The organism is uncultured Gimesia sp. (assembly GCF_963976445.1).
In the GTDB taxonomy this organism is placed as follows: domain Bacteria; phylum Planctomycetota; class Planctomycetia; order Planctomycetales; family Planctomycetaceae; genus Gimesia.
This window is the reverse complement of record NZ_CAXBKP010000013.1, coordinates 1-57,671: the sequence shown is the minus strand read 5'-3', so window position 1 is coordinate 57,671 and position 57,671 is coordinate 1. Positions and strand designations below refer to the sequence as shown.

Genomic DNA, 57,671 nt, shown 5'->3' with positions numbered 1-57,671 from the left:
AACCTGCTTAGCCTGCAGACCAAAACCTTTGGCGATCGAGACGAAGTCGGGATAGGTTTCTATGCCATGCGAACCATCGCCTTTGCCTTCTGCTTCGGGGTGATCCACGGGGCCAAGATAGGTGTGTCCACGTCGCCCATCCATGAAACGGTCTTCCCACTGGACTACCATGCCCAAATGCTGGTTATTCAGCAGCAGAATTTTGACCGGCAGTTTTTCCGTGTGGAGCGTGGCCATTTCCTGCACGTTCATCAGCATGGAGCCGTCACCATCGATGTCGACAACCAGTGAATCTGGGAATTGCGCCTGAACGCCCATCGCTGCGGGCAGACCAAAGCCCATTGTTCCCAGTCCGGAACTGCTGAGCCAGTGGCGTGGTTTGTTGAATTTATAGAACTGGGCCGCCCACATCTGGTGCTGACCAACGCCTACAGTGATGTAGGGATCTTTCTCTTTGGTCTGATTCCAGAGTTCGTGAATCGCGTATTGCTGTGAGAGTACGTCTCCCAGATCTGGATATTTCAGCGGGTATTTTTTCTTCCACGCGTTGACCTGGATCAACCAGTCGTCAACTTGAGGCAGGTCATCATCGGTGATGGCTTCGTTCAACCCTTGCAGAACATTTTTCAGGTCCGCGTTGATTGGGATGTGGGCTTCCTTATTTTTCTGTAATTCGGAAGGATCGATATCAACGTGCACGATCTTGCCGTGTTTGGCGAACTCTTCCAGCTTCCCAGTCACACGGTCATCAAACCGCACGCCGAAGGCCAGCAGCAGGTCGGCTTCATTGACAGCATAGTTAGCGTAAACCGTACCATGCATGCCCAGCATGTCGAGGCACAAGGGATCATCGCCGGGGAAGACTCCCAGTCCCATTACCGTCGTGGTAACCGGGATGTTTGTGCGATGTGCAAACTTGATCAACTCTTCAGAAGCGTCGGAAATGATCGCACCGCCACCGACATACAGGATCGGTTTTTTGGAGCGTTTGATGGCTGCCAGAATCTGACGAATCTGCTCAGGAGCCGCTTTCCGCAGTTCGGGACGGTAACCGGGCAGATAGGTTTCGGGATCGTAATCTGGTTCTGCATCGAGTGTGGCCAATTGACAGTCTTTAGGGAAGTCAATCAGAACCGGGCCGGGGCGTCCGGTGTTCGCAATGAAAAAAGCTTCCTTTACAATGCGAGCGACATCTTTGACGTCTGTCACCATGTAATGGTGTTTGGTGATCGCCCGGGAAATTTCGACCATCGGTGTTTCCTGGAACGCATCGCTGCCGATCACGGCCTGAGGCACCTGTCCGGTAATCGCCACCATGGGGATGCTGTCCAGCTTAGCGTCTGCCAGCGCGGTCACGAGATTGGTTGCACCGGGACCACTGGTCGCCATGCAGACTCCGACATCACCCGTAGTGCGGGCAATTCCCTGAGCGGCGAAACCGCCACCTTGTTCGTGACGAGGGAGCAGAGTCCGAATCTCGTCTTTATATTTAATCAATGCCTGATGCAGGGGCATGCTACAACCGCCAGGATAAGCAAAGATCGTCTTCACGCCCTGCCGCACCAATGCCTGAACCAGAATCTCAGCGCCATTGATTGTCGTAGTTTGCGTCTCTTTTTCGTTGGCAGTGGCCACTGTTTCACCCTTCTGTTTCGATGATCTCTAAGGTCTCAAATAATTCGTTTCAAATGATCAACCAGCGCGATTCCGTTGCGGAACCCGACTTCATTTTTGATCAACAATTCCCGTTTACCAAAACGGTCCAACATGTAGACGCACCTCGTACGCCCGATGTTCGTTCTGGAAATTCAAGAACCGATTTGCGGTTAATTCTATCTTCTCTCCAGGACAATAACGAGTCATTTCCTGCTCAGAATCCAATTTTCGTGCAGAGAGATTCGCGTTAGTTGCCTTCTCGCAATGGGTTACAGGGTCTGTTTCGGTTGCATCAATTGGGCCACTGTTCTGCCTGGACAGATTCATGAGCACCAACACGCTTCACCTTTTATGGTCAATGTTGATTCCTAAGTCCTTATTTTTAAGTAGGTTGTGTCGTATTTGTCTTTGCGAATTCACTTGAAGTGACCATTCTGCCAGGAAAGGTTTGCGAGAGTGATTTCTGATTGGTATGATATATAAGCGAGTATTTAAATGAATTTGTTTACGCAGTGCTGCCGACCTCTATTAAAGAGACGCTGAATCGCGAATGAATTCGAATCCCTCCACAATCAATCCTTCCCTTAATGTAGCGAGTCGAGGTGTTGAGCATGAGTCGTCCCACAAACTCGATCCAAGTCACTCAATCACGACGTTCATTCCTCCAGGCAGGATTTCTCACTCTGGGAGGTCTGGGATTAAGCGATTTACTCCGCCTGAGAGCGGCCGCCGCTTCATCAGCGAAAACCACTCCAGATACCTCGGTGATCCTCATCTGGCTGCAAGGCGGACCCAGTCATATGGAAACCTACGATATGAAACCGAATGCACCGGTGGAATATCGGGGAGAATTTAATCCGATTCATACCAACGTTCCGGGTATGGATATCTGCGAAATGCTGCCGTTGCATGCGAAGGTGGCAGACCGGTTCTCTATCATCCGTTCCATCTCACACGGCTTTGCCAATCATGCCGGCGGTGCAGGCCGGTTTCTTTCTGGCCGTGATCCACTCAGACCACTGGAACCGATTTCTCAGTTTCCTACAATCGGTCCCATCGTTTCAAAAATGCGAGACCACGTAAATAATGGGCTACCGAATTATATCGGAAATCAACCGCGTGTGTATGGCGGCGGAAGTTCCTATCTAGGCGAGTCGGCTTTACCGTTCGTCGTCGGTTCCGACCCGAATCTTCCCAGTTTTCGGGTTCCCAATATCACCATCGATGACAAACTCAAGGAACGTCTTGATGACCGGGTGGCGCTATTAACGTCATTCGACCAGATGCGCCGCGACCTCGATCAGAACGGTTCGTTAAAGTCGATTGATAAATTCAACACGCGTGCTCTGGAAATGCTGACCAGTGATCGAGCCCGCAATGCGTTTGATATCTCGCAGGAAAGTGATACCACCCGCGACAAATATGGCCGTCACAAATGGGGCCAACGTGCTCTGCTGGCCCGCCGACTTGTTGAAGCGGGCAGTAGCTTTGTCACGATGCAGATGCAGAACCCGGGCATACCAGGCTGTGCCGGCAACTGGGACATTCACGCGGTGAATGGTCACCTGTATGACGACATGCGAGGCCGCCTGCCGATCTTTGACCGCGCCGTTTCAGCACTGATCGAAGACATCTACGAACGGGGCTTGGATAAAAAAGTGATGGTGATTGTCACCGGCGAATTTGGACGCACGCCGCGCATCAACCCACAAAAGGGAACCCGTTCTAAAACCATGCAACCCGGCCGTGACCATTGGCCCGGCTCGATGTCGGTTCTGGTTTCCGGCGGCGGCATGAACATGGGACAAGTCATCGGTTCTACTACATCGAACGGCGCATACGCCAAAGATAACAAACTGGATCCGAACGATCTGCTCTCCACCGTCTATCGGTTCCTGGGCATTGATCAGGAACACGCCTTCCTCGACCACAGCGGCCGCCCGATGCCAATTCTTCCTACAGGAAAACCGATCCCCGAACTCGGTTGAAACTGGCGCTAACGGGGGGCTGATCTGTCAGAGTGAAGAGGTTATTTGTTGCCGGAGAGAGAACGTGCAATCCGTTTCGCTTCGTCCATGGTTTTGATGCCTGTGATCATAACCTCGGCACCCATCGGCGCGCGAATGATGGGGGCCATGATGACTTCTCCGTCGACGACTACCGCCAGTGGTTTATTCAAATGCTCTCGACTCGCTTTGCTGAGGATTGCTTCTCCCTCCTTATTCAACTTCATGGTGATGAGGGGTAACTGATCCCGGTCCAGTTCTACCTTGGCTTCCAGGAAGTTCTCATTGAACAAGATTGGTTTGGTGGGCAGCCAGATCGATCTACCGATTGATTCCACGGTGCGTTCCTGCAGTCCCTCCCCAGGGCTGGTTTCTGCCAGATAAAATTCCACTTGAACTTCTGGTTGTGACTGACTCTGCAGAATTTCAGATCCGCCAGCATAATCATCGCTGGGGTTTCCTGGAGGAGAATATATATTCCACCTGGTAGATAGCAGAAGGGATCGAGGTGCACAATTAATGCCCAGCCCCCGTAAACCAGAATCAGCAGCACGCTGAAAAAAACGGCATTCCACCAGGATCGTGAAGCATTGACAAACTTCTCAAAAGCGTTTGGTTCATTACGTCGGATGCCGCGCAGGCTTGAGAGGTATTTACGTAGTGACCAGGCCAGCAGCAGAAATGCCGTTGCGCGAAATAAGTGGCCAAAGACTTCCAGTCGGCCGATGCGGGAATCGATCAGGAGAACCCCCGGTTCGACTTCACCGCGAACCTGATATAGAAACAGAAGCGTTGACAGAACAAACCCCAGGATCAGAAAAAAATACACGATGTATGCAACTGGTAACGACTGTATCAGGGGAGCCAGCATGTGCTTTGGTTCCGAAGAAACAGGCGTTGTGTCAGTAGGCGGTTCCGGGGCAGTCATCAGCATCGCTCCGATTGGATCTGAAGGGAAAGTGAAGTGAATTGTCGAATTCATCCTACCTGTTCAAAGAAGTACTGTCTATTGCAGGTCCCTGCGGACGGGCGAACCAGCAATATCCCGACATTCAACCGGGTGGTCGCAGATGAAATCCGTGATTGTCGCAGACAACAGGAAACTGTCAGAGAAACCAACTGAATTTCGAACTGTTCCCAACCCCGAACATCATCGGGTATGAAACTACCCTCCGGGTGCCCCTGTCGGCTTGCCCGACAGGGGCGGGACAGCGCTGATGTAAGTCGATATCATTCGCAATATTCCAGAGAAATGACACGCTAATTTCGACTATGCTTTTACAAACCGCACGCAATAAATCGGCGGCAGATTCGTCGAGATCGACTGCCACAGATCGCCGCCGTCTTCGGAAATCCAGAGGTTGCCAGTCGTCGATCCGACGGCGAGACAATTGCCGGTTTCATCGATATCAAGCGCATGTCGATACACAATGTCATAGCTCTGCTCACCGGGTAGACCGTTGGTCAGCACTTCGGAAGTCGCGCCGCCATCGGTTGTGCGGGCGACGACAAACTTCCCATTGACGGGAACGCGGCACTCATCTTTGACGCCGGGAACAAACCAGGCGGTCTCCGGCTGCCTGGGATGCACGGCGACGGCGAAGCCAAACTTGGCAGGTTGAATGCCGGTCACTTCCTGCCACGAATTGGCGCCGTCGGTGGTGCGGAACACGCCGTTATGATGCTGCACCCAATAAGTTTCGGGGTGAGACGGCGACTGCACCATCCGATGGCCATCCTGAATATTGGGGCTATGAGCCTCATCGGGGGGCATGTATTCTGCATACATGCCGTCTGCCTTACAGGACCAACTTTCCCCGTCATTGTCTGTCACCCACACGCCGCCACAGGAAATCGCGACTGCCACATGTTGGCTGTTTTCCGGATGCACGCAGATCGAATGAATGCCAGGATCATCTTTGCCACCACCAAACCATTCTTGGCGTTCGGGCAGATCCCATAACGATTCCACCAACTGCCATGATGTGCCACGATTATCAGAACGAAACAGGCCGCCGGGAATTGTACCACACCAGAGCCGTCCCGGTTGATCGGCGCCGCCGGCTTCGAGAGACCAGATTTCACTCAGGCTGGCCGGCTTCGGTTCGCTGTCCGGGGAAAAGGGGTCCGCCCCTTTCGTAGACCCTTCCGGATAAACAGGCACGGCACACTCTTCCCAGTTCTCTCCCGCATCAGTACTGCGATGCAGCTTCACACCAAAGTGACCATGGTTCAACGCGGCGTACGTTGTACCATCCCGCGAATCATGTAACACCATTGAGACGTTCTCACCCACGAAATCATGCCGACTGATGTTCCAGCCATTCGAACTTCGATCAATTCGGAACAGGCCTTTACGCGTCGCGATGTGAACCGGAGAACTCATACCAGGCACCTTTCAATCTGGTTGCAGTTGTATCAAAGAAGAACGAGTTGTTAGCCGCCGGAGAGTGCCTGCATCACATAAATTTCGCTGTCGGGTGAAATCGCATCGCTGAGATGCACCCGGTCAATAATCGTCTTGCCGTCGACGAAAATCACCATGTGTTGACGCAGGCGGTTCTGATCATCAAGTACGTAACCCTTTAACTGCTGCTGAGTTTCAAACACCGCATCCAGCGCTTCGCGGACCGATGCTCCGGAAACCGTGGCTTCAGGGCAGGAAAGATGACGTTCCAAATTGGCGGTAAAACAAACACGAACCATAATCTGCGTATGCTACACTGTACAAATTCGAGAGGCAAATGAATTTACGCTGTGGATTGACTAGATCAATCAATCTACATCTTTCCTGCAATAGCATCGTTCCCAGCCAACGATATTTGAAGAGCAGCCTTGGTATCAGAAATCGAATGGGGGCGATTCGGTATTCAGCTTCATTTTTGCTATGGCAAACGCGTGATGACATAGCCGAGACCTGACAGGAGTTGCTCAAAATAATGATCAAAAGCGATTGAGGCAGCCACGATTGAAAAAGTAATTAACACCTTCAACGGTGTAGCATTCCGCCAACGGTCCAGCAATATCTTACGAGCATGTCGCCCAGCAATGAGCATGATAACGCCACAGATGATCCCGATAAACGAAATTCCGACTGTCCCGGAGTGAATGGAGAATGACTGTTGATTTGCAAGCGCCAGCGTCAAAGGTTTGTAAACGTTGTCATAGCCCATCCAACACCCAAGGGTAAGGCAGACCACGCCAAGAACCCGAACCGCAGTGCTGTTATCTAATAGTTCGTCCTCTGCATCGACGTAAATACGTGGTGCCGATTTTAGCTGGTTGGATCTTGAATTGGGAGATGAGTCAGGATTTCCGGTCATGGGAACTGTTTTTTCGTTGATAATTGTCTCACTCTTTGCTGGCTAAGTTGCAATCATACCGAAAGATAGCACAAGCGACGCGATTAGGGTTTCATCTGTTGTAAGACATGGAATGATTATACAAGACTGAGGCGTTCTGTCAAAAACAGGCATTGCCTGCAATCAACATCTTTCCGGTATTTGCTTCGTGAAATCGCCCTCGGCTATCGACATTCGGAAAGTGGCTTCGGTAAAATTAAACCCTGTGTACATGATTCTCGCCTGAAAATTACTTTGATTCCTCTGACTCATAAGAGTGGTCCATGCTGAAACTCTTCCTGCCCGCTTCGCTTCGTAAAACTTGTTCGTCTCTCATGACGGTAACCGCCCTGCTGTTCCTGTCTAACACCATCGTCTGGAGTGCCGACAAAGCAGCAGCCAGCGATGCCAAGAAAGAGACCAGCAAAGCGGAAGAAATTCTGGCCGGCCATTCGTATCATGGTGAAGTCTTCAACGAAGGTCCGCGGCGGGCTGCCTACCTGATGGGCAATACGGGAGACGTTCACTTTGATGTGACCGTCAAAAATCCCGAAGCACAGAAATTCCTGGATCAGGGATTAGGTCAGTTGCATGGCTTCTGGTATCTGGAAGCCGAACGTTCTTTCCGACACGCGGCGAATTTAGACCCGGACTGCGCCATGGCGTTCTGGGGCGCTGCGATGTGTAATCTGAAAAACAGCAAACGAGCCAAAGGCTTCATCGAACAAGCCAACAAACGCATCGACAAAGCCAGCCCGCGCGAAAAGCAGTACATCAAAGCCCTTGAAGCGTATATCAACGCCGACAAGAAAAAGTCCAAAGAACGAAACGACGCTTACACCAAAGCAATGGAAAACCTGATTTTGGATTTCCCCGATGATCTGGAAGCGAAAGCGTTTCTGGCAGTCCATCTGTATAACACGCGTTCTTCCAGCACAAGCTATATTGCCGCCGAGGCACTGCTGCAGGATATCTTCGCGAAGAATCCGCTGCATCCCGCGCACCACTATCGCATCCATCTCTGGGATCACCGCAAACCGGAGATGGCCCTCACCTCGGCTGCGAAATGCGGGCAGTCCTCACCCGGCATCGCCCACATGTGGCATATGCCCGGCCATATTTATTCACGACTCAATCGCTATCAGGATGCGGTCTGGCAGCAGGAAGCCTCGGCCCGCGTGGATCACGCCCACATGATGCGCGACGTTGTCATGCCCGACCAGATTCATAATTATGCGCACAATAACGAATGGTTGATTCGCAATCTAATTTTCATCGGCCGCGTACACGATGCCGTCGCACTTGCCAAAAATATGATCGAACTTCCGCAGCATCCGAAATACAACACGTTTAAAAAAAGGGGCAGTGCAAAGTACGGCCGTATGCGTCTACTGCAGGTTTTGCGCACCTATGAACTGTGGGACGAACTGATTGCACTCAGCCAGACCCCTTATCTTGAGCCAACCGATGTTGAAGACGAACAGGTCAACCGCCTGCGTTATCTGGGACTGGCGTACTATGCAAAGGGAAATACAAAAGACGGCGACGCCCAACTGGCAAAATTACAGAAGCGGCTCGACAAATTACAGGCTGAGAAGAAACAGGCAGAACAGGCGGCTGCATTAAAACTCAGAGAATCCAGTCCGGTTGTAGCACAAAAGCCGGGGGCTTCAAAAACTGAGAAAGTGACGAAAGGAACTCAGGCAGCCATTGAAAAAGCTGGTAAATCGTTTGCAGCGAAAATCAAAAAACTGGAACGCCCGATCAACGCCTTAAAAGGGCATCAGGCGATCGCTGCCGGCGACTTCAAGTCAGGTCACAAACTATTGAAAAAAGCGGGCGGCGCGGACGAAGTCTATCTGATCTCCGTACTCTGGAAATCAGGTGAAGCGGAGAAAGCAGAAAAAGCCTTGCGGAAGCTGATTGGCTCACACAAAAACGAAGTCCAGCCGCAAGCGACGCTGGTGGAACTGCTCTGGCAGGCGGATAAAAAAGAACCTGCGAAAAAGGAGTTTGAGAAACTACAAGAACTCTCTGCGACCATCGACCTGGATGTGCCCCTGTTTGTTCGACTGGCACCGATCGCGAAAGAACTCAGTTTCGAAACAGACTGGCGAATCGAAGCGGTCGCCGCCAGCGATGTCGGAGACCGACCCGACCTGAAAACACTGGGCCCCTTCCGCTGGAAGCCATCGCCCGCACCCACCTGGCAGCTCAAAGACGCGACCGGCAAACAACGCAGCGCAAAAGAATTTCGTGGCAAGCCGCACGTGTTGATCTTTTATCTCGGCTTCAGTTGTCTGCACTGTGCCGAACAGTTGCAGGCGTTCGCCCCGATGGTGCATGAATTCGAAAAAGCAGGTATTCCGTTAATGGCGATTAGCACCGACAATCAGGAAGGTCTGAAAACGTCGATCAAAAACTACGACAAAGGTGACCTGCCAATCCCGCTGTTTTCCAATGACAAGCTGGATGTCTTCAAAACCTTCCACGTGTTTGACGATTTCGAAAAACAGCCTCTGCACGGCACCTTCATCATCGATGCCGACGGAAATGTTCTCTGGCAGGACATCAGCTACGAACCCTTCATGGACCCGAAATTCGTGTTGAAAGAAGCAAAACGGCTCTTACCGAAAAAGGCCAAGTGGACGGGAATGCAACTGGATATTTTTTGAACTACGGCTGGAACGTTCCATCTCAAGAGAAGGTTCGAGGGTGGTCCCGAATGCAATTCGGGATTGCCGCAGGCAACAGGAAAATGACGGGTTCGACATTCGCAGGAGTATGAACCGATCACATTCCTTGAACAAATCTAGAAACTTCGTCCTTACTTTTTCACACTATCTCTCTGTCAATTTCCTGCTCGCTGCGCTCGGCTCGAATTGCATTCGAGCCCACCCATGAAATATTTATATGGGTAACCCCTGATCAAATTTCCTACTACTTCTCTTCCAGAATGTGCGTCGGAATGCCGTCCAGGCTTTGTTGGTTTTTGTCGTGCCAGTACTGGTTCAGACCTTCGGGGCCCTGTTTGGTGGCCCAGGTGGTGAGTTGCTCGCGTTCTTCGACGTAATCATAATAAGGTACACCCATGCCGCAGGATGTCTGAACCAGGTCGACATTCATATCGAATACCTGCCGGGCACCGGGGATGGAAGGGAAGTGCGCGAATAGTTCATCCCACGTGGCATCGTAAGGATGAATCACCCGTGCCTGTCCGTAAAGCCGTAAGATCAGCGGCTTACCTGTGAAGGCACAGAACATCACCGTCATCCGGCCGTCTTCCTGGATATGGGCTGACGTCTCATTGCCGCTGCCGGTGACGTTGAGCCAGATCACACGATTCGGCCCCAAGACGCGAAATGCATCCATGCCTTTGGGAGAGACGTTTATCCGGCTCTCCGCCGTTGCGGTGCCGACGAAAAACAGCTTTTGATTGGCGATGAATTCAGTTAGTTTGTCTGACAGTTCTGATAACTGTGATCCCATTGGATGTCTGCTCTGTCTAAAAGGAGAGAAATGAGAAATGCATTGACGAATGATAACAGACAGACCGTTCTCGGGCAAAATTGGTTCAGGGCGATAGATCGGAGTCTACTGATATTGCCGCCGATAGACGGTGGGGCTCACGCCGGTCTGTGCCTTAAAAACCTTCGAAAAATGGCTGTGATCATAAAAGCCGGTCTGGTTGGCGATCTGCGAAATCGTATCGGTCGTGTTGGTCAACAGACGGCAGGCGGCTTGAATACGCACGTGATTGATATAACTGGCGGGGCTGGTATGGAACAGTTTTCGAAACCGCCGTTGAAATTGACTGGTTGAAAGCTCGACCAGCGATGCGAGTTCCTGCACCACGATCTCTCGCTGAAAATGATCGTTGATATGATCAAACACCCGTTGCATTTCCAGATACGGGGCAATCGCCAGCCCGGCCCGGCGGTAATCGCGCATCATGCCGACAATACCCGCGACCTTCCCCCGTTTATCGAATAACGGCTCCTTGATCACCTGAAACCAGGACGTCGCTCCTTCGCCGCCCGTTACCGGATGTACCAGATCGACCAGCGGCTCGCACGTTTCCCTCACGCGGCGGTCTTCCCGCTGATACGCTTCGGCCTGATCGCGGGGATGAATATCAAAATCGGTCTTGCCGATGAGTTCATGCTCATCATCAACTTTGAGCCAGTTCAACAGAGCCCGATTATGTTTGATGAAGCGTCCCTCGGCGTCTTTCACCACCAGATACACATCGGGCAAATGCGCAAACAGGCGGCAGGTTTGCTCTATTCCGGGGACATTTTCGAAAAATTGAGATTGAATCGAGGTCGGCATGGTATTTTTTCTAAAACGAGAATGCGCCAAATATACACAAAATCGCCTCGAATTTCCAAGACGCACACCACCGGGAGCATTACAATTAACGAAACAAGTCAATTACTTGTTTGATCAACCCGCGATTATCTTTCATAATGACATACACAAACTCGGCTCATTTCAAAATGGCTTACGAGGAGAATCTAATGACGAAACCAAGTGCGCTCAATCGTCGTGACTTCATGAAAACCGCAGCCGCGGCAAGTACGGTGTTCTCGGTTCCGACAATCATTCCCGGCACCGCGCTCGGACTGAATGGAACCGTCGCTCCCAGCGAACGGATCAATCTGGGGGGCATCGGCATTCGCAGACGTGGTGGCTATGTCTTGAGCCACATGCTCGAACAGCCCGATGTCCGTTTTGTCGCCATCGCCGACGTTCGTGCGGACCAGCGCAAAACCGTCAAGGAAATGGCCGACAAACAGAACGGCGACCAGAAATGCGATACCTATCGTGACTTCCGCGAACTGCTGGCCCGCGATGATATCGACGCGGTCCTGATCGCGACCGGCGACCGCTGGCATGCGACCGCTTCCATGATGGCCGCGGAAGCAGGTAAAGATGTCTACTCCGAAAAACCGTGTGCGATTTCCATTGAACTCGCCCGACGACTGCAGCAGACGATTCAGCGCACCGGACGCGTCTTCCAGGCAGGCACACAACGCCGCAATGTGTCTAACTTTGGCCACGCTGCGAAACTGGCCCAAACGGGACAGCTTGGGAAAATTCATACCGTACACGCTTCGATCTATCAACTGATCGACCGTCATGACTGGCTACCCACCGAACCAGAGCCTGATCAGGAAGTCGTCGATTGGAACATGTGGCTCGGCCCTGCACCGTGGCGGCCTTATAACCACGCTTATGTCGACGGCGCCTGGCGCGGACATTACGATTTCGATTCCGGTGCGAAACTGCTTGACTGGGGTGCACACACGCTGGATATCTGCCAGTGGGCGCTCGACGCTGACAACACGATGCCGGTGACGTACGAACCCAAAGATGTTCCCAACGACAATGTCATCGAATGCATGTATGAAAATGGCGTGAAACTCGTCATGCGTCGCAACGGCTGGATGGGTCTGGGAACCTGCCCCGTGCGGTTCGAAGGCGAAGCAGGCTGGGTCGAAACCGGCGATTCCGGTCAGACGGCTGTTTCTTCAGATGAGCTCAGAGCGTCGCTTCCCTCACCTAGTTCGATTCCGGGAACATCCCCTAAATTTCATGTGCGTGATTTCTTTAACTGTGTGAAAACCCGTTCGCAGCCGGCCGCCAATGAAGATGTCATGGCCCGCTCGCACATCGCCTGTCATGCTGCGGCGATTGCCTGGAAACTGGGTCGCAAAGTGCAGTTCGATCCAGTGACGGAAGAATTTGTGAACGATGACGAAGCCAACCGAATGCGGAGCCGTGCGATGCGGGAACCGTGGACCGTTTAAGCGGCTGCTTGATTCACAACTGATTTTTAAATTCTCATAAAACACGTTCTTTCCCTTGAGGAATTTGTGCTCATGTCTGCTTTGAAGACTTTTATTGTTCTACTCTTTACCGTTTGTCTGCTGGTCAACACGGCGTCTGTTCAAGCAGACGATCAACCTAACACAGCACCGGAAGCAGTCCGTCTGGTCAAGGTGCTGAATTCCGATGCGGACACTTATGACAAAGCAATGGCCTGCCGTCGTCTGGCAGCGATTGGCGATGCCAAGTCAGTCCCAGTGATCGCGAAATATCTGGGCGATGAAAAACTGGCGACGTATGCCCGCTCGGCTCTGGAAAACATTCCCAGTCCTGCGGCAGACAAAGCGTTGCGAGACGCGTTGAAAACCGTCAAAGGCAACTTGCTGGTGGGCGTGATCAACTCCATTGCCAAGCGAAAAGACAAACAGGCGGTCGGCGACCTGACTCCCCTGCTCGCCGATCAGAATACAAAAGTCGCGATCGCAGCCGCCCATGCTCTGGGTGCGATTGGAACAAAATCAGCCGCAACAGCATTACAGGCGGCCATCGGCAAAGGGGATGCGAAAGTCCAAAACGAAGTCGGTTTCGCCTGTCTGATGTGTGCCCGTTCGCTGGCTGAAAAAGACAAGAAAACGGCAATCGCGCTCGCAGAAGCCGTTCGCAAGGCAGACCTGCCAGAAAATATCAATCTGGCGGCGACACAACTGACGATTGTAGTACAAGGTAAAGCGGGCCTGGATCTCCTGGCAGAGGAACTGAAGTCAGAAGACCTGCCGCGTTTCCGCTTCGGTTTGCAGGCAGCCCGCGATCTGGGCAAGCAGGCAACCCCTACTTTAGTCAACGCTTACAAAAGTCTCTCTGACGAACGCAAAGCACTGTTGATCGCCGCATTGAGTCTCGCGCACGATCCTGCAGCACTGCCTCTGATCCGCGAAGCAGCAAGCAAAGGTTCTGAGCCGCTCAAACTGCAGGCGATTTATTCTCTGGGCGAACTCGACTCTGCTCTGGATGAAAGTGCCCAGCTTCAGGTTTTAAATGACCTGTTTGGTCTGGTGAAACAAAACAATTCTGAAATCGGAGCCGCCGCGGAAGCCGTGATAGCGACATTCAATTCCAGTCAGCCTTCCGCAAAAGTCAAATCATTGATTGAAGCAAACACACGCAAGCTGGTGGAAAACGAAGCACTTCAGCAGCAACTGGTGGGCCTGCAGTTGGCGGGTCAATGCCGCATCAGTTCGCTGACGCCGACTGTTCTGCAACTGGTCAACCACGCGAATCCTGAAGTCAAACAGACCGCCATCGCCGCACTAGGCGGTACGACGTCGTCCGCCGATCTGCCGCAACTGATTGCACTCGCTTTAAAGAATCCCAGTGATGCCACCACCGGCAATGCCCTCAAGGCGGCCTGCTCTCGTTTGCCTCTGGAAGCAGCGGCGAATACACTGGCAGCCGCCATGGAAGGGGCTTCGATAGCACAACAGCAGGAACTGCTAAAACAACTGGCGGCCATTGGTGGTGAGACAGCGCTGAAAACTGTCGTGAAAGCGGCCCATTCCAATGAAGACGCGCTGCAGAATACCGCTACCGACCTGCTCGGGAAATGGGTGACGATAGACGTCGCGCCGCCGTTATTAGATCTGGCGAAAAATCTGGAGAACCGCAAATACAAAATTCGCGCTCTGCGTGGTTACATCCGTGTCGCCCGTCAGCTCAATATGACGCCCGCAGAGCGGTTGGAAGTCTGCCGCAACACGCTGGCAAATGCGGAACGCAACGATGAAAAGAAACTCGTATTCGAAGTTCTGCGTCGTAATCCCACGCCGCAGGTGGTGAGTTATACAATTGAATTACTCGGTGACAAACAACTTAATGTGTCAGCCGCCGCTATCATTGTCTCCTGGGCTGAGCGAGGCACACCGATTGAAGATGATCTCCTGCTGAACGCACTGCAGCAGGTGGTTGCCACGACGGCAAATGCCAATCTCAAACAACGGGCCGCACAACAACGGGACCGAGTCAAGGCGCAAGCGAAACAGAACGAACAGGGGCTTGGTTTTGAATCTCTGTTTGACGGGAAATCGTTCGCGGGCTGGCACGGCAATGAAAAAATCTTCCGCATCGAAAACGGCGAGATCGTCGCTGGCAGCCTGACAGAAAATGTCGAACGCAACGAGTTTCTGCGTTCGAATAAAGAGTACGACGACTTCGAACTCAAACTCGAATTCAAACTGCTTGGCGACAAAACGAACGCAGGTGTGCAGATTCGGACCGCAGAAATTCCCGATCATCACGAAGTCAGCGGCTATCAGGCCGACCTCGGCACCGGTTACTGGGGCTGTCTGTATGATGAATCACGCCGTAAAAAGATTCTGGCTGGTCCCCCAGCGAAACAACGTGATTTCCCTGTCCGCATGGATGACTGGAATACGTACCGCATTCGCTGTGAAGGCCCGCGGATTCAACTCTGGATCAACGGCGTGCAGACGGTCGACTTCACCGAAGAAGATTCCACTATCCCGCTGAAGGGCATTATCGCACTGCAGATTCACGGAAACCTGGTGAATCAGGTGCAGTATCGCAATGTTCGACTGCGGGAACTGTGATCAGCGATCCGAATTACGGGAAAAACAATCGTTCAGCAACATTTTTGATATCCGCCCCTTGCGATCACGGTCTCTGCCGCGAAAATAGAGAATAAGCAGTTCAGCACTCTCTCATGACCTCGGCGAGGCACGGATGTCAGAAATCCCCCAAGAACTTGAAGAACTTTTTAAACAGCTCAACCAGGAACAGCAGGCGGCTGCCTGTCACGATTCTGGTCCGTTGCTGATTATCGCCGGTGCCGGTACGGGGAAAACGACCACGCTTTCGCATCGGGTCGCGTATCTGATCTCGCAAGGCATTGATCCCAGTCGGATTTTGCTGCTCACGTTCTCCCGACGCGCCGCGAATGAAATGATCCGTCGCGTCGATAATCTGTTGCGCGAATTGGGCGAAGGCCGCGAACGTTCGGCGGCAACGGCGCGCTCGCGCAGTATCTGGGGAGGCACCTTCCACTCAACGGCGGCTCGATTGCTCAGACGATACGGCCAGGCGATCGGCTTGCCTGATGATTTTACGATCATCGATCGCAGCGACGCCGAAGATCTAATCAGCGCCATTCGCAGCGAAATGGAGCTGGGGAATAACGGAAAGAAATTTCCGCGTAAAGGAACGCTGCTGGAAATCTACAGCCGCTGTGTAAATACCTGCTCGAAGCTGGACCCCATTCTCGAACGGCATTACCCCTGGTGCCTGGAGCATGTGGACGATCTCAAAAAACTGTTTCAGGCGTTCGTTGATCGGAAAGAAAAACAGAACATTCTCGATTATGACGACCTGCTGCTGTTCTGGCATGCCCTCGTCGCTGATCCCGCAGGCGGCAAACTGTTACGCGGCCAGTTCGAAGCGGTTCTGGTCGACGAGTATCAGGACACGAACATTCTGCAGTCGGGCATTCTGAAAAACCTCAGTCCCGAGGGAGAGGTCCTGACGGTCGTCGGTGACGATGCGCAGTCGATCTATTCCTTTCGGGCGGCGACCGTGCGAAACATTCTGGACTTTCCGCAGGACTATCCGGGCACGACCATCGTCACGCTCGAAGAAAATTATCGCAGTACACAACCGATTCTGCAGGCGACGAACCAGATTATCGACGAAGCCCATGAACGGTATGAGAAAAACTTGTGGTCGTCCAAAATTATAGGCGAAGCCCCCTTCATCGTGGATTGCAGCGACAACAACGAGCAGGCCGACTTCGTCGTGCAGCAGGTACTCGAACACCGGGAAGCCGGCATTCCCCTGCAGAAGCAGGCGGTGCTGTTTCGGGCTTCAAGTCACAGTCTGGCGCTGGAAGTCGAACTGGCTCGCCGTAACATTGCCTATCACAAATATGGTGGGTTAAAATTTATTGAGACCGCGCACGTTAAAGATATGATGGCGTATTTGAGACTCGCAGAAAATCCCCGTGATGCGGTTTCCGGTCTGCGTGTATTAACATTGCTACCGGGCATCGGTCAAAAGAAAGCGCAGCAGTTACTCAACCTGCTGGCGGAATCCCAGTTTCGGTTTGACACGTGGTCTGAATTCAAACCGCCGGCAGCGACGGTCGAGCATTGGCCGCTATTCGTGCGGCTGATGAAAAACCTCGCTTCACCACAATCAGAAAAAAAAGGCATCTCAGCAGAAGTGCATCAGGTGCGCACGTTTTACTCGCCACTCTTGGATCAGCAGTATGACAACGCAGCAGCTCGCCAGCGCGATCTGGAACAACTGGAACAGGTCGCCAACCGGTTCAGTAGTCGCATGAGTTTTCTGGAAGAGATCACCCTCGATCCGCCCAGTTCGACTCAGGATGTCGCGAGCGGCAGCGACAAGACCGACGATGACTTTCTGGTTTTAAGCACGATTCATTCATCGAAAGGACTGGAGTGGGACGCCGTCTATGTGCTGCAGGCTGCCGACGGAAGCATTCCTTCTGAGATGTCACTGGAGAGTGAAGACGAAATCGACGAAGAACGCCGACTGTTTTATGTCGCGCTGACACGGGCGAAGAACTGGCTCTATGTCTGTTTTCCCCATCGTCAGTATTTTCAGAACCGTCGCTGGAATCAGGCCCATAGTTATGCACAGTTAACGCGGTTTGTCTCTTCAAAAACGCTCTCGCTGTTTCAGCGGCGACCGGCGTTCAACGCCGAGGATCTGGATACACCACAGGAAGCGCAGATTGAAACGACGGCGGAAGACATCCGTAAAAATATCCGCAACATGTGGACCGCTTGACCGCAAATCGTTTCAGGTTGATTCTTCTTCGCGGGACACTTCTTCATTCGTCGGTTCCACGTCTGCTGGTTCGACGGCTGTTGTCTCTGCGTCAACGGGGTTTAAATCAGTCGCTTCTGGCTCTGTCGCTGTTTCTTCCGTTTCTACTTCCGAAGCTTTGGCTTTGTCCCAGGGCGTTTTTTTGCGTGGCGGGGGTGGACCGGGGAATTGATAGTAGGTGCATTCAATGCCGCCGTTATACAATTTGCGACGTCGGGCTTTTTGTCCGAAGATGCGTTCAAAGCCGGGATGCGAAGTCAGCACATAAATCGACCACATTTCCAGCGGCTCGAAGACGCGTTTCATTTCGCGGTAGATGACTTCGGCGTCTTCTTTTTCTCCCAGACGTTCGCCATACGGCGGGTTAGTAATGATGCAGCCATACTTGCGGGGCGTGCTGAAATCGGAGAGAGGCTGTTCCTGAAAATGAATGAAGTCCTCCATGCCCGCCTGTTCTGCGTGATAGCGGGCCATGCGAATCATCGCGGGATCAATGTCGTAACCCTGCAGACGAAAGGCGAGATCATTGCGTTCCAGATCGCGGGCTTCGTCGCGGGCCTCTTTCCACATCTCCTCAGGGAACTGCTGCCAGCCTTCGCAGGCAAATTCGCGATTGATGCCCGGCGCGGTGTTCGTACCGATCAAAGCCGCTTCGATGGGGATCGTCCCCGAACCGCAGCAGGGATCAACAAAGGCCCGCTCCCGGTTCCAGTAGCTAAGTTGAATCAGTCCTGCTGCCAGTGTTTCTTTCAATTGGGCACCGGCGACCAGCTTGCGATAGCCACGTTTATGGAGACTGGGGCCGGTGGTGTCGACACAGATCGACGCCCGGTCTTTCAGAATTGACACGTTGACGGAGTATAGGGGGCCGTCTTCGGGGAACCAGTCTTTGATGTATTGATCCTTCAAGCGTAAGGCGATTGCTTTCTTGACCGTCTTCTGAGAGTTTTTGGCGCTGTTGATTTTTGAACGGACGGCGGACGCGCGGACAGGGAATCTCGCAGAGGGGGGGAGCCAGCGTTCCCATTCCAGATCGCGGGTCTCCTCGAACAGGTCATCGAAATCGAGTGCCGAGAATTCGCCCAGACAGATCATCACCCGGTCGGCGCTGCGGAGCCAGAGATTACAGCGGCAGATTGCTTCCAGATCGCCTTGAAAGGTAACGCGCCCGTTTTCGACCGTCTGATCTTCGTATCCCAGTTGTTTTAATTCGCGTGAAACCACGGCTTCCAGACCAAAGGCGGAGGTGGCAACAAGTGTGAGTGGCTCAGACATACGAACGGGGTATCGCTTTCGATTTCAGTAAAACAGGTAAATCCGGTAGAAAAAGGGCCGGTCGGTGATCATACTAGAGCGTATCCCATTTAACCAGAGCGTGTTTCAATCTAAGAGACTCGGTCCAAATGGCCTTGGAAACGCTACAGTAAAACTGGACACAGTCTAATATAAAACGACCCCAACTGAATTCTACCCGACAATGAATCATAGAGAAGGTTTTTACCATGCGGAATGCTCTTCCCCCTCATAATCGGCTCCCACGCCGTGATTTTCTGAAACAGGCCTCGCTGAATGTATTAGCGGGTACAGCAGTTGCCAGCGGTTTATCGAGTTTACAGGCCGGTGAGACCAAGAAAGCGAAACCCGCCAGCGGCTACCAACTGGGCGCGTTCACCAAGAGCTTTCAGGATATGCCGATCCCCGAAGTCTGCCGGGCGTTCAAATCGATCGGTCTGGACGGCCTCGATCTGACGGTTCGCCCCAAAGGACACATTCTCCCTGAAAATGCGGAGAAGGAACTGCCCGAGGCGTGTGCGGCGGCGAAAGAGGCGGGCGTGAAAATCCTGTACCTGACCACAATGATCGACGAGCCCGATAAAAACGCTGAACGTATTCTGGCGACGGCGCAAGAACAGGGCATCGATCGCGTCAAGATTGGTTACTATCGCTACAAACAATTCGGCACCCTGGCACAACAGCTGAAAGAAACGTCGAAAAAAATCGGCAAGGTCGCGAAGTTGGCGGGAAAATATAATGTGCTGCCTTGCGTGCATGTGCACTCAAATGCGTTTCTTCCTTCACACGGAACACAGTTGTATCAGTTGATTCAGGATTATTCGCCGCAGGAAGTCGGCGCGTATGTCGACATGCTGCACATGGTCAAAGAAGGAAGCGGCGACGGTTGGCGTCAGGGACTCGATTTATTAGCACCCTGGATTGCTCTGTGTGCCGTCAAGAACTTTTCCTGGGAACGAGGCGAAGGCCGAGACAAACAGGGACATCAGAAATGGGAAGTGAAAACGGTGCCGGTGGCAGATGGCATTTCCCCGATCCCGAAATATGTGGCTGCCCTGCGCGAGCTGGGTTACGAAGGTACGTTTTCCCTGCACAGCGAGTATAAAGGCCGACACAGTTGGAAGGAACTTTCAACGCAGGAATGTCTGGCACAGACTGCCGTCGATGCCAAATATTTCCGTTCGTTGTGGCAGTAAGATTGATTGAGATTCCCAAATCAACTGAGCGGCACGGCGCTAGCTGCCGGTTGTGATTGCAGGTCTGTTTTAAAACGGTGGCTGGCGCCATTCCGCTCAGAATGGGGCGCTGTTGATGTTTCCGAAATTCATTATCGTACTGGTTTGTTTGCTCGGTTGTCTGTTCTCGTTTGACGCACACGCGGCTGAAAAACCGAACGTGATCTTGATTATGTGCGATGATCTTGGCTGGGGAGATACCGGCTTTAACGGGAATAAGATCATTCGCACGCCGCACCTGGATGCGATGGCGCGGGCCGGGATGAATCTCAAACGCTTTTACGCCGGGGCTCCGGTCTGCAGTCCAACGCGAGGAAGCTGTCTGACAGGCCGGAATCCGTTTCGCTATGGAATTGTGCATGCGAATACGGGGCACATGAAGCCGCAGGAACAGACGCTGGCGGAATCATTGAAAACCGTGGGTTATCGCACGGGGCACTTCGGGAAATGGCATTTGGGAACGCTCACGAAAACAACCCGCGATTCGAACAGAGGCGGCCCTAAGAATTCAGATCACTTTTCACCCCCCTGGCAGAACGGGTTTGAAGTCTGTTTCTCGACGGAAGCGAAGGTCCCCACCTGGGACCCGATGCGGAAGCCAAAGGGGAAAGCATCAGGTAAAGGTTGGGCGGCGTTGACGGAAGAGAGCCCAAGTCAGCCGTACGGCACGCATTACTGGAATGCAGTGGGCGAGATCGTGAACGACAATCTGCGTGGCGATGATTCGCGGGTTATCATGGACCGAGCGGTGCCTTTCATCAAACAGAGTGTGCAGGAGAAGCAACCGTTTTTTTGTGTGATCTGGTTTCATACACCGCATCTCCCGGTGGTCGCCGGTCCCGATTATCGGAAGCTGTATGCGAAATACGATCTCAATCACGCGAATTATTTTGGCTGTATCACCGCCATGGATGAGCAGGTGGGACGGCTGCGGGCGCAGTTAAAATCGCTGGCTGTCGCTAAAAATACGATGCTCTGGTTCTGTTCGGACAATGGGCCGGAAGGAAAAGCCAGTGCGCCCGGTTCAGCGGGGCCGTTTCGAGGACGCAAACGGGATTTGACCGAAGGGGGCATTCGTGTGCCGGCACTCCTGGAGTGGCCGGGCAACATTCAACCCGGTACCGAAACCCGTTTTCCAATGGTCACCAGCGATTATCTACCGACGATTCTGGCTGCCGCCGGGTTAATGATTCCTGAAGATCGACCGTTGGATGGAATCAATCTGCTCCCCGTGTTAGAACAGAACCTGCAGGAACGTAGACAGCCGATCGGTTTTCAATTTCAAAACAACGCTGCCTGGATGACGCAGCAGTATAAGCTGCTACGTACCCGTAAGCGGGGGAATGATCAGTATCAGTTGTTTGATTTACTCGCTGATCCGGGGGAAACGACCGATGTTTCCGAAACCCATCCTGAACTGGTGAAACAGTATCAAACCGAGTTGGAACGCTGGATCAAATCGTGTGCGAACAGTAACCAGGGACGCGATTATTAAACAAGATTCTTCAACCGTTAGGCTCCCCTGCTCCATTAATATTACCTCTAAAGAAAGAACGACATGCCGTCTCTGAAAGCGCTCTTCAGTTTTACGCTCGTTTTGTTTCTGCTGATGACTTCCCGCGTCAATGCGGCGGAAGACGCGCGGCCGAATATCATTCTGATCATGGTCGATGACATGGGCTTTTCTGATATCGGCTGTTACGGCGGAGAAATCGAAACGCCTCATCTTGATGCACTGGCTGCAGGCGGCGTGCGGTTTTCGCAGTTTTATAATACGGCCCGCTGTTGTCCGACCCGAGCCACTTTGATGACGGGCCTGCATCCACATCAGACGGGGATCGGCTGGATGACCGATCCGCCGAACAATCCACGTAGCAATTCCAGGCCGCCCGCTTATCAGGGTTATTTGAATCGTGAGTGTGTAACGGTGGCGGAAGTGCTGCAGGCCGCCGGCTATGCAACGTATATGACGGGGAAATGGCATCTGGGATTTAATGCACAGGATTGCTGGCCGCTGCAGCGAGGCTTTCAAAAATATTTCGGCTGCATCTCGGGGGCGACACGGTTCTTTTATCCGGAGGAACCACGGGGCATGACGCTGGGGAATGAACATATCAAGACGCCTGCGAGCACGACGGACCGTCGCTTTTATACGACCGATGCCTTTACCGATTACGCGATTCGTGACCTCAAAGAACATCAGCAGGATGCATCGCAACAGGATAAACCGTTTTTTCTGTACCTCGCGTATACTGCACCCCATTGGCCGCTGCAGGCGCACGAAGAGGAGATCAAAAAATATCGCGGCAAGTATCGAATCGGCTGGGATCGACTCCGTAAGCAGCGTCTGGCAAAGCAAAAGGAACTCGGTCTGTTGCCGGCGCATACAAAATTATCGCCGCGCTACACAGCGGCTCCCGCGTGGGACTCACTGGATAAGAAGAAACAGAATGAGATGGATCTGAAGATGTCTGTCTATGCGGCGATGGTGGACCGTATGGATCAGAACATCGGCAAACTGGTCGAATGGCTCAAAACAAATCAGCAGTTGGACAACACGCTGATCCTGTTTCTGTCGGATAATGGCGCGTGTGCTGAAGGGCCTGCGCTGGGGCGCGGGCGATTTTTCAATATTGAGAATCGTAATCAAGAGCATAGTAACAGTTACGGCAAAGCGTGGGCGAATGCTTCAAACACGCCGTTCCGCCTGTTTAAACATTATGCACACGAAGGGGGAACTTCGACGCCGTTCCTGATGCACTGGCCGGCACAGATCAAGCCGCGCAAGGAATGGTACACAGAACCAGCACAGCTGATCGACATTATGCCGACGCTTGTTGATGTGGCGGGAGCGAAATATCCCGCAACGTTTGCCGGCAATAAAATCCATGCTCTGGATGGCGTTTCTTTGAGGCCGGCGATGCAGGGAAAAAGTCTGAACCGTGCCGCGCCGCTGTTTATCGAACATGAAAACAACGCGTTCGTGCGAGCTGGCGACTGGAAACTGGTGGGCCGCGGGGTGTCTCCCGCAAAAGGTTTACAGCCTGAGAAGTGGGAACTCTATAACGTGGGACAGGATCGCACGGAGTTGAACAATCTCGCTGAGAAACAGCCGAAGATGGTTTCGGATCTCTCAGCACAGTGGCAGGCGTGGGCGAAACGGGTGGGTGTGTTTCCCAAGTAGCCGTTTTTTATGTTATCGAGGTTGTCTTGGTGAGACAGGTGGTAGCCGTTCTTAAGTTTGCACGACCGGGCAAGCCGGATCGTGGCACCCGGCGCTCGAAGATTCGAATCAAAAACTAACGCTCCGTGTGACACCGCCCGGCTTGTCTGATGGTGCTGGTTCAATACTAGAGGAACCTTACCGTCCTGTGTTGCGGTAGGGTGCGGACCCGTGTGTCCGCCCGCAGGGGCAGAGTGGTGTGCGTGCCAACGTGCGAGTGTTTTAACTGGTTCCATTCACACGGCAAAACAGAGTTGAGTCTCACAAGGCGGGCGGGTCCCCTACGAATCGGTCTCATTGCGGGATGACAAATTCATCTGTCTTCTCTGCCACCTCTTGCTGCCTGCGCTGGGCACGAAATATATTCGTGCCCACTCGTTTTGATTGCGAAACAGAGTGATCGAATGCTGCCTGCGCGCACTGTCGGGCCAGCCGACAGTGGCACTCGAGAGTTGCTTTCAGTGGCATACGAGAGCTGTTTTCAGTGACGCACGAGAGCCGTTTTGGATTGGTTTCCCAAAGTTGGTCAATCTTAAAGGGGTGTCCCGAATGGCATTTGGTCCCCCCCGATCTTATTGAAAGCGGAAAGTTGGTAAAGCCGTTTACTTACTTTCTGCTTCACCCGGTTTTGCATCACCGGATGATTGTTCTATCAGATCCTTCTGTTTTTTCTTCAGGGTTTCCATATTCTTTTTCAAAATGCGACGGATGCCGCCAACGGTATCACCTTCTGGTAAGGTGTCGAATGTAACCACCATCTCATGTTCATCGACGAGTACCCGCAGGTCGTAGGTTTTGAAAATGCCATTCCAGCGATAATGGTGTTTCCGCAAGATCGCCCCCGTTTCATCAACGTCTTCGGAAGGACTCCCCTGCTTGAAGTTTTGAAACTCAGTAAACGGGAATTCTGCTGAATCACCCGCCTTTGCCATCGCCGCTTCCATGCTTTTTACTGTGTTTGCCTGTGATGATTTTGCACGCCATTCCAGCAATACGATCACGAGCAAAATCGCAATAAAGACCCAGGAGATCACACGACGCTGGGCACTGACCTGTTTTTTTGGTTTTGGAGCTGGTTCTGGAGTCGCGGCTGCTTCGGGGGTCGAATTCATGGTCGCTTCCTTTTCATTGAGAAGAGTCTGGTGTCTGAAACAGGATGGATATCAGAAGCTATCTTTCACAAAGCGGCACGCCGGACTGCTCCACCGGGCTGTGCTTCTCTCCTGAAGAGAGGTTGAATCAGTCTAACTAATCTATAGCTTCATCTCAAACGGGATCTGCTGGATAAATCCAGCCTTCCCCCAATTCTCATGAATTATTTACTAAATCCCGTGCGGTTCTTCATCGGCAAACGGATGCAGTGCCTGGATGCCTTTCGGTTTTGGCAGGGCATTGACCAGAGCTTCCGCCATCCGGAAATCAGCGGCCGTCGTGATCTTCTGATTCAGGGGCGAGCCTTCGACAATCTTCACCGGGTGCCCCAGATTTTCGATCAGTTGGGCTTCATCCGTGGCTTGGAAATCACCGCGCTGTGCATATGCGTCTAACAACAACTGGCGTTTAAAGACCTGTGGTGTCTGTGCTGCCCAGAGATCGGTGCGGTCGACCGTCTCCAGAATTCGCTGCTCTTTGTCGGCCCGTTTGAGCGTACTGGAAACCCGGACGGCGGGGATGACGGCGTCATGTTTTTCTGCAGCAGCAAAGATTTCACCAACCCATTTATCGGTAATCAATGGTCGGGCCGCATCGTGAATGGCAACATAGTCGATGTCCGCTTTCACACGCGCCAAAGCATTCTGAACAGAATCGGCCCGCTCCAGACCGCCGGCCACGATTTCAATCTCCATGAATGCCAGGTTCGGTCGGAACTTTTGCTTGAACCATTCGATATCTTCTTCCGCAACCGAAATGAGCAACTGTTTCACTTCTTCGCGGTTCGAAAAAATTTCAGCCGATCGCACCCAGACCGCGCGCCCTTTGAGGTCCATGAACGGCTTCTTCTGAGGTCCCGCCCCCAAAATTTCAGCGCCCTTCGATCGAAACCGCGTACTCTTGCCGGCTGCTGCCAGAATCACTGCAAAGCTCGCCACTGTGTTTTCCTCTCCATTGAAGATGCTTCAAGACTGTCTGTTTCTGAAGTTTAACAACCCGTAAATCGTCATCCAATAGTAGACCCACTCTGTTTCTGCCGAGATGCGCATGAAAGCCTGACGCGTGAAATCAGCGTGTTGCTTTCTGTTGATAAAAATCAACATGCACCACGTTTGGTGTTTTTTCGCCACATCTACCGCGAGTATTTCCGTCGTTTCGCGAATGTTTAGATCTGTATAAGTCTTTTCGGTGAAACGTCTTATGTGTGATGTGTCTGGAAACCTTAACAAGTTGGCACTCCATTTGTTTAAAAACAGAAGCACTTCGTTAAACGGAGACGCCGGACAGGTCCTTCTCTGTCCCCCTGACCACAGACTTTGCAATCCAGAGAATCCACTTTTTGTATTTTGAAATAGAGAAAGCCATTATGGAACTTCCTACACTGATTCTGGTAACACATGACACGGTGCTTCAGCAGCAGATCCTTGCTCATTTCAAAAAAACATTTCACCTGATCCTGTGCAGCAACCTGGAAGATTGTCACCGGCATTGCCGCGAGCAGACCATCGATTCCGTGCTGGTGGATCTGCGGTTTCTGATTTCCGGCGGTCATCAGGAAGATCATTTGCTGGAGCTGATTCAGACCACCGTTCCCGATGCAGAGTTGATCATGCTGACGGAAACAGAGTGTCCGGAAATTCTGGAACGCCGTGCCGCCTGTAGCAAGATCCTGCACATCAAAGGTTTTGACAGTGAAGCAGAACTGCTCTTGGAAATTGATTCCTGTCTGAATCCCGATGAAGAAGTTGTCGTCACAAAATCACTCGCCATGAATGCCGCTCAAGGCAGTAGTTCCGGAGGATCACCTATGGGAAGTCAAGTCGGTTCACACCTGCCTGTAGAACCTAAGGCCGCACGTGCCGTTCCCGAGGACGCAGGCTCTCATGGAATTACCCGCCGCTTCGAAACAAACTCACATGAGATGAAAATCATGTTGAATGAGCTGGAAATTGCCGCGCAACATGATGTGACGGTGCTGTTGATCGGTGAAACGGGAGCCGGTAAAACGTATCTCTCGCGATTGATTCACGATGTCTCGCCGCGTCGTAATGAACCGTTTTTGAATGTCGCCTGTGGTGCCTTGCCGAACGACTTGATTGAAAGTGAACTATTCGGCCATGTCCGGGGTGCGTTCACGAGTGCTCATGCCGATAAAGATGGCAAGTTTCTTGCAGCTGGTTGCGGCACGGTTCTACTCGACGAAATCGATGTCTTAGGCCCGGAGCAGCAGGTCAAACTGTTACGTGTGATTGAAACGGGAGAATTTGAACCGATCGGCTCGAATAAGACGCACGTCAATCAGGCTCGTCTGGTCGTCGCCAGTAACATGGATCTGCAACCGCTGGTCGAGCAAGGCAAGTTCCGGCCTGACCTTTATTATCGATTGAATATGCTGAAGTTCGATGTGCTGCCGTTAAGGCGACGAAAGGCCGATATCATTACGCTGGCCAATGACTTCGTACGGAAGATGTCATTGAAGCACAAGATCATGATCGATCGGATTGACGAAGAATTCATGGAAGCTTTGCATTCCTATCCCTGGCCGGGCAACGTGCGTGAGCTGGAAAACGTGATCCGCAGAGCCGTCATTTACTGTCGCGAAGGTGTCTTGCGTAAAGAGAATCTGCCGTCTCATCTTTTGATGGGACATATTGGCCCGACCAATGATCCGTCGGTGGTTCTAGGCCATTCTCAAACTGATTCAGAACGATTAGGAGATCAGGTCGCAGTCACGGAAAAAGATTTGATCGAACAGGCTCTGTTCAAGAACAACTACAGCCGCACAAATACGGCTAAAACATTGGGCATCAGCCGCGTGACGCTGTACAACAAAATGAAGAAGTACGGCATGAATACGAAAAAATGATGGCACCCGGAGAGTGCCATCATTTTTCAACGTTGATTCGAATGGGATCTGTCTACTTCTTGGGACCGACCAGTTCAATCAGGTTCCCGTCAGGATCACGCAGCAGCGTCAGATAAATGCCTTTCGGGAATCCTTCCGGCAATGCGACCGGGCCTTTGGCGATTGGTTTCACACCATACGCCTTGGCTCGCTCCAATGCGGCTGTGGTATCTTTGACGTAGATTGTCAGATAACTCACACCCAATGAAGAGTGGATAAAGGAATTATCCACTTTCTTTCCGGGTGCATCTTTAAACTGCATCAATTTCACATTTGTGGCGGTGCTGTCGTTTTCCAGTACCAGCGGATAGACCTTGAATGCCAGATTATCAGACAGCCCCGAGTCTGCCCCCATTGCCGGAGTCACCTCAAACGGCTCGCGTTCTTTTAAGCCGAGGGCGTTTTTATAAAAATTGAGTGACTTATCAATGTCGCTGACCACGATTCCAAAATCGACGGTCGACTTCGCAAATTCTGCATCGGGAACAGTTTTGCTGTTGGCGGCCCATGCAGCTAACCCACTCACGGCCAATACAATCATCGTCGTACAGATTAGCTCGCGATTGACAAAACTGGGATTCTTCATCGAGTGACTCCTGAAGTAAAAATAAAAAGGCACACATCATTCACGGGATGGCCTAATACATATCAGGCTACTTTGATCAGATTCAGACCTCAAGCCGATCTGACCCATTTATCCAAAACTATTTAAAATCGCAACTTAGTTTACAAATTGATCTTGTGATTTTGAGTGGAATTGATCGCGAGTCGTTCCATTGGTGGATGACCTCTGGCGGATTCGTTCCCGCTGGTCAGGTACTGGTCCTTTAACGCGCAGGGCGTGGGAAAATCGACTGCTGCTCAGCCGCATCAGAAACCTGCAACACTGCCGGAGTGACCAGCAGAAAACAGCGTTTCGGTTTTTTGGGGTATTTCAGTTGCGTCTGACGGACCCATTGCTGGAGCAGGAATGTCGATTCTTTATCTGTGATATGCTCAGTAATGTCGATTAATACGGATTTACCCTTGGGAATGATCGCTGCGTTGAACTGGGAGAGCGCATCCAGAGCATCTTTGGCATTGATGGCGAAGGAGAGTCGTACGTTTTGATCTTGCAGCAACTCCGGTCGGACCTGAACACGATAGCGATATTGTGGCTTTTCGTGAGGTGGATGCTCACCAAACAAGTTCAGTTCTGCAGACTGCCCATTGAACAGCGTGAGCTTTGTCTGTTGCAAACGATTCACACGCTTCTCCTGTTCCGACATCTGTTTCAATAATGCGACCTGTTTTGAATTCAGCACGATACTGTGATCAGGAATTTGTGCTTGCAACTGCATCAATAATTTTCGGTCCTCGTGGGATTGAGACAGATCCCACTCTTTGAGCCAGGCCTGCATATCATCCACGACAATCACCTGCATATTCAGTTGCAGCATTTTATCCTGAACGGCTCTGAGTTTCATTAATAACTCTGATAGTTGCTCATGCCCTTCCCGTGTTTGCCGTACGATCAGCGACAGCATATTGGGATAAGGCATGATCGTGCTGCCGGACTGCTTGGAATCGGCCCATGCTTCCGGTGTGATATTTTGTTTGATCAATTCGATCAATGGTTCAAACCGTGGTTGTGGCACTGGGCCAGACATCTTTGCCGGGATGGAAAGCTTACGCGGAACGGGGACCACTAGATCCGCAACAGGATAAGTGATCGTGACCAGCTTCTCCTTAGCTTTTGCGTCATCAAGTTGAATCGTTCCGGTCACACCGGCGTCGCTGTTGACTCCCCCGCCGAACAGCACTTGACTTGTTTCAACAGGTTTTACCTGATCCAATTGGAACATGACGAGCAGCACTTTCGGTTCTTCTGTGTCCTGTTTCAGCTCCAAGCCACCTACGAGCAGAACCTGCCCCGGTTTCATCAGGCTGGCATCTTTGAAGTGCCGTTCAACGACTAACGGAACTCCGAGCTCTTGTTCCTGGCCGGTTTGCTGATCAGTTACTTTCTGTTTCGTCAGGCCTGCATTTTCCGAAAACGTGATCCGATAGTTCAACATTCCCTGTTTGTTGATCCCCTTGTGCTCGGAATAGGTGACGTCAGTGGCCAGTCCGACAGAATAGTTTACACCGGAATGATGCTCTCCGGCACCCATAGTTTTTGTCTCAGAAACAGAGCGGTTTTTCGTTTCAAACTGAACGGACTGGCCCTCCATAAACCTGATGCGCGGAGCCGACAAACTCTGGGTATACGCCATTATCGTAATCGATTCCTGAACTTCACGAAAGCGTTTTTCATCGAGGACTTCGCAGATCAGCGAGGGGCGGCTAATCGTTTCTGGTCCCACTGAAACAAGTTCCCCTTGTTTCGCTCCTTCAGCAACCGTCGAAATCTGCTTCACTTGAAAGACTTTTATACTCTTACGCTTTGAGCTGATCCCTTTCAGCAAGCCGCGTGGAATCGCAATGAATTTCATTTTCAACTCTAGCGGCGTGAATTCTTCCTGAGTCAGCTCAGCCAACGCCTGTTCAACTTGCCGGTGATATTGATCATCCTTCGCCCACACAATCAGCTGATCGTTCCGGATACAATTTCCGCCGTAGACTATCATGCCGTATTGTTTTCGCTCATCTTTGAGTGGTACCTGAACTGCTTCGAAACAGAAAGGTGCGCCAGTGTTATAGTTTGGTTTCTGGTTTGCAGTCCAGATTTCTCTGATTTCCCGAAGTCGTACATTGATTTTTTTTTCTAATACCTGTTCCGCCCGCACTGATCCCACAGCTTTACGGGCCTGTTCCAGCAACTTCTTAATCGGATAAGCGCGAATACGAGTCGTACGAGAAACCCAGTCGTGCATATCAATCTCAGGCGAGAGATAAGAAAGATCGGTTGAATACATATCACGGAAACGCTTGTTTAAATTTACGACATGTTTCAATTCATCATAAAAAGGCAGCGACTGGATTGGCCCCGTTTCCGTCTGCTGACTGAGCACAGTACTCTCGGTTTTATCTATCGCTAGTACACTTTCAGGCGGATCCGCAGCGGTCACCACAAACGCAGCGCCCGGCAGTACGACTGCGGCGAGCATCACAAAAATCATCCAGTACCACCAGGGAGTTCGCTTTTGACATCCATGTCCCAATTTCATGATTCGCTCCAGACGTTTAGAGGTAATTTCCACCGGACGCACGCCCGGTACTACGGGAACCGTGTTGAGTGTTTGCTTCAGCTCCAATACTTCCAGCAAACATTTCGCATACAATCGCGGATCACAATTTAACCCGGCCAGCACTTCTTCATCACAACACTGCTCGATTTCCAACTTCAATCGACGGCCCGTGAACCAGACCAGCGGATGGAACCACCAGACCACCGACGCCAGCAGTTGCAGCAGGCCAATCCATAAATCGCCGCGGCGAATATGAATCAACTCGTGTGCCAGAATTGGTTCCAGCTCCTGTAAGGAACGCGCGTCTGTGATTGCAGTCGGCAGAATGATTGTTGGGCGAAACAGGCCGATGACCGCCGGCCCCAAGCGGCTGTTGGTAATCATGAGTCTGACGCGGCGTTTCAAATGTAACTCAGGACAGAGTCGCTCTAATAACTGATCCAGTTCTGGCAAATGCTGCTCGCCCGCTCGTCGTAAAATCAGCCAGCAGCGTCCATAACGTATGCCCATCACAGTCATGATCAGCAGAGCCACGAACGCCCATACGGGCAATGCGACTTCCAGGAAAGTGTATCTAAGCGAACGCGGTTCGGTCTTTTTCAAGACCGTCTCTGGCAGAACCGAGGCCGTTTCCGAGGATCGATTTTGATCCTCAAATACAGCGCCGTCATGAACGGTGATTTTCGTCTGTGGAGAATTTGTCTCGACATCAGGCAACTGATTCAGATCATCGCCAATCAGTAGTCGGATCGATTCGGTCAGCGTGAGAGAGTGCTGTTCCTGTTGCGACGGGTTTTCCTCTGCCGTCGAAGTCAATGACTCCTGTACCCAGCAAAACAGTCCGCTGGAACTGCTCCAAAGTGGGGGCGTCATAAATTTCAACAGAACAAGGAACCACAACAGAAACGTCAAATGCGCGCGGCGGAACCGGATCGACTTACAAATCAAATAGACGACCAGCACCAGCAACGTACATTGCCAGAACTGCTGCCAGACGAGTTGCACGAACGTCGTATCATTCATCTGCATCACGTTCCTCCGTCAATTGGTCCAGCAAGGTCTTTAACGCGTCCAGATCCTGCCGACTGACATTCCGGTCTTCAATCAGATGTTGCATTAATGGAAACGTCTCGCCGGCGAACAGCCGATCGACGAGATCATCCACGGTTTCCCGAATCACGGTTCGCGGTTTCACGCGCGGCGAATAGATGCGCGTGCGGCCGTCAAGTTTGACATTCACATACCCCTTTTTCTCCAGCCTGCGCAAGTAGGTCTGGACGGTTGTGAAATCAATGGCACGTGATTTGGGGAATGATGCAAACACTTCACGTACCGTCGCGTGTTTCAAATCCCATAACGCACGGGCAATTTCCATTTCCCCTTTGGAGAGGGCAGGTCGTTCGGTCATTTTTCTACCTTCAAGTACAAGTGTAATTGAAGAAGTTTAATTACATTTGTACTTGAGTCAAGTGGCGTTTCCCAAAATCGAGGGATTCAGTCAACCGACGCCCCCAAAGTCAATCTTAAATTGGGCGATGTTAAAAATAGGGGGGACTTTGAAATTCTTATCAAACCATGTTTGGAATTGGTCTTCCAATCGCTTAGAATCAGAGCATGATTTTGAGGGGTTGCGAATGAATTCGATTGAGTTTCATCTGCATCAGAAATCGTTAAGTATTTATGTATTAACAATTTCCATTATTTGGGAATCCATTGAATGAGTGTCCGATCTGCCAGACCGAAAGTAAATGATTTGATCTTTCGATTGATAGGGCGCTCCATCCACCCCGAACTTTACACAACTTGCGCAACTGTGGAGATTGTACAGAAAGATTATTCTGCCACGTTACGCATCTGTGAAACCGGCCATATCGCCAGTATTCAACATCAGAAAAAATCGGTGTGTGAGATTTTGACTTCGTTTCAAAATCCGCTGCCGAGCCAGAAACGGCTGCTGGAAAAACCGGTACGGGGTTGTCGCTCGGAATCGGTCCAGTTGGATACCGGCCTGTATTATCAGGTCAGTTATCAACTGGAAGAACTCGATTATACGATTTTTAAAAACGTGCATGAAGAATATTTGATGGATGCAGAGCGTGCCGACCTGGCGTATCACTTTATCTCGGAAAGTCGGCTTACTCCCGGCGCCTTGAGTATTATTGATTTCGAAGCCAATCAATCGAGTCTGTTGATCCATGCGTTTCATACATTCCCCGATGAGCTGGCTGTGGTCAAAACGCAATCGTTGTTCGAGTTTTAAACGAGAATTAAATATAAAAGGATGTCATTGATCAGCGTCAGGGACGACGGGTAACCGCTAACCATGATAGGCGATCAAGTGTTGTCTTTACGATCTTTCCTGCTGTTTTGTTTCTGCTGGTGCACACTGGCTTTCGTTGATTCCCCGTCTGAAGCGGCGTCGCGTTCTGTGTCCCGCTATCGCAGCGCGTATTACTCTTCTTCAGCCAGCGCCCGTTATCGGAATCACCATTCCAGCTACCGCTACTCCACTCGTTATCGACGCAACTATTCCGTGCCTCGTTCCACGTACTATGGTTATGGTGCCCGGCGGTATAATTACCGCTATCGTCCCTACGCTGCTGCCGCCAGCTATCGATACTACCGCCCCAGCTACTATAGTTTTTATCACTATCCGGCCGCCAACAATTCTTATTACGGCTACAATACAGGCTACTCTCGCCGGTTTTGTGGCGCCTGGAACACATATTCGTCCTGTTATCGCTCGCCTTACTCGGGGGTTCAAAGTGGTTACGCTCCCTATGGTGGCGGCTACAGCGTGTTCGGCGGCAGCTATGCTCCGTTGTGGGGAAGTTACACTCCTTACTGGGGAACGTATGCTCCTACCTGGGGTGCCTACTACGGCTCTCCCTGGTCCTACTACCCCGGTTATTATGGGAGTTATTACGGACTCAACAGCGGGCTCTGGCCTTATCGGCCGACCTTGTCTGGCAGCATTACGTTTCAGTCCGGCTATAACATGGGCTACTACGGCCGCAGCTATTATCGCTTCTGGTAAACCTTGAGACGCATTATGCGACTAAGGGCTTGAGACCAGCATCACACCCACGATGACATCGTAGGTGGCGTGTGCGCCGACCGTGATCCCGAATCCGCGTAGAAAAAACAGGCCGGCAAAGAAGAGTCCCGCCACCGTTCGAAAGGTGAAACTGAAGACCGAAAACTGATCACCCGAGGCACCCACATAATGTGCCAGTGAAAAGATCAGGCTGGTTGAAATAATCGCCAGCACGGCAGAGGGACGCACCTCAAGCAGCATTCCCCGAAACAGTAGATAACACAGAGGCAGCAATAACAGACGAAACATGACTTCTTCATACACGCCGGCGCCGACAAAACTAACGACGCGCGAAGCCGACTCTCGTTCGATGAACATCGTCACCGGCTGCGGTAATTGCTGAAACGCCAGATCCTGTACCTGTCCTAATATAATCAGGCAGAAAGCAAACAGCAGGCTCTCCGCAAACATCCCCAGCAGCGTCTCGCCGGAAAACTTCCAGGGATGCTTTAACACAATGTGCCACATCAGCAGCGTGCCGACAATCAGTGCTGGCAGTAGAAACGTTTGCGTAAGCCCAAGTTGCGATAACCAGCTCCGCATCCAGTAGTCGGCTCCATTGCGGATCAACTCCGGCTGGTTGCCGCCCATCGAAATCACGCCCAACTCGTAGATCAACAAGAGCGGGGCCAGAAATACCAGACAGACCAATGGCTGCCGTGCTTCAGCCCAGTAACCATCACCGGCGAAAGCAATCTCGCTTTGAGAGTTATTTTTCTGTGTCATATCTTACGTCTGCCCGGGTTCGGGTTTGTTGTCGCGTCTGAGGTCCGTTGATTCCAGATCAGCGTCGCCCTGGCCCGCCACGCTCTCGGTGAATCTGGATTAACTCGTTGTCCTCGGTTTGGTTTTGGTCAAATCGGCGTTGGTCTGGAAGTGGGGCTGCGGTATCTGCTGTTCTGATTGATCATGGCGATAGTTTTGGAATCGCCTGAGCGAAAAGGGGTCATTATGTCGATCGGCCACAATCAGTTCTTCGGGTAAATTGGGATCCAGGGCCGCTAACATTTGACCGACGACCGTCTCATCCCATTCGCCCCGATTGGTTTCCCGATACAGCTGCAGTGCTGCCGCAAAGGCCGCTTCTTCACTATCAAAGATCCGAATTCCGTCAGCCGTCAATTCGCGACTGTTATTTTTCAATTCCAGAAAGCGGCAGACAACTGCCATTCGCCGCGCGTGTTCGCCGAGCGCCGTCGTATGCAACCGACGTGGATAACCAGTCCCATCCAGACGCTCGTGATGTTGCGACACGACTTCACACAGGTAGGAAGCTCCCGGAAATCCGCGCACACCACCCAGTAAAGCGGCTCCCAGAACAGGATGCTCTCCCCGTTCATCAGCTACGATTTTCTGTTGATCGGTGGAAAGGTCGGTCTTGTTTTGCTTCAGCATCAACCAGCCAAAATCATGCAACAAACCGGCCATCATCAACAACTCAGGATTATCCCGCCAATCCTGGACCTGTCGGCTGACAGAATTGATCATGCGGGCGGTTTCGAGACCGCGCACATAAACAGGCAAATCATCCTCCGGCATGCTCTGTTTGGCGACATTCAGAAAATCATTGAATGATAAAAACAAGATCTGACCTGTATCGCTCAGATGCACGTCGTCATTTCGGATCTTGCGTAACAGGTTGAGCAGATAGTTCGGATTACAAAACGGTTTCGTCCAAATCTCCTGTGTCGCCTCTTTCAACTGCTTCAGATAGTGCAATGAGGTCTGGCTCAATAATAACTGCTGCCGAATGTATTGTTGCTCTTGTCGCACATAATCCAGAATTCGATCCAGAATCGGCAATTGTGGTCGGGAGACTGGATGCGTGGGATGGTGATCCAAGTAGAGGCGGCATCTCTGCAAAATTACTTGCACTCGAATATGAAGCTGAATCAGCGTTCGTTGTTGACCGGATATTTTCAGTTCCTGATTTTGTTCGTTCAGTTCCTGGTACTGTTTTCGCAGGGTCACATATTCTGGATCATCCGCTTTCAGTGGATCAGACGCCTGCGCACGCAAAGCCGTCCAGTCATCTCGTTCTTGACGAACGGGTGGAGCAAGCCAGCGGAGCAGTCTGGTGGTATGATTCACGATCTCGTTTCCGTCGGATGGGCACGCGTCGCATCAATGGTTTGTGATGCGAAGGGTTCAGGAACCTCTCTCTAAAGTGTCTATCGGCGGTTCTATAGGGGATGATTGAACCGTTTGGAGATTTTTCAGATTGGGGTAACTGTAAAAAACAGCACTTATCATGTTGACGTAGCATCACTTACATCATGTGCGCTGGAACCTGAAGGGACACGGAAGCATCTGGCTTTGAGGGAACGTGCAGTAGCAGAACTTCAGGCGACTCCGATAATACCTGAGTCAATTGTGCCGATTAGCAGAATTGCTCAATTTCCGGTCGCAGGGACGCCGATTTGAGACTTAAGGGTATTTTTTATCCCGTCTACTTGTGGTGATTTTGCCAACAAGCATAGAATTCAGGGAACAAGCCTGGAGCTTGAGGCAATTTGAAGAACTTTTACCGATCATGGAGTGTCCTGAATGCACAGGGCATTTATCAGTTTTCAGAATTCAACTCGATCCTAACCGACAGGCAGGAAAATTCTAATGGCTACGGATTTCCGGCAAAAAGAGCGACTCCCCGAAATTACTGACCGTATTGTAGAAACGTATCATGAGATTGGTACGGTTCATCATCTGGGTCATTGTCCTCTTCCAAGCCAGGATGCAGTTATCGAAGCGGCTCAAGACTTGAAGGATATCATCTTTCCGGGCTACAGCCGACGTCAGAACCTGCACCTGGGCAATGTCACCTATCATGTCGGAAACATCATCGATTCCCTGCATGATATTCTGACGGTCCAGATCGGTCGCGCGATGCGGCACCAGTATGTCCAGAAGCACGGTGCCGACTGCGAAGAGCTCCGCAAGATCGATTTTGAAGCGGAAGGCCAGCAGAAAACCATTCAGTTCCTGGAAACCATTCCTGAGATCCGGCGTGCTCTGGCGACTGACGTCCAGGCCGCACTCGACGGAGATCCGGCGGCGACCTGCTTTGATGAAATCATCTTCTGCTATCCCGGTCTGGAAGCAATTACCATCTACCGCATTGCGCATGAATTATACAAAATGGATGTGCCCATCATCCCGCGCATGTTGTCGGAATGGGCACACTCACAAACCGGAATCGACATCCACCCCGGCGCCACCATCGGCCTCTCATTCTTCATCGATCATGGTACGGGGGTTGTGATTGGCGAAACGTGCGAAATTGCCGAGCATGTGAAGGTCTATCAAGGGGTCACTCTCGGTGCATTAAGCTTCCCGAAAGACTCCGAAGGCCGCATCATTCGTGAGCAGAAACGACATCCCACGATAGAAAAAGGGGTTGTCATTTATGCCAACGCGACCATTCTGGGAGGCGACACGGTGATTGGCCAGGACGCAGTGATTGGCGCCAGTGTCTCGCTGATGAAAAGCGTGGTGCCGAATACGATTGTCACCATCGAAAAACCATCACTGCGGTTTCGCGAAGCCTCCTGAATCAAAGCGACGGGGCTTCGGTTACTCTAGACCAAGTTGCATTCGACCAGGTTATATTCGACCAAGTTGCATTTCCGGCTGGAAAGACGAATCAATTCCAGCCCCTAAAGCCGTTTCGCTCTGAACAGCTATAAAAAAATCCTGTGTGAATTCAGTAATATGAACTCACACAGGATTTGATCGTAAATAAATAATATTAGGCAATAGCGCGTTGTGGTCCATCATCTTCTTGCTGTTCGCGTTTAATGGAACCCACATGATCCAAAGTGCGATCTAGTTGCGATGCCAGCTTTTCCTGTGTCTGCAGTATCGAAGCGGCGGCTACTTCATAGTTTTGTTCGCGGCTGGTGAGCTGGTCGGCACGTTGTTGTAACTCGTCAGAGAACTTTGTCAGTTCTTCCATCATCGCTTCCAAGTCAGCCAGCAGACCTTTCTGTTCCTGTTCGGAAAGTGTTTCCTGGTTGGCAAGTTGCTCTTCCTGCTCTTCTTTCTGGTGCCGAATCTGAGATAGTAATGCGGCAGCCCCCTGTTCCCTTCGTGATTCATATTGTTCAATCAATTGGAAATCCTGCTCGATCAGGTCGATAAGTTCAGATGCTGACAGGTCCTTTAGAGTCGTTTCATTCGTCATTGAGTGATCTCTTTTTTTATCTGGGGTGAAAGGTGCGCTCGTCTCAAGCGGCGAGCCAGATAATCTAGCGTTGGAAATGCTCGTTGCTGTTTGTGGGCTGGACAGACGAAATACACATTCGATTGCCCCAATCGTAATCACATCACCATCAGATATGACTGATGTTTGAACTGGAATCCCATTCATAAATAACTTTGGTTGAGGAGCGATGGCTTCAATTTTGACTTCCCCCGGTTCAAGATGCACTACCGTATGCAGGATTGGCATGTCACCGCCGGCTAACTGGAGACCACAACAAGAGCCTGCTCCAATTGTCAGACGCGCCCCCTGAAGAGGACGGATGGGAAATTTTGTTTTCCCCTTCGTGATTTCCAGAGAAAACTGGTGGGAAGATTCTACAACCACAGACTTTTCAACCTCGTGTTGAGACAGGAACTTTGTGATTCCTCAGGGCTTTTTTCTAGTGCCACATAGGACTGAATCGACCGTCTGTTGAGGGCAGCATGAGAAAACGTTCGAGTTACTCTTTGATCAAAAATCGCTGATGGTTTCGACTATAAATCAAATCAGAACTTGTGACGATTAGCAGGTATAGGGGGAAGTGTGTTCGGGCAGTTCGGTTCAAAATAGAGAAGACAGAGTGGGTTTCCTCATCAGAGGTTTTGTAGATCCTTGTTAACAAAGGAAACACCTCAGCTAGATCGTTTCCCATTTTTAATACCGGCCAGGAGCAGGACTTTGAATAGCAGTAAGGTTCTGTTCATGGGTTTCTTGAGGTACGTGTGCAGTAATAGCCCGGAGTTCGCATCGCGCAGAAAAGATGACTGCAGTTCACGCTTCGAGAATCACAGTGCTCCCGAAAACGGCCTCAGTCAATTTTAGTGCCAGGCAGTTTTCGCTCAGTGGGAGGAGGTAGATCCGGCTCGGCTGCCTTGGGTTGTGCTGGCGGCGGAACATAACCTGAGCAAGTCAACTTGAGATTACCTCCCAGCGAAACCCGGAATTCAGAATTGCTGTCCAAGGCGGACCATCCCGCAAGCACACCACGCTGATCGGCATATTCCCGCGCGACCAGATAGCTATCGTAGCTGTCCGACCAGACGCGAAAATTTAGATAAAACAGCCGTGGATTAATCCTCTGAAGATCCTGCCGAAACAGGGCCGATGATTTACGGAGCCGTTCCGAGGTATCGCCGCGGCCCTCACGCGGTTCCAAAATCAGGTAAGGCACACCGCCGGCTGGCTTGAGTTTAATTCGCCAGTCCCGGTTCCCCACGTTCCGGTTCTCAAACAATTTCACCAGTTTGTCGCAGTCCACCGCCTGTTCCTGGGCCGTCACAAGCCGACTTTGGGCAATTGCTTTTAACGCCAATGCCTGTAACAGGGGGATATCCACGCGCAAAACACGACCATTTCGGCAAATATATTCAACGGCCTTCGCTTCCTTGGGCGCATCGCGAGGATTGGGCAGATTTACAATCTTGGCATTCGGCGTTGGTCCCGGGTCTGGTGTCTTTGCCAGTTTGGCTTTGATCTCTGCGAGTTCTGTTTCCTTCGTTACGATCGTTTTCTCGAGCGTTTTCACCTTTACGTCCCGCTCCGCGATCTGCTTCTTCAAGGCTTCAATATTGATCTGAATCTCTTTTAATTTCTGCAGCTCTTTCTGCAGCTTTTCAGCCATTTTTTTCTGTTCGTCAATATTGACGACCTTCTTCTGCTGCGTCAGTTCTTTCACCGTCTGCAACTGCTCTTTTTCCAGATCCAGCAGAGAATCGAGTTCTTGCACCTGCTTTTTAGAGCGTTCCATATCTTCATCGGTAATTTCCGGCAGCGTCTCTTTGATGCGATCGACTGCCTCGCCGACCCCTAATTGAGTCACCGTCAACATAATTACCAGAATGCCAACCACATTAGTCATCGTATCCAGCAGGGAATCGAGACTGGCACCGCTGGATGATCTTCTTTTACGTTTCATTTGTCGATTTGAATTCTCTAAAAGAAATTCGAGTAAATGCTAGTTTACTCTCACGTGAATCACCTGCTGATGTACGGGAAAACAGACTCCGCACCCCATGCAGATTTCGCTTGCTTCTGTATAATAGAATCATAAAAGCGAAATAGACCAGATCGCAAGCAGGGATCGGCGGTTGTTCCATAAAAACGGATAAGATGTCTGAACAGATCAGGAAAACAGAGTGGACAGTAGTTTATTGAAAATCCCCGGATTGATGATTGTAGGCACCGATACGGGCGTCGGCAAAACGTATATCTCTACTGCGATTGCTAGACAGTTGACGTCAGAGGGAACACGTACGGGCGCATACAAGCCAGCCTGTAGTGGTAGTCTGACTGAGGAACAGACCGGTGCGCCATACTGGGAAGATGTGTCACTATTGGCTGAGGCCATCGATGGCTCGTTTCCTGCAGAACGCATCTGTCCTCAGACATTCCACGCCCCATTGGCACCACCGGTCGCCGCGGAAAAAGAGGGCAAACAGGTCGACGAAGCGTTATTACGCCAGGGAGCGCTCTGGTGGCAGGATCAGGTTGATTTCCTGATTGTCGAAGGCGTCGGCGGCATTCTCTGTCCTTTGTCTGAGAACATGCTGGTCGTTGACTTCGCAGCCGCATTGAACTTTCCGATTCTGATTGTGGCACGAGCCGGGCTGGGAACCATCAATCATAGCCTGTTAACCATCGAAGTCTTGCAGAACCGTGGCTTTCCGATTGCCGGGCTGATTCTGAACGACGTCGATCCCGAACTCAGTGATGAATCGCGCGTCTCGAATGCGACGCAGATTCAACAATGGACAACTGTGCCCGTTTTATCTTTTGTCCCCTTTGATTGGCAGTCGAACTTGCTTCACCACCAGACTCAGGACAAAATAGACTGGAAACAGTTAGTGCAGGATCACTCCTGAATTGCCATTGTATTACCAGATCATGCCTGCCTGAAACCAGAGAACAGCAGATGGCATTTCAGCCGAATCACCTGCTGGCACCACCGCTTTCCTATTACGTAAATAAATCAACCGGAGAAATGGATGACTATTGATGTTGCCTGCCCCGCTTGTGGGGGTTCCATCCAAATCGAAGACGTCGCGGAAGTCGTTGCCTGTCCGCTCTGCCAGATTCACTTGCAAATCGACCCTGAAACGAATGAACCAGTCCTGGTTTCAGAGGAGACAGAAGAAGCCGACACTGTGGAGCCGGAGACATCGGTCACTGATGCCGATTCGGAAAGTGAGACCGAGGCTACTGAGCCAGAGAAGGCAGAAGAACCAGAGACAGCTGAAGAAACCGGGGAACAGGCCGAGATGGAAGCCACCCCCTCTGATGACGCCGAAGCAGCCTCGCCGTTTTCCTTTCTTCCAGGCGCAAATGAAAACCGTTCCGATGAAAAGCAGTCTGAGCCGTCGGCCACCAACTTTTCATTCCTCCCCGGCGGCAGTGATGAGACTGCAGAAGAAGAAACCGAGGCAGCCGAAATCACGGAGAATGATTCAACGACAAACGCTGAAGAAAATGCCGGTATGGAATCGGTACATGCATTCTCACACTCGAACGAAGAGAGCACGGACAATTTGGATCTGACACAGACAGAGCCCGCAGCGGAGTCGGCGGCTCCGTTTTCTTTTGTTCCCGACAGCAGCAACGATTCTACAGAAGCTAAAGCTGAGACCTCGGCCACCACAGCAGAAGAAACAGAGACACCTGTAGAAGAGGACTCCGCAGAAGTCGCAGAATCCACTCTGGAAGAAGGTTCGACTGCAGAGACAGAAACCACACCCGAAGGATCGATGGCATCAGAAACGACGGAAGCAGAAATAACGCCGACAGAGGAAAGCAGTGCTGAACCGGAAAGCACGCCTGCGCCAGAAGACTACCGTAAACCAAAAGTCGTCTCCAAACGCTTATTCACGCTGACACTGACCTATGCTCTCGCTGCCACCATCATGGTTGCGATGTTGTTATACGCGAAGTATCTCGGCGATCCACACCAACTGGAAAGCTTGCCCGATCTGAAACCGCCAATCAAAAATGATGAAATTGCCCTGCAACTGGTTCCGGAAAACGCGGAGATGCCTCCCGGCCATACTTTGAAACTGGGGGGACCCGGGCGGCGTTTTGGTAATATTCTGGTGACGCCGCTCCGCATTACTCGCGGCCCACTGGAGTTCGAACATTATACCGGCGACACCAGCAAAACACGCGAACCCTCCCAAGATGTGTTGAAACTCTATCTGAAATTTGAAAATGTCTCCTCTGACCAGACCTTTGAGCCACTCGACCAGAAACTACTTTTAACGCGTGTCTCTGGTAAAACTCAGGAGTCGTCACTGCGGGCGAATAATTTTGTCAGTCGCGTTGATCAGAAACGGACCGACGGAAAACGCGTTCTGACTTATGATATGCCCCCCTCTTGGGAATGGAATCTGAAAGGCCAGAATATCAATCAGGAAGCCAAACCTCAAAATCTGGAGCCTGGCGAAAGTTTCGAAACGTATGTCGCCACCAATGAAGAAGGGATCGATGACCTGAAAGGAGAGCTTGTCTGGAGACTTCAATTACGCAAAGGGTACAACTCCCAATCATATCGTGGCGTTACGACACTGATCGAAGTCGTCTTCAACAGCGATCAGATCGAGACCGAAGCTCCTTCTAAAACAGAAGCACCACAGGCAACCAGCTGATTTCGTTTGCGTCACGTCTCTGCAACAGATCAGGTCTTGGCAGCCGCATTCAGATTGCACTCGAACTTCATCAAAAAAAAACGCCTCGATGGTACTCCAAGAATACCACCGAGACGTCACGCGGAACCGCATACGATGCGGTGAGGAATTTTCAATGAGGACATCTTTCCGCTACTGGTGTCTGGCACAAGCCGCCTGTGACGGAGACTTGCACCAGGCACTTTCAGGAGAGTACATTCCTGAAACTACTTCTGGACCACAACAAACCGGGCACCGCTGTGGTTTCTCACCAGCAGCAATACATTGTCCTTTCCTTTTGCTTCTTTCAATCCTTGATTGAATTGATCCATCGAAGAGACTTCAGTTGTCCCAATTTTTTCAATAAGCATGCCTTTCATTAAGCCGGCTTCTTCAGCAGCACTACCCGGTTCGACGGAAGTGATCACCACTCCCTTCACATGATCCGAGTAGCCTAACTGATTTGCCAGTTCTTCGGTTAAAGGTTGCACTTCAATTTTCAGTTCATTGACACTTGTTTTGGGCTTTGCTTTCTTCGCACTTTCAAGCGGTTTTTCATCTTTCGCGACTGAGAAGCTCTTCGGCATTTCCTTCATGGTGATATTTTTATTGACGTGTTTTCCATCTCTTAAAATTTCCATCATGTAGGATTTACCCACAACCAGCTGTTCCACAATTCCCTGAAGGTTACGAGGTCCGGAGACATCCTTATTCGCAAAGTTCAGAATAATGTCTCCTGTTTCCAAACCGGCTGCGTTAGCGGGAGAACCTTCCATCACCTGCGTGATGATCGCACCCTGTCCGACTTTGATGTCGAAGGATTGAGCCAGTTCATTGCTGATTGGCTGAATGCCCACACCCAGGAAGGAACGTTTTACCTGACCATGATCAATTAACTGACCGGAAACCCAGCGAGCCATATTCACAGGAATCGCAAATCCGACTCCATCATAACCACCACTGCGGCTGGAAATGGCGGTGTTCACGCCGATCACTTCACCTCGCAAGTTCAACAGCGGGCCACCACTGTTACCAGGATTGATGGCAGCATCAGTCTGCAGGTAGTCTTCCCGGTCATTGATTCCTGGTCCACGCCCTTTCGCACTGATGATACCGTTGGTCACACTCATTCCGATCCCGAAGGGGTTTCCAATCGCCAGTACCCAGTCACCCATCTCCATTTTTGAACTGTCGCCCATAGGCAGTGCTGTCAGGTCTGGTGCATCAATTTTAATCACAGCAACATCAGAACGAGGATCCATGCGAATGTCGCTTGCCGTAAAGATGCGACCGTCATTTAACGTCACTTTGACAACGTCGGCACCATTCACCACATGCGAGTTTGTCATAATCAGACCAGACTTGTTGATCACAAATCCAGAGCCGGTTCCCATTCGTCGAGGCGCCCGTCGCTTGGGCTGATTCTGGTGTTGTTTCATCATGTCTTTGAAGCGGGGATCATTTTGAAACAGATCCTTAAACGGTGAGTTCTCATCGAACGGCGAGACATTCGAATCAGCAACTTCTGAAGTCTTGCTGACCGTCTCAATCATCACAATCGCCGGCATCGCCCTGCGGCTGATATTACGAAATACATTGGACAAATCTTGAACAGTCGCCGCCGTCGGGACATCAGTACTCGTATCTTTTTGAGCCACCCCCACCGCTGCGCCAACCAGACATGCGCTACCAATGATAGCGAACATCCAGTTTCGGTTTCCTGTTAACGCTTTCATTAAAATTACCTCCTACAGTTCATGGCTTAAAGACTTACCCGAGGCCATCGCTTTTCATGGAATTAATACTAAAAATGACATGTGACTCAAATCCTCAATTTGCCTTTCAAAAATCACTCTGTTACAAAAAAAATTGCGAAGTTCCAATCTGGTATAACGCCAGAAGAGATGAACTTGCTGTGTTGCATATATTTGACTTTGCTGATTCATCAAACGGCTGGACTGATTAATACTACGAGGTAAGTCGGGGGATGTGTTGGGACCGCTTGGAAAAAAAGATGGGATTTTCTACCCGTCAACGGGACTCAGAATCGGAACTAACCCCGATTTCCCCTGAAAACCTGAATATTTTTCAACCAATCCTCTGAATCTCTCCTTTTTTGTTTTCTTCGAATCAACGCTAATGTTAATATTTGTAGTGACTTAGGAAGGTCGTTTCATCTTCCTTGCGGGCCAGTTCTCTGAAACGAATAGATTGACTATTTTGATGTTCCTCAACGGCATTTAACAAGAGGAGACGTGCATGCTCTACGATCTCAGCCCCGCAGAGATCGATCAACTGCTTGAAGAGTGTCAAGAAAATCTCGGTTATCGCTTTTGTGATAGCGAGTTATTAAAATGCTGCCTGACACATACCTCTGCCGCCAAAACTCGCATTGATTCAAATGAACGACTGGAATTCCTTGGCGATGCCATACTGGGATCGATCGTCTGCGAACAACTGTTCCATCAATTTCCAAACGCCCCCGAGGGCGAACTGACGCGGATTAAATCGGCTGTCGTCAGCCGGAATACCTGCACCAAACTGGCACGGGAAAAAGGACTGGATCGTTTTATCTTCGTAGGCAAGGGACTGGCGATGACCGAAAGCCTCCCCGAATCATTATTAGCGGGCATGTTTGAGGCGATCATTGCCGGGATCTTCCTGGATGGCGGCGTCGAGCCGGTACACACGTTCCTTGATCCGCTGATTGAACGCGAAAACGCAAAAGCATCCCGTTCGGTGCATAGTTTCAATTATAAAAGCCTACTGCAGCAATATTCACAGAAGAGGTTCTCACAGACCCCCGTTTATGAATTACTGGATGAAAAAGGCCCCGATCATTCCAAGTTTTTCCAAGTCTCCGCGATTATCGGTGAACTTCAATACGAGCCAGCCTGGGGTTCGACCAAAAAAGAAGCTGAGCAGCGCGCTGCCTTCAACGCCTTGCGCATGAACGAAGATGAAAGCGACGAAGAATGGGAACTGCCCGCTGCACTCCCGGATAATGTCTGAGAACTGTTTTCTCCAGCCACACGACTCGAAGTGCGGACGGTCTTTTCTTGCTCTATTAATGAGAAAGGGCCGAGAGAATACGGGAATTCTCTCGGCTCTAAGATGGGGATGATGTTTTGGTGTGGCCCAGGATGGGCTGACCCGCCTCCACGGGTCGGTAGGATTGTCTCTCTCTTTTCTCTAGAATTTTAAAGTCTCTCAACTCTTTAAAATTCGATGGGTCTCTCTCTTTACCCAAAGCAGACATAATGCAGTAATCGTGCCAATCAATCTGAGACGTCGCGCCCTTTTGAGACAGTCGTTCTAAAACGCCTGAAAATAAGGGGAATTCCTTTTTCAGTTTTCTGGCGTGTTTTTTTGCACCAACCTCAATTGCAATTCTTGCAATGCGAAAAACCGGAAATTGAACCCTGAAATGTAAGACTTACAACCTGGTCATGCCCGTAGAAGTTGTCTGTCATCGTTTCAGCGGGCTGTTTTCGAGCCCGAATCGATGACCTCTATCGAGAGTTTCCCTACGGCCTGTAAGATCGGGAGAAAGATCGCCAGCGGTGCCGGGGCATTGTCTGACAGACTCGAATCGGCCAGTTTAATATGCCCTGCGCCAATCCCCCCTTTTCCCAGGGTAGCGTCCAAGGGAATCCAGCGGTTGTCCAGAAACACCTCGGTCCACATATGGCCGCCAAAACTGGAGCGACTCGGAATGTAAACCAGCCCCACCGCCACACGAGAAGGCAGGTTTTGTGCCCGCAGCATCGCTGCCAGTAACACGGCGTGTTCCGTACAATCCCCTTCCATGTTCTTGGCCACCTCGGCTGCTGATGCCAGGGCGGTCGAAAAATTCTTCTTCTTCAGGTTTTGATGTACATAACGTTCCATCAATGTCGCCTGTTTCCAGGGGTTTTGCTCAGATTGAACCGCCGCCGCGGCATACTTCATCACACGTGCGTCATCAGACTGAATAAATTGGGTCGGCCCCACATACTCGGCATCCACTTTTGCTTTCGGAAACTGCGTGGGAACTGCCGCTTTGACGACCGTTAACTCCACACTCCGCGCATCCCGCTTTTTCACCTGCTGAGTGTCTCCATTCTTCAGGAACTCTGTAGGGTCACCATCATCCAGTGTGAGCTGATAAACAACCTTTTCCGTATCATGCGCATGTGGGATCGGTTTCACTTTGATCAGCGTCTGTACCGCCAGATCCAATTCCCCGCCCGACAGTTCTTTCAGAGCCACTTCTTTACTGACAATATAAGTCACCATGGCAGACCCCAGAAAATCAGCCGCCGTTTTGGGAATGGTTCCCTCTTTCGTGACGTACAAATCGACGACCATTCCGGGCAGCAGTTCCTGCTTCATCTTGACGTGTAGACATTTCTCTTCAACGCCGCCATGCAATTCCGCCGTTTCATAATCCAGTGCAGTCAGGCTGACTTTTGACACTTTGCTATATTCCGGCAGCAACATCGAAAACGATTTCGTCTCTCCCGGCTGCATCGGAGACACTTTAAACATTTGCTCAAGATAGCTGGGTGAGTGAAACGTCGCTTCCCACTTCAATTGAGATCGACTCACCTGATTGGCGATTTTTGTTTCGACAATGAGTAGACTGTCTTTGACTTTGCCCTCTGAAATGGTGGAGTCAGCGGGTGGGTTGTTCATTTGAAAGGTGTATGACAGCAGATCCCCTTGCTTATTTTCCGTCGTCGACAAATGCGTCTCCATGTTGAGCGTTTGCCCGAATCGCTTCAGTTTCAGATACGAATCGCTTTGATTGTGAATCAGCTTGTTTTCCCCGCGGTCATCAACGCGGGTTTGAGAATAGGCATAACCGATTCGCTGGTTGTTCACATAGATCACCTGCCAGACTTCTCCCTCCTGCACAGCCACACTGCCGGAACTCTTGCCTGCTGTCTCGGCTGTTCTGGCTTCCTGCTCCAGCGCAGGGCTTTGAGAACAGGAAATGCCTGTGAACGCACCAATGAGTATGAAACAAGCCACAACGACTTTAAAGCGAATGGAGCTGATGAGAACCGTCATACCCTGAACTTTCTCTGAATTCGAATATGTGTGAACTGCCCGTGATGAGAATGATTTGAATCCGAACATAAAAAAATCCCCGCGATGCAAACCTGAATCGCAGGGATTATTTTATCTGTTTTATATGACAACGGGAAAGCGGAATTGATTCCATATCTTTCCCTTAATCGAGATCTTCTTCTTCGTCGATCGCACTCACTGCTTCAACTTCTTCTTCAGCTTCGTCGGCTTCATCAGCGTCAACTTCCGCTTCATCGACGGCTTTTACGACTTCTTCTTCCTCGTCGGGCACTTTCGCAACCACAACTTCACCATCCAGAGGCTCTTTAATTGGTTGGATGAAGTAAAGTTTCTTCGCGTTTTTCACACGCAATTGTTCAATGCGTTCCTCGGCAGCACTTCGCTGATCATAGGCAAAGCGGGACTCTTCCTTCAAACTGCCAGTGAAAACACCCCAGAATAACCGCCGACGGATTTCCGCCTTGGCCGCTTTTTTCTTGCGCGTGGCTTTTTTCTTCTTGACGGCTTTTTTCTTTTTAGGAGATGCTTTTTCTTCCGCTTCGGCAGCTTCTGCCTGGCGCCGCATTTCCAGACGACTTGGTGACTTTCGAGCCATTGTTTATTCTTTGGTAAAATAGAATTCTATTAATTGTTGAAATAGGAACGCCCTGAGCCGCTTAGCATAACATTTCATTTCTACAATGACTACGCACAACGAACTCCTCTGTGCACGAAGAACGCATTTTTTTGCATTTCGAGCTCGAATATGAGCTGCATTCCTACGGCGCTTATGACCGCCAGTTCTGAAAACCATCATCAGGTTCGGGCTCTGATAGAGCGAGTAGGATGCATGCGAACACAGTATTCGCCAATAGGCGCTGCTTTGCTCGATTCTGACTTTAAATGAGTATCAACGGTTATGTTCGGTTCTAACCCTTTATTTATCAGTTGTTTATGACGTTGTTGTCCCAGGGAAGACCAGGTATATTTAACCAATTTCTTCGAAATAATCAGAATAACTTGTTTAACCGGACCTCGATGACCGATCAATCAGGATAGCGATCTACTTGTTTCGTTTGCGCAGCAGGAATGACTCACCGTGTAAACCGGACGATTAGATATGGCTTTGATGTAATGGACGAAAACACAAAACTCAAGTGGGAACGGAGTTGTTCATGAAACGGTATCGTAAGTGGGTCTTAACGCTGGGGATCATGGCGGTGACTCCCGGTATCACAATGGCCGGACCCTTGGATTTCTTCAGCAAGAAATCTGAACAGTCTAGTTCGACCGCTGTATCCGGCAGTACTTCTAATAATCAGAGGGTCGCGAATGAAATCGCCGACGTTCTGCGAAAAGCCCGGCTGACCGGTTACAACATGGAAATCGAGTACGATAAAGGCGTTGCAGTACTCAAAGGGAAAATTCCGACTGCCGCTCAAAAAGCACAGGCAACCGGTTTGATTTCAAGAATCAACGGTGTTTCTCGTGTCGACAACCAACTGGAAGTCAGCCAGGTCGCTCAGAATCAGGTCCCCACACTGGGAACCGAAACCAGAAAATCAAGTCTGAATCCATTCCGTAAACCTGCGGAAATCACTCAGGCTTCTGTTTCTGATCCGTTTCTGAAAGGTTCATTGAAACAGGCCCAATTTGAACAATCGGTTGAGAATCGACGTTCACAGGTTCAGCCCGTATCCTACCAGGCTCCTGCTGCTCGTCAGGCTGCTCCTGCGATGAACAATCAGCAAATGGCAGAACAATTGGCAAAAGCACTCGGACCAGCTCTAGCTTCTGCTCATGATGTCGAAATTCGGTTCAAAAATGGAACTGCAATCCTGCAGGGAGCCATCGGCAGCCCACAGGAAAAACAAATGGCGACTCAAATCGCCCAGCGAGTACCCGGTGTCCGACAGGTGGAAAACCACTTGCAACTGATGCAGGCTGCTCCCCGACAGGCTTCCATGATTCAGCCAACGAATCACATGAATTATCAGGCCCCCCATCCGGGGCCTGGGGGACCACCTCAGATGGCTCCTCAAATGGCTCCCCAACCAGGAATGGGAGCAGCAAACAATGTTTACAACAGTCCTAACTTGCCAGACACAGCTTGGCCGACTTATGCAAACTATCCGAACTACGCACAGGTTGCATACCCAAGCCAATACAGTGCGAGTGCATTCCCTTACATCGGGCCATTCTATCCCTACCCACAAGTACCATTGGGATGGCGTCAGGCTCAACTCGAATGGGATGATGGATCCTGGAAATTAAACTTCCGACCACGAACCGATCGCTGGTGGTGGTTCATGAATCCGAAAAACTGGTAATCACCAGGAAGACGGACCAGAATAAAACAGCCTTCCGGAATGAACTTTTCTTCCGGAAGGTTTTTTTACAGGCGAAAGACACAACTTGAGACGAGTCTCGCCAGATCAGAAATTAGAACAAGTTTTATCTTTTAAATCGTTAAAATCGTCAAATTCTCACAAGATTGTCGAACAGACAGTCCGATAAGAAGAATATGGAATCATGTTCTTGCGAATACAGGCAGGATGCCAAGAGACAGAACATGACATCTCCTTACCAGAGCAAGATGCTCTCTAACACTGAAAACGGAGTTCTCCTTTTGAAAACAACTTCGTTAAAATCACCCGGAGGAAGAAGGATGTTCAAAATCGGGAAGCAATTCAGCCGTGCTTTGCTTTTGGGCTGTGCCTGCTTGTTAACGCTCAATGCCAGTGGTTGTACGCTGCTAAAAGGCGCTATCGAAGTGACCTACGCCGGCTCAGTCTTCTGGCGAACCACTCCTTTAATCCCTGTGACAGCCTACTGGTCACAGTTGGTTGAAGACACTTACTGGGAAGAAGAACGCTACGACAAAGTCCAGATTCTGGATCCTGTCGAAGGCGAACACGCTCCCCTGTTCTGTCTTGATCCTCCCAGCCCTGATGAAGTCATCAGAGCACTACCAGATAAAACTGGTGGCGGAGTCTGGTTCCTGGCAGAAACAACTCGCAACAACGTCCGCATGGTTGTCGAACCTATTGTAGACCGAATTAGCGAATGCCGCTTCTACCCAATGGTCGGCCCTGCTCGTCAGCATCACTGTCACTATAAGTGCACCGTGTACTACGAAAAAACAATCCGTTCCGACTGGCCCGTTCCATTCTCGAACACCGATCAGACCAAAGAAGTCGTCTACATCGACCACGACCACCTGATCCGCTGTGCTGGACCACCATCTGAATAATGAAATAAAGTAGACATGATTCTCTGATCAACCAGCAGAATCTAAAAACTACCCACCAGCAAAGCCGATGATTCTTACCGGGTGAAAGAATCATCGGCTTTCGCATGCGCGGGTCACAAAACGGCAGTGAGAACTCACACAGAATTCAGCCGATCCGGCGAGTTCGTCGTAGGGGCGAGTCTATGTGCTCGCCCGCCTTGTGAGGCACAACTTTGTTTAAACTAAGGGATGGAACAAATTGAAACCTCGTGTTCTCTCAGACGTCTCTCGACACTTGCCCGCACCAATCCCCAATGCTACTCGAAACCACTTAGCTTTCGTGTCATTTCGTGTTTTTCGTGGTAGAAAAAGAAGTGAGTAGGATCGGGATACATTCGGAGCGATCCTGTTTCATTTCATGAGCGGCACGGCGCCAGCCGCCGTTTTTACTTCAGTAAACAGTCATTCAAAAACAGTGGCTGGCGCCATTCCGCTCACGATAGGTAAGCTTTCATTTTTTCGCGGCTCAGCCAAGGATATCCTGCACTACGTTGCCGTGAACGTCGGTCAAACGATAGTCTCGTCCTGCATGCCGAAAAGTGAGACGTTCATGGTTGATTCCCAGTTGATGAAGAATCGTCGCATGGAAATCGTGCACATGCACGCGTTTTTCTCCCACGTCGATCCCCAACTCGTCAGATGCCCCGTAAGCCATCCCCCCTTTGACGCCACCGCCGGCGAGCCAGGAAGAAAAGACCTGATGATGATGTTCGCGTCCCGCATGATCGGCTTTTTCATGATAGGGGGTCCGTCCGAATTCCGTGGTCCAGACGACGAGCGTCTCATCCAGCATTCCACGCTGTTTCAGATCCTTTATCAAGGCGGCAATCGGCTGATCCACGTTTTTCGCTAACGGCGCATGTGTTGCCATGTTGCCATGCGCGTCCCAGTTATTCGATGAACCAACATCGATTAGTTCAATAAACCGTACGCCACGTTCTGCCAGTCGGCGTGCTACCAGACACTGCCAGCCGAAACCTGTTTTCTGACCTGCAGACAGCCCGTACATTTTCATTGTCTCTGCAGTCTCGCCCGACAGGTCCAACGCTTCGGGGGCTTCGCGCTGCATGCCGAACGCGGTTTCGAATGAGCGAATCCTTGCATCCAGCGCATTATCGACGGGACGAGTCTCAAGATGTTTTCGGTTTGCTTTGGCAAGGTATTCCAGTTCCAGCTCCTGCAGCTTCGAAGTCGCCACCTGACGGCGGATATTCGGAATCGGATCTGCCCCCGGAATCATTTGCATCCCTTGATGAGAGCCTGGCAGAAAGTCGCTACCCCAGGTTTGTGCGCCCGCATAAGGAGCCTGCGGCGCAATGACCACAAATGAAGGCAAATTACGGTTGACGGTCCCCAGACCGTAACTGACCCACGATCCAATACTCGGCCGCGCGAACGTCCACGAGCCGCAGTGCATACCCAGCGTACTCTCATAATGATTGGTATGATCGGACTTCATCGAGCGAATCACGCATAAGTCATCGACGACGCTACGAACATGAGGGAACAGATCACTGATCTGAACGCCGCTCTCACCACCCGGTCGGAACTCCCAATTGGGTTTCTTGAGGTAGCGGGCAAACTCGCCAATCTTCCCCTGCCAGTTATCGACGGTGATTTTCTTGCCGTGATTTGCAATCAGCTCCGGCTTATGATCAAACGAATCAACGTGCGAGACGCCCCCCGTCATATACAAAAAGATCACACGTTTTGCCTTCGGCGAATGATGTGGCTGCCGGGGCGCCAGAGGATTAGATGCCCTATCAGCGGCCGGCAGCTCATCTGCCAGCATCGAACTCAAAGCCAGGGCACCGAAACCGCCGGCAAAACGCTGTAAGAATTCACGTCGCGCCGGAAGTGCATTCCGCAAATCGCCTTCTGTCCCATCCGTCATGACTCACACCTTCTACTTGATTTTACAAACGTAAAACAATGTCCGTTAATCAACAAACAAAAATTCATTGCGCGTTAACAGTGTTCTGGAGAACGCACTCCACACCATCAACTCGCGTGCTTCTAATGCAACGCCACTCTCACTTAATGCTGCCGTGTATCGTTTGAGGAACTCGATGTTTTCAGCGAGCTGATCAGAAGTAGGAGGGTGGCCCATTGCAGTCTGCCAGGCCAGTTCCACGCGTGCGTTCTGATCGCTGGCCTCTTTAGTCAGTTTCCGGGCCAAAATTTCCGCTTGCTGATGCACGAACGGGCTATTCATTAAATACAGCGCCTGCGTGGGTACCGTCGTCAATTCACGTCGCGCTGTACTGACATTCGTGTCCGCACCATCAAACAACGCCAGGAACGGATGCCGTTTTAGTCGCTGTTGCATCAAATAAATGCTGCGACGGTTTGTCGGATACACCGCATAAAATGGGGTGTGCTGTGAAAATCCCCAGGTTTCGACCGGCGGAAAAGGATGTGCGCCCCCGGGAGTCGGATCCAGATTCCCACTCACCAGCAGCATCGCATCCCGGATCTCTTCGGCACTTAAGCGACGACGATTGAATCGCCAGAGAAATCGCGCGTTCGGATCATGCTCGGCTGCTTCAATATCAAAATTACTCGATTGCTGATATGCGGCACTATTCATCATGAGTCGATGCATGGCCTTGATCGACCAGCGGCTTTCTTTAAAACGCGTCGCCAGCCAGTCGAGCAGTTCGGGATGTGTGGGCAACTCACCTCGGTTACCAAAATCGTTTTCGCTTCCTGCAAGGCCGCGCCCAAAATGCTGCTGCCAGATGCGATTCACCATCACGCGGGCGAACAGCGGGTTCTCCTCGGCCGTCAGCCATTCGGCGAGTTGTAAACGACCACTACCGGCGGCAGGTGGGAGCCGATCTTTCCCCAGGATCTGCAGATTCCGTCGCACCGCGACATCTCCGAGCTTTATCTGGTTTCCGCGAAGATGAATTTTCACATCTGCTGGTTGCTTGCCGTCAGTTGCTCCGTAATACAGATCCTCATTCGAGAACGGTCCGGCCTGCTTGAAGGCATCTCGCTCTGCAGTCAACGTTTCCAGAGTCTGCTTCTGTTCCCCGCGCTGCTTCAGCGTTTCAGAAAGGTTCCGTATTTCCGCCGCAAGCGATTCGGCATTCTCGATCGAATCCTCGGCATGCAATAGCGGTTTAACACTGACTGCCAGATTATCAATTTCGTGAGCCGGCGTTGCCCCCGATCCCGGCCCATATTTATCCACAAACGTCGTATCAATCACGCCGCTCCAGCCAGCAGTGAAGCCTTTTCCTACAAAGGCAATGGAACTGTCAGTACCCGTTAAAACGCCAGAAACGGTTTTGTTCTTTAAATTTAACTTGACCCACAGGTTGTACCACTGTCCCTGTTTTACCTCGCAAAGCGGCTCATATTTGTTCCCGTTCTTGACGAAGAACGTGGTGGCACTTACTCCCATTTCAACCGCCGCCGAGTGACCTGGCCCCTGCCCCAGATAGATGCGATAAGCGCCGTTGCCTTCACCAGCCATGTTGGTGTTTCGAAAATCAAGATTGAAATACAACTCAGGTGAATTATCAGGCGTGTGAGTTGTCTGCAGCGTGCGGACAACCGCGTTGTTTTGTGTGTCACCGGGAAAAGCGAGACCGCGCGTCCCTACCGGAAACACATTGGCATAGGGACTTTGAGCTGATGCAGAAATTGTCGCAGAGGCAACAAATCCATAAGGCTTCATGGGAGGGCGGCCGAGCAGCTCTTTCTCAAAACCACAGAATTCGGTCGACGGCAAAACAGCGCCGATCTGATCTTCCAGTCCCTTCAGCTTCGATGTTTTTTCGGCGATCTGCTTCTCATACACAGCCAGCTGAGTCTCGAACTTTGATTTCTTCTCCGCTTCTAATTTTGGTGAGAGTGCAGAAAACGTATCGTAAGGTCGTTTCTTCTCCTCGGAACCGGGAAACGAATAGCGGCTGCTGGAAAAAATTCCATACCAGGCATAGTAGTCGGTCATGTTGATCGGGTCATACTTGTGATCGTGACAGCGGGCACAACCCATCGACAACCCCAGCACGGCTTGCCCTACTGTATCCAGCGTATCTTGAATGGTGAGATGGTGGTAATTCTCAACATCAAATCCAAACCGGCGCGAGATGGCGATGAAACCAGTGGCGATGTGCATCTTTCGGTAGCGCGCCTCTGCTTCTGCAGTGAGCGGTTCGCCAGATTGTGTGAGAAGCTGCCGGGCCAGAATGTCACCGGCAATCTGCTGACGCACAAAATCGTCGTAAGGCATATCCTGATTCATGGAATCAATCACCCAGTTACGATAATTAAAAGCAAGTGGCGCCGGATAATCAGCCGTCTCCCCGGCTGTATCGGCATAGCGAACGACATCCAGCCAGTGCCGTCCCCAGCGTTCCCCATACGATTTGCTCTGTAGCAAGCGGTCAACCACTTTTGCAAAGGCTTGAGGCGAATCATCGTTCAGAAACGACTGCATTTCCGCTTGCGTCGGCGGCAGTCCCGTCAGGTCAAACGTGGCCCGGCGTAGCAAGGTTCGTTTCTCCGCCGCGGGAGACATCGCCAGACCTTCCTTGATTAGTTTCGCATGAATAAACCGATCAATGTCATTGAAAACAGGTAAAGACACATCGACCGTCGGTGGCGCAGGATTCTGGATCGGCTGGAACGACCAGAAGCTCCGTTCTTTTTCAGTAATCGGTCCGCTACGCAACTCGGGCCCACTACCAAGTTTCATTCCCTCGGGCCAGACCGCCCCCTGCTTGACCCAGCGTGTAACCGCGGCAATTTTGTTCGCTTCGAGTTGCTTTTCGGGTGGCATCTCCAGGCCATCAGCGTGGCGGAGTGCCTGGATCAGTAAACTGGTTTCTGGTTTTCCCGGGATGACTGCCGGGCCGGTATCGCCGCCTTTGAGTATCGTGGATCTCTGGTCCAGGCGGAGGCCAGCCTCTGCCTTCTGTGGCCCATGACACGAAATACAGTGTTCAATCAACAGTGGCCGAATTTCATTTTCGAATAATGCCAGCGCAGCACGGTCATCGGCATACGTTGATTCACAAACCGGGAAGACGGAAACAAGAGTCAACAGCCAGATGCAGACCAACCACAAAAAACTTGTACCAAGGTGACCAGTCTCATTCGTCGGAGAGACGGTGCTGCTCATAGATCGTGTTATCTTTGATTTGGTAATGATGGAATCCTCTCTCTACGTGAGTCGTAGTCAAGCCTCAGCTTCCTGTTCCGTTTCTGCCTCCAGCAACAGCCAATTCTGTAACGAAGAGGTATGCTCCGACATGGCGTTCCCCGCGACATTTGGGTCGCCGGTTTTTAAAGCCGTGAGTAAAACTTTATGGCTGGCGACGGTCTCTTCGCCTGTGCGTGCCGTCATATCACTATGTCGACGATGCACCCCTGCCAGCCACAACTCTAACTGGGGGCGTAACACGCGCCACGCATCGACGAGTCGCGAGTTTCCGGAGGCGTGTATGATCGCTTCATGAAAGGCGATATCGAGAAACGTCAGCTTGAGCAGGTTCGATTCCTGCTCGGTCTGGCGGATATTGTCTTCCAGTGCCGCGATCGTCTCCTCTGTCAGACGCGTACAAGCCAGCCTGATCGCTGCCAGCTCAAGCACCTGTCGAAACTCCACGATTTCATGTGCGTCTGACAGCGTTAGACTACGAACCGTCGCCGTTCCGCGATCATCAAATTCCAGCAGGCCTTCATTCATCAATTGAAACTTGGCCTGGCGAATCGAGGCACGACTCACCCCCAGCTGCGCCCCAAGGCGGGCTTCTGCCAACGATTCCCCCGGTGCCAGGGCACCAGACAAGATCGCGTCTCTCAACTGGCTTTCCACATCTTCCGTCACAGATTGCTTTTGAATCTTGCGAAACGGAACTTTCGTTTTCGGTTTAATAGCAGGTTTCGTATTCATCCTCCCAGCCTACACAGTCGACGGTCGACCGTCAACTAAAAGGCTAGAAATACGGGACCTTTTTAAATCCTCGATGTTTATGTAAGTAAGTTCTGAGACCCCGGTGAGTTCCACCAATTCAGTCAACGCGGCCTGACTCTGGACCTGAGGCATGCTTGAATCGGCATCAGCACCGAACTGGCTGCGATTATCATCACACGGTGGGTGGGGCACTGTTGGCTTGCCAGCAGTGAAAAGAAAAGCATGCGCGGAACATCACGCACACAAAGTTCAGACCCTCCGCCGAATCTATTGTAGGGGCGAGTCTATGTGCTCGCCCGCCTGGTGAAGCCCAACTCTATTTTGCCGTGAGTATGGGACCAGTCAAAGCATTCGTACGCGGTTCAGCATACGACCCCGATCCTGCGGGCGGCCACATAGGGCCGCACCCTACCGCAACACGGGTCGGAAGTGTTTTTTTGGAGTTGAACGAGCACCGTCGGACAAGCCGAGCGGTGGCACACGGGAGTCTTATCCAGTCTTCGGAATCGTATTCAAAAATGGCATCTTGATCATATTGATTGCTACTACGAAAATTTGAAAACATGCGAAACCGGGTGGGCTCGGATGTAATCCGGGCCGAGCGCAGCGAGCAGGAAATTGCAGGAAAACCGTTCTGAACATCACACACAAAGTTTAGAGCCTCCGCCGAATCTGTTGTAGGGGCGAGTCTATGTGCTCGCCCGCCTGGTGAAGCCCAACTCTATTTTGC

The 57,671-nt window shown here is 51.2% G+C and carries 40 protein-coding genes (1 of these 40 running past the window's edge); 17 read left to right on the top strand and 23 right to left on the bottom strand.

The features are described from left to right. Window positions 1-1,635, bottom strand: the 5' portion of a protein-coding gene (ilvB, locus tag AAC022_RS15460; RefSeq protein WP_339732343.1) for a biosynthetic-type acetolactate synthase large subunit. The gene continues 147 nt to the left of window position 1, outside the view; the window shows 1,635 of its 1,782 coding nt (coding positions 1-1,635); it begins with the start codon at window positions 1,633-1,635; its stop codon lies off the left edge, out of view. A 632-nt stretch (window positions 1,636-2,267) separates the two neighbouring features. Here ilvB and AAC022_RS15455 point away from each other — a divergent pair. Next, window positions 2,268-3,644 (top strand): DUF1501 domain-containing protein, encoded by a 1,377-nt coding sequence (locus AAC022_RS15455; RefSeq protein ID WP_339732340.1) that lies wholly within the window; start codon window positions 2,268-2,270, stop codon window positions 3,642-3,644. 41 nt (window positions 3,645-3,685) lie between these two features. Here the strand turns inward: AAC022_RS15455 and AAC022_RS15450 are convergent, their stop codons facing one another. The 4 genes from AAC022_RS15450 to AAC022_RS15435 form a co-directional block, all read right to left on the bottom strand. Continuing rightward, complete coding sequence (locus AAC022_RS15450) at window positions 3,686-4,054, bottom strand: hypothetical protein (protein WP_339732338.1); 369 nt, start codon at window positions 4,052-4,054, stop codon at window positions 3,686-3,688. An 878-nt stretch (window positions 4,055-4,932) separates the two neighbouring features. Beyond that, entirely contained in the window at window positions 4,933-6,048 is a 1,116-nt protein-coding gene (locus AAC022_RS15445; protein ID WP_339732336.1) for an exo-alpha-sialidase, read from the bottom strand. 50 nt (window positions 6,049-6,098) lie between these two features. Beyond that, a complete protein-coding gene (locus AAC022_RS15440; protein ID WP_339732334.1) occupies window positions 6,099-6,368 on the bottom strand; it encodes a MoaD/ThiS family protein in 270 nt (89 codons plus the stop codon). Window positions 6,369-6,547: 179 nt separating this feature from the next. Then, on the bottom strand, window positions 6,548-6,985 hold the full coding sequence (locus AAC022_RS15435; protein WP_339732333.1) for a hypothetical protein: 438 nt from the start codon (window positions 6,983-6,985) through the stop codon (window positions 6,548-6,550). A gap of 302 nt (window positions 6,986-7,287) precedes the next feature. On the opposite strand from AAC022_RS15435, the gene AAC022_RS15430 reads away from it, so the two are divergent. Further along, a complete protein-coding gene (locus AAC022_RS15430) occupies window positions 7,288-9,678 on the top strand; it encodes a redoxin domain-containing protein (protein WP_339732331.1) in 2,391 nt (796 codons plus the stop codon). A gap of 265 nt (window positions 9,679-9,943) precedes the next feature. Here the strand turns inward: AAC022_RS15430 and AAC022_RS15425 are convergent, their stop codons facing one another. Together AAC022_RS15425 and AAC022_RS15420 are read right to left on the bottom strand one after the other, a co-directional pair. Continuing rightward, window positions 9,944-10,492, bottom strand: a complete 549-nt coding sequence (locus AAC022_RS15425) for a pyridoxamine 5'-phosphate oxidase family protein (protein WP_339732330.1) — start codon at window positions 10,490-10,492, stop codon at window positions 9,944-9,946. Window positions 10,493-10,597: 105 nt separating this feature from the next. Continuing rightward, window positions 10,598-11,335, bottom strand: coding sequence for an AraC family transcriptional regulator (locus AAC022_RS15420; protein WP_339732328.1), 738 nt, complete (start codon window positions 11,333-11,335; stop codon window positions 10,598-10,600). A 188-nt stretch (window positions 11,336-11,523) separates the two neighbouring features. Here AAC022_RS15420 and AAC022_RS15415 point away from each other — a divergent pair, with 188 nt between their 5' ends. The 3 genes from AAC022_RS15415 (at window position 11,524) to AAC022_RS15405 (ending at window position 17,656) form a co-directional block, all read left to right on the top strand. Next, window positions 11,524-12,816: a Gfo/Idh/MocA family oxidoreductase gene (locus AAC022_RS15415; protein ID WP_339732326.1), complete on the top strand. Its 1,293-nt coding sequence runs from the start codon at window positions 11,524-11,526 to the stop codon at window positions 12,814-12,816. Window positions 12,817-12,888: 72 nt separating this feature from the next. Beyond that, a complete protein-coding gene (locus AAC022_RS15410; RefSeq protein ID WP_339732324.1) occupies window positions 12,889-15,438 on the top strand; it encodes a DUF1080 domain-containing protein in 2,550 nt (849 codons plus the stop codon). Between the two features lie 133 nt (window positions 15,439-15,571). Next, a complete protein-coding gene (locus AAC022_RS15405) occupies window positions 15,572-17,656 on the top strand; it encodes an ATP-dependent helicase (protein WP_339732322.1) in 2,085 nt (694 codons plus the stop codon). Window positions 17,657-17,668: 12 nt separating this feature from the next. On the opposite strand, the gene AAC022_RS15400 is transcribed toward AAC022_RS15405, so the two are convergent. Then, the gene (locus AAC022_RS15400; protein WP_339732320.1) at window positions 17,669-18,970 is read right to left on the bottom strand and encodes a class I SAM-dependent RNA methyltransferase; all 1,302 of its coding nucleotides are present in this window, start codon (window positions 18,968-18,970) and stop codon (window positions 17,669-17,671) included. A 227-nt stretch (window positions 18,971-19,197) separates the two neighbouring features. Here AAC022_RS15400 and AAC022_RS15395 point away from each other — a divergent pair, with 227 nt between their 5' ends. From AAC022_RS15395 to AAC022_RS15385, 3 genes are all read left to right on the top strand, one after another. Further along, complete coding sequence (locus tag AAC022_RS15395; RefSeq protein ID WP_339732318.1) at window positions 19,198-20,184, top strand: TIM barrel protein; 987 nt, start codon at window positions 19,198-19,200, stop codon at window positions 20,182-20,184. Between the two features lie 115 nt (window positions 20,185-20,299). Continuing rightward, window positions 20,300-21,718, top strand: coding sequence for a sulfatase-like hydrolase/transferase (locus AAC022_RS15390; protein WP_339732315.1), 1,419 nt, complete (start codon window positions 20,300-20,302; stop codon window positions 21,716-21,718). Between the two features lie 63 nt (window positions 21,719-21,781). After that, the gene (locus AAC022_RS15385; protein ID WP_339732313.1) at window positions 21,782-23,407 is read left to right on the top strand and encodes an arylsulfatase; all 1,626 of its coding nucleotides are present in this window, start codon (window positions 21,782-21,784) and stop codon (window positions 23,405-23,407) included. Window positions 23,408-24,048: 641 nt separating this feature from the next. Here AAC022_RS15385 and AAC022_RS15380 read toward each other — a convergent pair. Together AAC022_RS15380 and ispD are read right to left on the bottom strand one after the other, a co-directional pair. Further along, window positions 24,049-24,558: a hypothetical protein gene (locus AAC022_RS15380; RefSeq protein ID WP_339732311.1), complete on the bottom strand. Its 510-nt coding sequence runs from the start codon at window positions 24,556-24,558 to the stop codon at window positions 24,049-24,051. 210 nt (window positions 24,559-24,768) lie between these two features. Continuing rightward, window positions 24,769-25,536 (bottom strand): 2-C-methyl-D-erythritol 4-phosphate cytidylyltransferase, encoded by a 768-nt coding sequence (gene ispD, locus AAC022_RS15375; RefSeq protein ID WP_339732309.1) that lies wholly within the window; start codon window positions 25,534-25,536, stop codon window positions 24,769-24,771. A gap of 428 nt (window positions 25,537-25,964) precedes the next feature. Between ispD and AAC022_RS15370 the strand changes: the two genes are divergently transcribed. Then, entirely contained in the window at window positions 25,965-27,464 is a 1,500-nt protein-coding gene (locus AAC022_RS15370) for a sigma-54 dependent transcriptional regulator (protein ID WP_339732307.1), read from the top strand. A 52-nt stretch (window positions 27,465-27,516) separates the two neighbouring features. On the opposite strand, the gene AAC022_RS15365 is transcribed toward AAC022_RS15370, so the two are convergent. The 3 genes from AAC022_RS15365 to AAC022_RS15355 all read right to left on the bottom strand — a co-directional run bounded on the left by AAC022_RS15365 (window position 27,517) and on the right by AAC022_RS15355 (window position 32,081). Beyond that, on the bottom strand, window positions 27,517-28,089 hold the full coding sequence (locus tag AAC022_RS15365) for a VOC family protein (RefSeq protein ID WP_339732304.1): 573 nt from the start codon (window positions 28,087-28,089) through the stop codon (window positions 27,517-27,519). 241 nt (window positions 28,090-28,330) lie between these two features. Further along, window positions 28,331-31,696 (bottom strand): M56 family metallopeptidase, encoded by a 3,366-nt coding sequence (locus AAC022_RS15360; RefSeq protein WP_339732301.1) that lies wholly within the window; start codon window positions 31,694-31,696, stop codon window positions 28,331-28,333. Next, window positions 31,689-32,081, bottom strand: a complete 393-nt coding sequence (locus AAC022_RS15355) for a BlaI/MecI/CopY family transcriptional regulator (protein ID WP_339732298.1) — start codon at window positions 32,079-32,081, stop codon at window positions 31,689-31,691. The genes AAC022_RS15360 and AAC022_RS15355 overlap by 8 nt, the downstream gene beginning before the upstream one ends. A 309-nt stretch (window positions 32,082-32,390) precedes the next feature. Between AAC022_RS15355 and AAC022_RS15350 the strand changes: the two genes are divergently transcribed. Further along, on the top strand, window positions 32,391-32,933 hold the full coding sequence (locus AAC022_RS15350; RefSeq protein WP_339732297.1) for a DUF2617 family protein: 543 nt from the start codon (window positions 32,391-32,393) through the stop codon (window positions 32,931-32,933). 63 nt (window positions 32,934-32,996) lie between these two features. Next, complete coding sequence (locus tag AAC022_RS15345) at window positions 32,997-33,710, top strand: hypothetical protein (protein ID WP_339732296.1); 714 nt, start codon at window positions 32,997-32,999, stop codon at window positions 33,708-33,710. Window positions 33,711-33,731: 21 nt separating this feature from the next. On the opposite strand, the gene AAC022_RS15340 is transcribed toward AAC022_RS15345, so the two are convergent. Together AAC022_RS15340 and AAC022_RS15335 are read right to left on the bottom strand one after the other, a co-directional pair. Further along, entirely contained in the window at window positions 33,732-34,496 is a 765-nt protein-coding gene (locus tag AAC022_RS15340) for a CPBP family intramembrane glutamic endopeptidase (protein ID WP_339732295.1), read from the bottom strand. A 99-nt stretch (window positions 34,497-34,595) separates the two neighbouring features. After that, the gene (locus AAC022_RS15335; RefSeq protein WP_339732294.1) at window positions 34,596-35,861 is read right to left on the bottom strand and encodes an HD domain-containing phosphohydrolase; all 1,266 of its coding nucleotides are present in this window, start codon (window positions 35,859-35,861) and stop codon (window positions 34,596-34,598) included. A 522-nt stretch (window positions 35,862-36,383) separates the two neighbouring features. On the opposite strand from AAC022_RS15335, the gene AAC022_RS15330 reads away from it, so the two are divergent. Beyond that, window positions 36,384-37,319, top strand: a complete 936-nt coding sequence (locus AAC022_RS15330) for a serine acetyltransferase (RefSeq protein WP_339732293.1) — start codon at window positions 36,384-36,386, stop codon at window positions 37,317-37,319. Window positions 37,320-37,515: 196 nt separating this feature from the next. Here AAC022_RS15330 and AAC022_RS15325 read toward each other — a convergent pair whose 3' ends face one another. Both AAC022_RS15325 and AAC022_RS15320 read right to left on the bottom strand, forming a co-directional pair. Next, window positions 37,516-38,355, bottom strand: a complete 840-nt coding sequence (locus AAC022_RS15325; RefSeq protein WP_339732292.1) for a hypothetical protein — start codon at window positions 38,353-38,355, stop codon at window positions 37,516-37,518. A 463-nt stretch (window positions 38,356-38,818) separates the two neighbouring features. Continuing rightward, a complete protein-coding gene (locus AAC022_RS15320; protein ID WP_339732290.1) occupies window positions 38,819-39,925 on the bottom strand; it encodes a hypothetical protein in 1,107 nt (368 codons plus the stop codon). 220 nt (window positions 39,926-40,145) lie between these two features. Between AAC022_RS15320 and bioD the strand changes: the two genes are divergently transcribed. Further along, entirely contained in the window at window positions 40,146-40,871 is a 726-nt protein-coding gene (gene bioD / locus AAC022_RS15315) for a dethiobiotin synthase (protein WP_339732288.1), read from the top strand. Window positions 40,872-40,994: 123 nt separating this feature from the next. Beyond that, entirely contained in the window at window positions 40,995-42,644 is a 1,650-nt protein-coding gene (locus AAC022_RS15310; RefSeq protein WP_339732286.1) for a hypothetical protein, read from the top strand. 245 nt (window positions 42,645-42,889) lie between these two features. On the opposite strand, the gene AAC022_RS15305 is transcribed toward AAC022_RS15310, so the two are convergent. Next, entirely contained in the window at window positions 42,890-44,398 is a 1,509-nt protein-coding gene (locus AAC022_RS15305; RefSeq protein WP_339732284.1) for a Do family serine endopeptidase, read from the bottom strand. 523 nt (window positions 44,399-44,921) lie between these two features. On the opposite strand from AAC022_RS15305, the gene rnc reads away from it, so the two are divergent. Further along, window positions 44,922-45,674, top strand: a complete 753-nt coding sequence (gene rnc / locus AAC022_RS15300; protein ID WP_339732282.1) for a ribonuclease III — start codon at window positions 44,922-44,924, stop codon at window positions 45,672-45,674. A 465-nt stretch (window positions 45,675-46,139) separates the two neighbouring features. On the opposite strand, the gene AAC022_RS15295 is transcribed toward rnc, so the two are convergent. Both AAC022_RS15295 and AAC022_RS15290 read right to left on the bottom strand, forming a co-directional pair. Further along, entirely contained in the window at window positions 46,140-47,717 is a 1,578-nt protein-coding gene (locus AAC022_RS15295; RefSeq protein ID WP_339732281.1) for a transglutaminase-like domain-containing protein, read from the bottom strand. Between the two features lie 163 nt (window positions 47,718-47,880). Then, window positions 47,881-48,333 (bottom strand): hypothetical protein, encoded by a 453-nt coding sequence (locus AAC022_RS15290; protein WP_339732280.1) that lies wholly within the window; start codon window positions 48,331-48,333, stop codon window positions 47,881-47,883. Between the two features lie 559 nt (window positions 48,334-48,892). Here AAC022_RS15290 and AAC022_RS15285 point away from each other — a divergent pair. Together AAC022_RS15285 and AAC022_RS15280 are read left to right on the top strand one after the other, a co-directional pair. After that, the gene (locus AAC022_RS15285) at window positions 48,893-50,047 is read left to right on the top strand and encodes a BON domain-containing protein (protein WP_339732278.1); all 1,155 of its coding nucleotides are present in this window, start codon (window positions 48,893-48,895) and stop codon (window positions 50,045-50,047) included. A 338-nt stretch (window positions 50,048-50,385) separates the two neighbouring features. Then, the gene (locus AAC022_RS15280; protein WP_339732277.1) at window positions 50,386-50,970 is read left to right on the top strand and encodes a hypothetical protein; all 585 of its coding nucleotides are present in this window, start codon (window positions 50,386-50,388) and stop codon (window positions 50,968-50,970) included. A gap of 505 nt (window positions 50,971-51,475) precedes the next feature. Here the strand turns inward: AAC022_RS15280 and AAC022_RS15275 are convergent. Genes AAC022_RS15275 through AAC022_RS15265 form a run of 3 tightly spaced genes read right to left on the bottom strand, consistent with a single transcriptional unit; the run spans window position 51,476 to window position 56,920 of the window. After that, window positions 51,476-52,903, bottom strand: coding sequence for a DUF1501 domain-containing protein (locus AAC022_RS15275; RefSeq protein WP_339732276.1), 1,428 nt, complete (start codon window positions 52,901-52,903; stop codon window positions 51,476-51,478). A gap of 45 nt (window positions 52,904-52,948) precedes the next feature. Further along, window positions 52,949-56,146 (bottom strand): PSD1 and planctomycete cytochrome C domain-containing protein, encoded by a 3,198-nt coding sequence (locus AAC022_RS15270; protein ID WP_339732275.1) that lies wholly within the window; start codon window positions 56,144-56,146, stop codon window positions 52,949-52,951. A 57-nt stretch (window positions 56,147-56,203) separates the two neighbouring features. After that, window positions 56,204-56,920, bottom strand: a complete 717-nt coding sequence (locus AAC022_RS15265; RefSeq protein ID WP_339732274.1) for a GntR family transcriptional regulator — start codon at window positions 56,918-56,920, stop codon at window positions 56,204-56,206. Window positions 56,921-57,671: the final 751 nt, after the last annotated feature.

Excerpts from the sequence above, each read along its gene's own strand:
- AAC022_RS15295 (WP_339732281.1), bottom strand. The coding sequence starts at position 47,717 with ATGACGGTTCTCATCAGCTCCATTCGCTTTAAAGTCGTTGTGGCTTGT.
- AAC022_RS15455 (WP_339732340.1), top strand. The coding sequence starts at position 2,268 with ATGAGTCGTCCCACAAACTCGATCCAAGTCACTCAATCACGACGTTCA.
- AAC022_RS15395 (WP_339732318.1), top strand. The coding sequence starts at position 19,198 with ATGCGGAATGCTCTTCCCCCTCATAATCGGCTCCCACGCCGTGATTTT.
- AAC022_RS15355 (WP_339732298.1), bottom strand. The coding sequence starts at position 32,081 with ATGACCGAACGACCTGCCCTCTCCAAAGGGGAAATGGAAATTGCCCGT.
- AAC022_RS15400 (WP_339732320.1), bottom strand. The coding sequence starts at position 18,970 with ATGTCTGAGCCACTCACACTTGTTGCCACCTCCGCCTTTGGTCTGGAA.
- AAC022_RS15310 (WP_339732286.1), top strand. The coding sequence starts at position 40,995 with ATGACTATTGATGTTGCCTGCCCCGCTTGTGGGGGTTCCATCCAAATC.
- AAC022_RS15345 (WP_339732296.1), top strand. The coding sequence starts at position 32,997 with ATGATAGGCGATCAAGTGTTGTCTTTACGATCTTTCCTGCTGTTTTGT.
- AAC022_RS15350 (WP_339732297.1), top strand. The coding sequence starts at position 32,391 with ATGAGTGTCCGATCTGCCAGACCGAAAGTAAATGATTTGATCTTTCGA.
- AAC022_RS15415 (WP_339732326.1), top strand. The coding sequence starts at position 11,524 with ATGACGAAACCAAGTGCGCTCAATCGTCGTGACTTCATGAAAACCGCA.
- AAC022_RS15385 (WP_339732313.1), top strand. The coding sequence starts at position 21,782 with ATGCCGTCTCTGAAAGCGCTCTTCAGTTTTACGCTCGTTTTGTTTCTG.
- AAC022_RS15305 (WP_339732284.1), bottom strand. The coding sequence starts at position 44,398 with ATGAAAGCGTTAACAGGAAACCGAAACTGGATGTTCGCTATCATTGGT.
- AAC022_RS15330 (WP_339732293.1), top strand. The coding sequence starts at position 36,384 with ATGGCTACGGATTTCCGGCAAAAAGAGCGACTCCCCGAAATTACTGAC.
- AAC022_RS15360 (WP_339732301.1), bottom strand. The coding sequence starts at position 31,696 with ATGAATGATACGACGTTCGTGCAACTCGTCTGGCAGCAGTTCTGGCAA.
- AAC022_RS15320 (WP_339732290.1), bottom strand. The coding sequence starts at position 39,925 with ATGAAACGTAAAAGAAGATCATCCAGCGGTGCCAGTCTCGATTCCCTG.
- AAC022_RS15340 (WP_339732295.1), bottom strand. The coding sequence starts at position 34,496 with ATGACACAGAAAAATAACTCTCAAAGCGAGATTGCTTTCGCCGGTGAT.
- AAC022_RS15445 (WP_339732336.1), bottom strand. The coding sequence starts at position 6,048 with ATGAGTTCTCCGGTTCACATCGCGACGCGTAAAGGCCTGTTCCGAATT.
- AAC022_RS15405 (WP_339732322.1), top strand. The coding sequence starts at position 15,572 with ATGTCAGAAATCCCCCAAGAACTTGAAGAACTTTTTAAACAGCTCAAC.
- AAC022_RS15365 (WP_339732304.1), bottom strand. The coding sequence starts at position 28,089 with ATGAAGAATCCCAGTTTTGTCAATCGCGAGCTAATCTGTACGACGATG.
- AAC022_RS15435 (WP_339732333.1), bottom strand. The coding sequence starts at position 6,985 with ATGACCGGAAATCCTGACTCATCTCCCAATTCAAGATCCAACCAGCTA.
- AAC022_RS15285 (WP_339732278.1), top strand. The coding sequence starts at position 48,893 with ATGAAACGGTATCGTAAGTGGGTCTTAACGCTGGGGATCATGGCGGTG.
- AAC022_RS15270 (WP_339732275.1), bottom strand. The coding sequence starts at position 56,146 with ATGAGCAGCACCGTCTCTCCGACGAATGAGACTGGTCACCTTGGTACA.
- AAC022_RS15370 (WP_339732307.1), top strand. The coding sequence starts at position 25,965 with ATGGAACTTCCTACACTGATTCTGGTAACACATGACACGGTGCTTCAG.
- AAC022_RS15430 (WP_339732331.1), top strand. The coding sequence starts at position 7,288 with ATGCTGAAACTCTTCCTGCCCGCTTCGCTTCGTAAAACTTGTTCGTCT.
- AAC022_RS15275 (WP_339732276.1), bottom strand. The coding sequence starts at position 52,903 with ATGACGGATGGGACAGAAGGCGATTTGCGGAATGCACTTCCGGCGCGA.
- rnc (WP_339732282.1), top strand. The coding sequence starts at position 44,922 with ATGCTCTACGATCTCAGCCCCGCAGAGATCGATCAACTGCTTGAAGAG.
- AAC022_RS15290 (WP_339732280.1), bottom strand. The coding sequence starts at position 48,333 with ATGGCTCGAAAGTCACCAAGTCGTCTGGAAATGCGGCGCCAGGCAGAA.
- AAC022_RS15390 (WP_339732315.1), top strand. The coding sequence starts at position 20,300 with ATGTTTCCGAAATTCATTATCGTACTGGTTTGTTTGCTCGGTTGTCTG.
- AAC022_RS15265 (WP_339732274.1), bottom strand. The coding sequence starts at position 56,920 with ATGAATACGAAACCTGCTATTAAACCGAAAACGAAAGTTCCGTTTCGC.
- AAC022_RS15440 (WP_339732334.1), bottom strand. The coding sequence starts at position 6,368 with ATGGTTCGTGTTTGTTTTACCGCCAATTTGGAACGTCATCTTTCCTGC.
- AAC022_RS15380 (WP_339732311.1), bottom strand. The coding sequence starts at position 24,558 with ATGAATTCGACCCCCGAAGCAGCCGCGACTCCAGAACCAGCTCCAAAA.
- AAC022_RS15410 (WP_339732324.1), top strand. The coding sequence starts at position 12,889 with ATGTCTGCTTTGAAGACTTTTATTGTTCTACTCTTTACCGTTTGTCTG.
- AAC022_RS15280 (WP_339732277.1), top strand. The coding sequence starts at position 50,386 with ATGTTCAAAATCGGGAAGCAATTCAGCCGTGCTTTGCTTTTGGGCTGT.
- AAC022_RS15425 (WP_339732330.1), bottom strand. The coding sequence starts at position 10,492 with ATGGGATCACAGTTATCAGAACTGTCAGACAAACTAACTGAATTCATC.
- AAC022_RS15420 (WP_339732328.1), bottom strand. The coding sequence starts at position 11,335 with ATGCCGACCTCGATTCAATCTCAATTTTTCGAAAATGTCCCCGGAATA.